This is a genomic window from Kitasatospora sp. NPDC092948, assembly GCF_044754805.1.
GTDB lineage: Bacteria > Actinomycetota > Actinomycetes > Streptomycetales > Streptomycetaceae > Kitasatospora.
In genome coordinates this window covers 505939-563092 of record NZ_JBIVPU010000002.1, presented here as the reverse complement: position 1 = coordinate 563092, position 57154 = coordinate 505939, and the positions used below count along the sequence as shown (strand labels likewise).

The window sequence follows — 57154 nt, the reverse complement described above, 5'->3', positions numbered from 1 at the left end:
ATCAGGATCGCGATCAGGTCGTCCACCACCGCCAGGGTCAGCAGGAAGGCCCGCAGCGCGGACGGCAGGTGGCTGCCCACCACGGCCAGCACGCCCAGCGCGAACGCGATGTCGGTGGCGGTCGGGATCGCCCAGCCCGCCGGATGGCCGTCGCCGACCACGTTCACCACCGTGTACAGCACCGCCGGCAGCGCCACTCCGCACACCGCCGCCACCACCGGCAGCAGCGCCGCGCTCGGGGTGCGCAGCTCCCCGGCCACGAACTCGCGTTTCAGCTCGATCCCCGCGACGAAGAAGAAGATCGTCAGCAGCCCGTCCTGCGCCCAGGCCTCCAGCGGCAGGTCCAGGTGCAGTGGCGCGGACGGGCCGAAGGTCAGCCCGCGGACCGTCTCGTAGGCGTGCGGCCAGACGTTGGCCCAGAGCAGCGCGGCGACGGCGGCGCCCAGCAGCAGGATTCCGCCGACCGTCTCGGTGCGCAGTGCGTCGGCGAGGAAACGGCGTTCGGGCAGCGGGAGCAGACCGAGGAACTGGCGGCGCTCGTTGGACGGGCTGGCCACGGGGGGACCTCCTGAGGCGGGCGGCATGCGGACACACGGGTGGTGCAGTGCCGACCAGACTTCCCGGCGCGCCTCAGAACCTCGATGGTTCCCTGCCATCCTACGGGGCGCGGCAAGAGGTATGTCGTTCTGTCCTACTTTATGAGCGTTCGGCCTTCGAGGAACGACAACGGGCCGGGCCCGCCCCGATGTCTCACGGAGCGGGCCCGGCCCGGTGCCTGACGGTGGATCAGCCCTCGGAGCCGTTGGCCGACTGCTGGGACTGGATCAGGTTCATCACCGAGGAGTCGGCCAGCGTGGTGGTGTCGCCCACCTCGCGGCCCTCGGCGATGTCGCGCAGCAGGCGGCGCATGATCTTGCCGGAGCGGGTCTTCGGCAGCTCGGAGACCACGTTGATCTGCTTCGGCTTGGCGATCGGGCCGAGCGTCCTGCCGACGTGGTTGCGCAGCTCCGCGACCAGCTCGGGGCTGTCGGACGCCGTGCCGCGCAGGATCACGAACGCCACGATCGCCTGGCCGGTGGTGGCGTCGCTCGCGCCGACCACCGCGGACTCGGCCACCGCCGGGTGGCCGACCAGCGCCGACTCGACCTCGGTGGTCGAGATGTTGTGGCCGGACACCAGCATCACGTCGTCCACCCGGCCGAGCAGCCAGATGTCGCCGTCCTCGTCCTTCTTGGCGCCGTCGCCGGCGAAGTAGCGGCCCTCGAACCGCGACCAGTAGGTGTCGATGTAGCGCTGGTCGTCGCCCCAGATGGTGCGCAGCATGGACGGCCACGGCTCGGTCAGCACCAGGTAGCCGCCGGAGCCGTTGGGCACCTCGCGGGCCTCGTCGTCCACCACGGTGGCGGCGATGCCCGGCAGGGCGCGCTGGGCCGAGCCCGGCTTGGTCTCGGTGACGCCCGGCAGCGGGCTGATCATCATCGCGCCGGTCTCGGTCTGCCACCAGGTGTCGACGATCGGGGTCTTGCCGGCGCCGATGTGCTCCCGGTACCAGACCCACGCCTCCGGGTTGATCGGCTCGCCGACCGAGCCCAGCACCCGCAGGCTCGACAGGTCGTAGCGGGCCGGGATGTCGTCGCCCCACTTCATGAAGGTACGGATCGCGGTGGGCGCCGTGTAGAGGATGGAGACGCCGTACTTCTGCACGATCTCCCAGAACCGGCCCTGGTGCGGGGTGTCCGGGGTGCCCTCGTAGATCACCTGGGTCGCGCCGTTGGAGAGCGGCCCGTAGACGATGTACGAGTGGCCGGTGACCCAGCCGATGTCGGCGGTGCACCAGTAGACGTCGGTCTCCGGCTTCAGGTCGAACACCGCGTGGTGGGTGTAGCTCGCCTGGGTCAGGTAGCCGCCCGAGGTGTGCAGGATGCCCTTGGGCTTGCCGGTGGTGCCCGAGGTGTACAGGATGAACAGCGGCTGCTCGGCGTCGTGCGCCTCGGGGGTGTGCTCGGCGGACTGGCCGTCGACCAGCTCGTGCCACCAGACGTCGCGGCCCTCGGTCCAGGCCACCTCCTCGCCGGTGCGGCGCACGACCAGGACCTTCTCCACGCCGTCGACCTTGGTCAGCGCCTCGTCGATGGCCGGCTTCAGCGCGGACGGCTTGCCGCGGCGGTAGCCGCCGTCGGCGGTGATCACCACCTTGGCGTCGGCGTCCTGGATGCGGGAGGCCACCGCGTCGGCCGAGAACCCGCCGAAGACCACCGAGTGGGCGGCGCCGATACGGGCGCAGGCGAGCATCGAGACCACCGCCTCGGGGATCATCGGCAGGTAGACGGCGACCCGGTCGCCCTTGGCCACGCCCAGCTCCAGCAGCGCGTTGGCGGCCTTGGAGACCTCGTCCTTCAGCTGCGCGTAGGTGATCGCCCGGCTGTCGCCCGGCTCGCCCTCGAAGTGGATCGCGACCCGGTCGCCGTTGCCCGCCTCGACGTGCCGGTCGACGCAGTTGTACGCCACGTTGAGCTTGCCGTCCGCGAACCACTTGGCGAACGGCGGGTTCGACCAGTCCAGGGTCTCGGTGGGCTCGACCGCCCAGCTCAGTCGGCGGGCCTGCTCGGCCCAGAAGGCCAGCCGGTCCTCGGAGGCCTGGGCGTAGGCGTCGGCGGTGACGTTGGCGGAGGCGGCGAGCTCCGCGGGCGGGGCGAAGCGCCGCTCCTCCTTGAGCAGGTTGGCCAGGCTCTCGTTGCTCAACGCGCACTCCTCATCGAGTCTCAAATACCGGGAACCCCGTGCGGAGGGATGGTCCCGTGTGTCCCAGCGCACAGCTCACCAGGCCAAGAGCCGTGTTGACAAGAGGCTCCGGAAAATTGGTGTAGACCTTTGATCGGCAGCAGGCTGCGCCCCAGGTGGACGCCTCCGGTGCCGCTCGGCCGGTCTCCCGGACGCCTTCCCGCCCCCGGGTCCGATCAATCCCGCCCAACACCTTGACGACCCCCGCCCCCGGTACTCCACTGACGGTACGCAACCCATCACCGTACGCGACAGTGACGGGGGTTCTGCATGACCGACACCTCACCCCGGCCCGGCGACTTCGGCGTCGTCCGCATGGACGGCAGCACCGGCCGCCTGATCCGGATCGGCCAATTCCTCAACGGCGACGGATTCTCCGACTACGAACACGCCTTCGTCCTCGTCGGCGACGGCCTCGTGGTCGAGGCCCAACCGGGCGGCGCGGCGCTCCACCCGCTCAGCGAGTACGACGGAAAACCCGTGCTCTGGTCCACCGGCCGGATACCGCTCACCGACGACCAACGCACCGCCATCACCGCCGCCGCCCACTCCCACCTCGGCACCCCCTACTCCTTCGCCGACTACCTCGCCCTCGGCGCCCACCGCCTGCACCTCCCGGCAGGCCCGCCGCTGCGCAAGTACGTCGCCTCCACCAAGCACATGATCTGCTCGCAACTCGTCGACCAGTGCTACCAGGAGGCCGGCGTCCACCTGTTCGACGACCATCGCTGGCCCGGTTACGTCACCCCTGCGGACCTGGCCAACCTGCTCAACCACCGAACCGGCGGTTGACGCACAATCAGGGGCGCTGGAGATACCTCCACGCGCCCCTGTCTCCTTCTTCACGACCGGCAGTTGGCGGTCCCGCGAACGGTGACCGGCGGCCGACGAGTGACATTCGACGGCTGCCGATCGGCGACCGGTCGACCCGCTACGCGGCCAGCTCGGGTTCCGACTCCTGCGCGGGCTCCGCGTGCACCGGAGCGAATCGACCGGACCGACCGTCCATCACATAGGCCTGTGCGGCGGCGAAGTCGAAGTACATCCCGACCAGCCGCAGCGATCCGTCCGCCACCCGGCGCTCGACGGCCGGATTGACCATCAGCTGATCGAGCTGCTGCACCACGTTGGTGATGCACAGCTGCTCGGCCTCGTCCACCGCCGCGCGGCCCTCGAACTCCGCGGGGGCCCGGCGCAGTCGGGCCAGCGAGCCGCGGCCGTTGCGCAGCCAGCGGGCCAGCGCCGTGGGCGGCCCGGTCTGCTCCGTCACCCCGTCCAGCAGGGCCTTCATCGCGCCGCAGCCGGAGTGCCCGCAGATCGTGATCGAGGAGACCTCCAGCACCTCCACCGCGTACTGGACCGCGGCGGCCACCGAGTCGTCCGCCGCGCCCGGCTCGTACGGGGCGGGCACCAGGTTGCCGACGTTGCGGACGGTGAACAGATCGCCCGGGCCGGAGCTGGTGATCATGCTGGTGACCATCCGGGAGTCCGCGCAGGTGAGGAAGAGCTGCGAGGGCGTCTGGCCGTCGCGGGCCAGCCGGGCCAGCTCGTGGCGGACCAGCGGGGCGGTGTGCTGCTGGAAGCCGCGCACCCCGTGCAGCAGCCGGACGTGCGGATCGTCCTCGTTCTGCTCGATGCAGTGGTGGCCCACCCAGGGCGTCCACGCGCTGCAACGGTGCGGCCCCGGGGCGTCGTCGACCAGCACGGTGCCGTCGGGATCGAGCACCTCCTGTGCCTGATGGTCCGTCAGCATCGAGACCTGGGCCCCCGTGGCCCGGTGGTCCGCACGCCAGGCGTGCAGCGCCTCGAACGCGGCGTGGTCGAGGAAGGAGCCGTCGTGCCGGACCGTCACCCGGGCGCCGGCCGGGATCCGGGCGAACGCCCGGCTCAGCCCGGGGACGGCCATGAACGTCAGCGGGCCGTGGGTCCGGACGGTGCGGGAGCCGTCCGGCTCGACGATCACCTCGACATGGGCGCGCGTCAGCCGGTAGAGGGCGAGCAGCACCGCGACCGAGCCGCCGAGGACCACACCCAGCGGGACGCCGAGCAGCACCACGCCGAGCACGGTGGCCAGGTAGACCGGGAACTCGCGGTGCCGGTGCACCCGGCGGATGTGCGCGAAGCTCACCATCTGCACGCCGACCACCAGCACCAGCGCGGCGAGCGCGGCCAGCGGGATCCGGCGCAGCCCGGCGGTCAGCAGCAGGGCCGCGACCAGCACCCAGCAGCCGTGCAGCACGGCGGACGCCCGGGTGGCCGCCCCCGCCTGCACGTTGGCGGTGGACCGCACCGCGCCGCCGGCCACCGGGAGGCCGCCGAGCAGCCCGGAGAGCAGGTTGGACACGCCCTGGGCGCGCAGCTCTCGATCCAGGTCGCCGGTGCGGCGGGTCATCCGGTCGACGGCGACGGAGGACAGCAGGGACTCCACGCCGGCCACCGCCGCGACCGTGAGCACCAGGCCGAGCAGTGCCGCCCAGTGGTCGGCCAGCACGCCCGGCGAGGGTGGTGCGAAGAACCGGTGGTGTTCCCAGAGCGGGAGTTCGACCCGGGCCAGGCTCAGTTCGGCGATCAGCGAGAGCGTGGTGGCGGCGGCGACCGCGACCAGTGCGGCGGGCAGCCGGGCCAGCCGGGCGCCGAACCGGCCGGCCGGGCCGGGCAGCCTGTCGAGCTTCGGCCAGCCGTACAGCACGGCGAGCGCGAGCAGGCCGACCGCCAGCGCGGGTGGGTGCGGACCGGCCAGCTCGGCGGGCAGCGAGCGCAGGTCGGCCAGCGCCGAACTCTGCGGCGAGCCGCCGAGGATGACGTGCAGTTGGGCGATCGCGACGGTGACGCCCACCCCGGCCAGCAGGCCGTGCACCACGGCGGGGGAGATCGCGAGCGCGGCGCGCGCCACCCGCAGGGAGCCGACCAGCAGTTGCAGCAGACCGGCGGCGACCGTCACCAGGCAGGCGATCTGCCAGCCGTACTGGGCGATCACCCCGGCGGTGACCACGGTGAGCGCGGCGGAGGGCCCGCTGACCTGAAGGTGGGTGCCGCCGAGCAGGCCCGCCGCCAACCCGCCCACGGCGGCGGCGACCAGACCGGCCGTCAGCGGCGCACCGGTGGCCAGCGCGATGCCGAGCGAGAACGGCACCGCGATCAGGAACACCGCGAGCGAGGCCGGCAGGTCGTGCGCCAGCAGTGCGCGCACCCGCCGCCCGGCCAGCTCGGCCAGGCCGGCCGGCGGCGCGTGGTCGGTCGGCGGCGCGTGGTCGGTGGTGTCGGAGGCGATGGGGGCGCTGGAGATGTCGAGGGTCATGTCTCTTCCCGTCTTCTTCCGGGGGGCTGCGAACGCAGTCGGGTGCGGTGGTGAGCTCTCGGCCGGATCGGCTGTCGTGGGTCGCAGCGGGTGTGGCGGGGCGGCCGGACAGTTGGGTGGCCGCGCGGGCCCGGGGCGCGCGGCGACGGCCAGTGGCGACCCGGGTTCAAGATTTGGCAAACCGAGAGTAATGAAACCTTTGCACAACGTGAGCGAGCGGTGGAAGCGCAAAAAGGGCTATTCACCACATCGTGTGGTACCCGAACCGGCCGGGAATTCGCCGGAAACGCCGCAGGGCCGGCCCGCCCCTCAGGGTGGACCGGCCCCGCGGGCCGCGCTGCTCAGACCCCCGCGGTCCGGGCCTGCTCGGCGCCCAGCACGTAGTCCGGGGCCACCTGGGTGGCCAGGTCGGAGCCGATCTTGGCGTTGCCCCAACTCTCGGCGTTGCGCAGGTGGAAGCGGACCGCCTGGGTGCTGTAGCGGCCCGGGTCGCGCAGCTGGAGGGCGGCGTCCGCGGCGGTCCGCATCCGGCCCAGCACCTCGCGGTTGGTCGGCTCCAGCTCGCGCAGCGGCGGCTCGTCCCCGCGCTCCAGGCGTCGCACCCAGTCGGAGTGCCCGAACGCGGCGTACAGGTCGTCGCCGACCTCGCGGCGCAGGAAGGCGAGGTCGTCCGCGCTCTGCACCTTGTTGCCGATCACCCTCAGATGGACGTCGAAGTCCTGGGCGTACTCCTTGTACTGGCGGTACACCGAGACGCCCTTGCGAGTCGGTTCGGCGATCAGGAAGGTCAGGTCGAAGCGGGTGAACAGGCCGGAGGCGAACGAGTCGGAGCCGGCCGTCATGTCGGTGACCAGGTACTCGTCCGGGCCGTCCAGCAGGTGGTTGAGCAGCAGCTCCACCGCGCCGACCTTGGAGTGGTAGCAGGCCACCCCGAGGTCCTCCTCGGTGAACGCGCCGGTCGCCATCAGCCGCACGGAGCCCTCGTCCAGGGCGATCGGCCGGGCGCAGGCCGTGTAGACCGGGTTCTCCTCGACGATCCGCAGCAGCCGGGAGCCGGGGCCGGGCGGGGTGGTCTTGATCATCTCCTCGGCGGACCGGATCAACGGGTTGGTGCCGCGCAGGTACTCCTTGATGTCCGGCAGGTGGGCGCCGAGCGAGGGCAGCGCCGCGGCCTGGGCGTCCGTCAGGCCGAGGGCCGGGCCCAGATGTTGGTTGATGTCGGCATCCACGGCGACCACCGGACAGCCGGCGGCGGCCAGGTGGCGGATGAACAGTGCCGACAGGGTGGTCTTGCCGCTGCCGCCCTTGCCGACGAAGGCGATCTTCATCTGAGTCTCCGGCTCTGTGGCTCTGTAGTGCTGTAGCTCTGTGGCTCTGTAGTGCTGCGGCGCTGTGGGCCGCGCGCTGCCGTGAGGGTGCGGGGGTGCGGTGGCACTGCCGCCTGCGGGCGCGCTTGTTGGAAATCGTTATCGTCACCGATTGCGGCTCATGCTAGCGGTGGTTTGGGGTGGCGCACATGGGGGAAGGGCGGATTGCCACGAAAGGGTGACCCGGGGGGTTGCCGCCCGGTCGCCCCGCCGATTCATTACTCTCGGGTAGGTGACCACAGGAACAGACCCGCTCGCCCCGCTGGCCCAGCTGGCCGGGGTCCCCGAGGCCGTCGCCGAGGTGCGCAAGAACGTCGACCGCCTCTACGGCCACCGCGTGATGCGGCGCCGGGCGGGCGAGGTGACGTCCGAGTCCGCGCTGCGCGGCGCCCGCGCCTCCGCCGCCCTGGAAGGCGTCGACTGGCCCCTGGAGGAGGTCCGCCGCCGCACCGACTTCGGAGCCGACGCCGACGCCCGGACGATCGGCGCCGCGCTGCGCATCTCGGCCGAGGCCGGCCAGCTGCTCAGCATCTGGCGCACCTCCCCGCTCCAGGTGCTCGCCCGCCTCCACCTGCTCGCCGTCGGCGACGCCGACCCGTCCGCCGGCCGTCCGCGCCGCGCCGGCGAGAGCGCCGCACCGCTGTTCCCGCGCGAACTCGCCGCCACCGAGGGCGCATCGCCCGACGGCCCGGTCGGCGAACTCCCGCCGCCGCCCCCCGCGGAGGAGGCGGCCGCCCGGCTCGACCAGCTCGCCGGGCTGCTGGCCGCCCGCGCCGACCGTCCCACCGGCGGCGCGCCCGCCCTGGTGGTGGCCGCCGTGGTGCACGGCGAACTGCTCGCGCTGCGCCCCTTCGGCAGCTACAACGGCCTGATCGCCCGCGCCGCCCAGCGGATCGTGCTGACCGCCGAGGGCCTCGACCCGAAGGCGATCTGCCCCGCCGAGGTCGGCCTCGCCGAACTCGGCACCGCCGCCTACCGGCAGGCGCTGCTGGGCTACCTGGAGGGCACCCCCGAGGGCATGGCCCGCTGGCTGACCCACTGCGCCGCCGGGCTCGGCCTCGGCGTCCGCGAGAGCACCGCGGTGTGCGAGGCGATGCAGCGCGGCATGGTCTGAACCGGCCGACTCCCCGGTGCAGTTGCGGCAGCTCGGGGGACATGGTTGCGGCGACGTCCGAGACTTCCGGGCGTCGCCGCTGGCACGGTGGACCGGGTTACCAGTGCATGCACCGTGCAATGCCCATCAGGCGGGGTCCTGTTGCCCATCGCCTGGTGCGGCGGCCCGACAGCGGGTCGGCTGCATGTGGGTGCCCGATTGTCCGTGCGTTTGGTCCGTGGGGCCTTAACTGCGTTGTCGGAACGACCCTGTTGGGTCCTGACCGGGTCTCGCGGGCCTAACCCATTTCTACCGCAGATCAGCCGAAAGGGGAACCCGAAAAGGGGTGCTTTGACGGGTTCCCCCATGGTTTGTCCGATTTGGCGAACCGCTGCCCGGCGCAGGACCGTTCCGCCCCCGCGCCGGTGGTGTCGCGGGGTCAGGCCGTCGGACGCCGCCGCCGCGCGCTGTACCAGAGCACCCCGGCCGTCAGCGCCGCCGCGCCGACCGCCACCGCGGCCAGCACCGAACGGCTGGGCGCATGGAACTCCGGGAGCCTGCGCGTCAGTTCGACCGGCCGGCTGAACACCAGCACCGGCCACTCGCGGGCCACCGCCTCCTTGCGCAGCGCCCGGTCCGGGTTCACCGCGGCCGGGTGGCCGACCGTCTCCAGCATCGGCAGATCGGTCGAGGAGTCGCTGTACGCATAGCAGTTGGCGAGGTCGTAGCCCTCCCGCTCGGCCAACTCGCGGATCGCGGCGGCCTTGTTCTCGGCGTACGCGTAGTACTCGATCTCGCCCGTGTAGCGGCCGTCCTCGACGTGCAGGCGGGTGGCGATCACGTGGTCGGCGCCCAGCAGTTGGCCGATCGGCTCGACCACCTCGGAGCCGGAGCTGCTGACGATCACCACGTCCCGCCCGGCCGCGTGGTGCTGCTCGATCAGCGAGGCCGCCTCGTCGTAGATGATCGGGTCGATCATGCCGTGCAGGGTCTCCGCGACGATCTCCCGCACCTGCTGGACGTTCCAGCCCCGGGTGAGCGCCGACAGGTAGGCCCGCATCTTCTCCATCTGGTCGTGGTCCGCGCCGCCGACCAGGAAGACGAACTGGGCGTACGCGCTCTTCACCACCGAGCGACGGTTGATCAGGCCGCCCTGGTAGAACGGCCGGCTGAAGGCCAGGGCGCTGGACTTGGCGATGATCGTCTTGTCGAGGTCGAAGAAGGCGGCGGTCCGCGGCACGCCGTACCCGGGTCGGGCGGGCGCTGTGGTGTCCGTCACGGGCTCGGTGGAGTCCGGTGCGTCGGAGTCGGCACCGCGGTCGGCGAAGTCGGCGTTCTCGGTGGTGTCCACGGGAACCGAGGATAGAGGGACCGGCAAAACAGGCGGCCATTCGGTGGACCCGCGGGCGTGCGGGTTTGTGTTTCTGGGCGGTCGGGTACACCATGGAAGTCACGGATCGTTCGCGCGACCGTGCTAACCCGGTCCGGCTCCTCCCCCCCGAGCCGGGCCGTGGATAGACGACCCCCGCTCTCCCCCCCCGGCGGGGGTCGTCGCATGTCCGGGGCCATTTCCCTAGGCAATTGGGCCTCCAGGGAGTGGCGTGACGGGCGGTTCATGGGGGCACTCCGGCGGTTTTCGGGCCGCTGTCGAGGGTTCTTCGCACCCACTCATTTGTCACTCTCCGTAGTGGATCGGGCGTCATATCGGTATACCCGATGCGTCAATTCCAAGCTGTATTGGCCCCCGTCCGAGTGAGCCCGGTTATCCACAGGGCCGGGTTATCCACAGGCATTGCGAACTCGGCTGACGCATTCCGCGCCGTCCCGCACCGTGGTGTCCGCGCCGCCGCGCCGACCCGCCCGGGCCGCCGCGTCCGACGCGTCGTCAGACCGATCCCGCACCACGCGGAGGCCCGCCTTGTCCGCATTCGTCACCGACCCGCACGCCACCGGCCCCGAGCCCCCGCCCGGGCCACTGATCCTCACCGCCGACGAGACCCTCGCCGAACAGCTCACCCGGCTGTGCGCCGCCGCCGGCGCCGAACCGCGGCTGCTCAGCGGCGCCCCACCGCCCGCCCGGCTGTGGGAGAGCGCCCCACTGGTCCTGGTCGGCGACGACCTCGCCGAGCGGTGCGCCGACCTGCCCCGCCGGCCGGGCGTGCTGCTGCTCGGGCTCGACCTCGACGACGGCGAGATCTGGGTGCGCGCCGTCCGGCTCGGCGCGGAGCACGTGCTGTTCCTGCCGGACGCACAGCCCTGGCTGCTCGACCGGATCGCCGACGCCACCGAGGGCGTGGGGCCACCCGCGCTCACCGTCGCCGTGCTCGGCGGACGGGGCGGCGCCGGGGCCTCCACGCTGGCCTGCGCGCTCGCGGTTCGCGCCGCCCGCGCCGGGCACCGCACGATGCTGATCGACGGCGATCCGCTCGGCGGCGGACTCGACGTCCTGCTCGGCGCCGAACAGACCGGCGGCCTGCGCTGGCCCGACCTGGCCGCCTCGCGCGGCCGGATCAGCGGTGCCGAGCTGGCCAAGGCGTTGCCCGAGCCGCACCGGCTCAGCGCGCTGTCCTGGGACCGCTCCGACACCCTGACCATCCCCGCCGAAGCCATGCGCAGCGTCCTGGCCGCGGCCCGCAGACGCGGCGGGCTGGTCGTCCTCGACCTGCCCAGACACCTCGACGCGGCGGCCGCCCAGGCCCTCGAACAGGCCGACACCGGGCTGCTCGTGGTTCCCGCCGAACTGCGCGCGCTGGCCGCCGCCGACCGGGTCGCCGCCGCCGTCCGGATACGGCTCGCCGACCTGCGGGCCGTGGTCCGCACCCCCGGGCCGTCCGGCCTCACCGCCGCGGACGTCGCCCGCGGCCTGCACCTGCGCCTGGCCGGGGAGCTCGCCCCCGAGCCCGGCCTCGCCCTGGACACCGAACGCGGCGCCCCTCCCGGCCTGCGGGACGGCGGGCCGCTGGCCCGGTTCTGCGGGCGATTCCTGACCGAAGCGATGCCGCCCGTCGTGGCGGCCTGAGGAGAACCCATGGCCAACCGCCTGCACGCCGTAGAGACCCACCCGGCCGACCCCCGCACCGCCGACGGGCCCACCGCGGGGCCGAGGCCCGCCCGGCAGCCGGTCACCCGCACCCACCGGCGCATCCCGGTACCCCGCGCCCGGGCCCTGCTCGGCGCCCCGCCGGGGCCCGCCGAGGACGCCGCCCCGGCCGAAGCCGAACCGCGCACCGGGCCGCCGGTGCGCTACCTGGTCCGCCGACAGCAGCCGGCCGCACCCGAACGGGACGGTCCGCCGGGCGGCCCGCCCGCCGACGGAGCGGCCGAACTCGTCGACGCCGTCCGGCTCCGGCTCGCCGAGACGGGCGCGGCGCCCACCACGGGGTCGGTCGCCGCCGCGCTGCGCGCCGCCAGACCGCCGCTCGGCGGGGCCGACCTGCTCAACACCGTCCGCAGCCTGCGCGCCGAGATCGTCGGCGCCGGGCCGCTCGACCCGCTGCTGGCCGAGCCCGGCGTCACCGACGTCCTGGTCAACGGGCCGGACCAGATCTGGATCGACCGCGGCAAGGGCCTGGAACGCGCCACCCAGGTGCGCTTCCCGAACACCGACGCCGTCCGCCGGCTCGCCCACCGGCTGGCCACCGCCGCCGGACGCCGCCTGGACGACGCCCGGCCCTGGGTGGACGCCCGGCTGGCGGACGGCACCCGGCTGCACGCCGTCCTCCCGCCGATCGCCGCCGACTGCACCCACATCTCGCTGCGCACCTGCCGCAATACGCCCTTCACCCTCGCCGAACTGGTGGCCGCCGGCGCCCTGCCGCCGTCCGGCGCCGACCTGCTGGCCGCCGTACTCCGCGCCCGCCTGTCGCTGCTGATCTCCGGTGGCACCGGCAGCGGCAAGACCACCCTGCTCGCCGCGCTGCTCGGGCTGGTTCCGGTGAACGAACGCATCGTGCTGACCGAGGACTCCGCCGAACTCCGGCCGGACCATCCGCACGTCGTCCGGCTCCAGTCGCGCCCGCCCAACCAGGAGTCGCTGGGCGAACTCACCCTGCGGGACCTGGTGCGGCAGGCGCTGCGGATGCGGCCGGACCGGCTGGTGGTCGGCGAAGTCCGCGGCGCGGAGGTGGTCGACCTGCTGGCCGCCCTCAACACCGGCCACGAGGGCGGCTGCGGCACCGTCCACGCCAACACCGCAGCCGACGTGCCCGCCCGGCTGGAAGCCCTCGGCTCGCTCGCCGGACTCGACCGGCAGTCGCTGCACAGCCAGCTCCGGGCCGGGCTCGACGCCGTCGTCCACCTCGGCCGCGACCGCGCCGACGGCCGCCGCCGGGTCACCGGCCTGCACCTGCTGGTCGCCGACCCGGACGGACTGACCGCCACCACCCCCGCCGTCCGATTCGACCGCGACGGCCGAAGCCGCCCCGGCCCCGGATGGGCCCGGCTGCGGGAACTCTGCGCCGAACGCGGCGTCGAACTGCCCCCGCATCCCGAGGCGCGCTCCGAGCCGGCTCCGGCCGGGGCGGCCGGTCCGACCGGGGCGGCCGACTCGGTCGACTCGACCGGTCCGGACGGCGGTTCGGTTGACGCGCTCTCCTGCGAACCCCGCGTGGAGGTGTCGTGACGCTGCGTCAGATCGAGCTGGTGTGGGTGGTCGCGCTCTGCGTGATCGGGGTGGTGGCGTGGCGGCTGCTGCGCTCCGAAGCCAGGAGGTCGTGATGGCACGCGAATTCGAGGTCGTGGCGGCGATGGTGCCAGCCGGGAGCGTCGCCTGGGCGGCGCCGCTGTCGGGCGCGGTCGCCGGGCTCACGGCGGCGCTGTCCGGGGCGGCCTGGCTGTCTGCCGCACGGCGGCGACAGCGCGGTGACGGGCGGCTGCGGAACCTGCTGAACGGGCATCGGGCGCCGGACGGTCGGGTCGCCCGGGTCCGGGCCGAGTGGCAGCGGCGGCGACCGCGCTGGCTGGTGCCCGAACTGCTGCTGCTCCCGCTCGGAGCGGCGGCCGGGCAGAGCACCGCATCGGTGCTACCGCCGATCGGGGCGGCCTGCGCGGTGATTCCGCTCCGCCGGTGGCGTGCCCGGTACAGCGCAGGCCGGGCGGCACGGCAGCGGGCCGCCGCGGTGATCGACCTGTGCGCCGGCCTGGCGGCCGAACTGCGCAGCGGCGCGACACCCGAGCAGGCCATGCACGCGGTGGTCTCCCGGTCCGCTCCCGACTGGGCCCGCCGGCTCGGCCCCGAGCCGACCGCCCGGCTGGCGGCGGGCCGCTACGGGGCGGACCTGCCCGCCGCTCTCCGGCAGGTGGCCGAACTGCCGGGCGGAGAGGGCGCGGCGGCGGTGGCGGCCTGCTGGCGGGTCAGCACCGAGAGCGGCACCGGGCTGGTGTTCGGCCTGGAGCAGGTAGCGGACGCGCTGCGCGCCGAACGGGCCCTCGCCGAGGAGATCGCGGGCGAACTCGCAGGTCCGCGCACCACCGTGATCGTGCTGGCCGCCTTGCCCGCCGTGGGGCTGGGCCTGGGCGGCACGCTCGGCGCCCACCCCGCGCAGGTCCTGCTGCACACCTCGGCCGGCCTGCTCAGCCTGCTCGCCGGGACAGCCCTGGAGGCTGCCGGCATCGCCTGGACCGCCCGGATCGTCCGGGCGGCCGAGGACGCCCCGGCTCGGCCGCGCCGGGCCCGCGACGAGGCCGGCCCCGCCCCGGGCCGTGCCGAGACTCCGCCCGGGTGCGGGATCTCCCGCACCCGCCGGGGCCGGTGGCCCATCGCCGCCCCGGTCATGGCGGGGCGTCACCCGGCCGTTCGGGCGGATCGATGGGAGTGAACGGCTGCGGTGGGCCGGTCCGGGTCCGGGGCGACCCACCGGGCGGCGCGGGGGAGCCGCGCCGACTGCGGGGCGAACGGGGCGAGTTCGAGTCGATGGAGGTTTCGATGGAGGTGAGGTGGACGCCATGGTGATCCTGGTGCCGGTGGCTGCTGCGGGGCTGGTCGGCGAGGCACTGGCGTTGGTGCGGGGACGGGCGGCCCGGCGCAGGGCCGGGCGCTGCGTCCCGGCGCTGGCGGCCGCGCCGAGGCGGGTGGGCCGGGGCTCCCGGGTCGGGGAGGCCTCACGGCGGGCGATTCGCTGGGCGCGGGGCGACCGGCCGGTGGCCGTGCTGCTCGGGCTGTCCGCCGCCGTCCTGGTCGGCGGACGGGCAGGCCTGGCGGTCGGGTCGGTGGTGGGCTGGGCGGGGTGGCGGTGGCTGCCCAGGGTCCGGTCGCCCGGCGAACGCCGACGGGCTGCGGAACGGGATCGGCTGGTCCGTCAACTGCCGCTGACCGCCGACCTGCTGGCGGCCTGCCTCGGGTCGAGCGGTTCCCCGGCCGGAGCGGCTTCCGCGGTCGCGGACAGCGTGCCGTCGCCGATGCGGGACCGTCTGTTCGGCGTCGCGGCCCAGCTCTCCCTCGGGGCCTCCCCGGAGCGCTGCTGGGAGCAACTGGCCGCCGACTGCCCGCCGATGGTCCCGCTCGCCCGCTGCCTGGTGCGCGCCACCCTCAGCGGCGCGCCACCGGCCACCGCGCTCGCCGGCCTCGCCCAGTCCCAGCGGGCGGCGGCCGCCCGGGCGGCGCACATGAGGGTTCGCCGGGCCGGTGTCCTGGCGACCGCCCCGCTCGGGCTCTGCTTCCTGCCCGCGTTCGTGCTGATCGGCGTCGTGCCGGTGGTGACGGGCCTGACCGGCGCCTTCGCCCAGCGGCTCTGAGCCGCACCTGTCGAATTTCCACTCCTACGAAGGGATTTCACCGATGATGACTCTCTCCCTGCCGGTCCGGCCGGCCTCCGCAGTTCGCGCCACTCGCAGGCTCGGCGACTGGCTGCGCCACCGGTTGCGGACGATGGCGGAGGGGCCGCCGGACGCCGGAATGAGCACCGCCGAGTACGCGATCGGCACCGTGGCGGCGTGTGCCTTCGCGGCGGTGCTCTACAAGGTGGTGACCAGTGGCACGGTCTCCGGCGCGCTCTCGGAGATCCTCGACCGGGCCCTGCATGCGGTGTGAGCGCCGGGCCGGGCGCAGCGGGTCGTCGGACTCGGGGATGGTCACCGCCGAGACGGCGGTGGCCCTGCCCGCCCTGGTGCTGCTCGCGGCCATGCTGATCTGGGGCGTGGTCGCGGCCGGGGCCCAGATCCGCTGCGTGGACGCGGCCCGGGCCGGCGCCCGGGCCGCGGCCCGAGGGGACGGCGACGCCGCCGCGGTCGCCGCCGCAGCCGCCCCGGCGGGCGCCAAGGTCGCCGTCGCCCTGGACGCCACCACCGCCCGCGTCACCGTCGAGGCCCCCTGTCCGGGCCCCGGCCGCCTCGCTGCCGTCCTGTCGGTCCGCCTCGCCGCCACCGCGGTGAGCGCCCGCGAGGACGTGGCGGCCGACGACAACTGAGATCCGAGAGGAGGTAACCGCCGTGCGGGAGAAGCTGTATCGGGCGGCCCGGCGCCGTTGGGCGGGCTCGCCCGACGGCGGGTCGGCGACGGTGTGGCTGGTCGCCCTCGGCCTGTTGGGGGTGGTGGTGTTCTCGGCCTGCCTGATGGTGGGGCAGATGGTGGTGGCCCGCCATCGGGCCGAGTCGTCGGCGGATCTGGCCGCGCTGGCCGCCGCTCGGCGGCTGCTGCTGGACTCGGACGGCGGCTGCGGCCGGGCAGCCGAGTCGACGCGGGCTCAGGAACGGGCCGAGCTGGTCTCCTGCCGCGTTCTGTCGGACCAGGACGCCGTGGAGGTGGTCGTCCAGGTCCCGATTCGCGGCCTGCCCGTCCCGCTCGGGCCGGCCCGAGCCCGGTCCCGGGCGGGCCCGTTGTGGGCCTGGGGCGAAGGCGCCGGAGAAGCCGACGCACCGTCAACCGGTCGCGTCGCTCGCGGAGTCGTCGGAGTCGTCGGGGTCGGCGGTGCCCGGGTCGCCGGGGGCGTTGGCGAGGAGGACGGTGAGGAGGCGGATCGCGGCGGCCTTGTCGAGCGGCTCGTTGCCGTTGCCGCACTTGGGGGACTGGACGCAGGACGGGCAGCCGCGGTCGCACTCGCAGGCGGCGATGGCGTCCCGGGTCGCGGTCAGCCACTCCACGGCCCGGCGGAAGCCGCGCTCGGCGAAGCCCGCGCCGCCGGAGTGGCCGTCGTAGACGAAGACGGTGGGCAGCCCGGTGTCGGGGTGCAGCGGGACGGAGACGCCGCCGATGTCCCAGCGATCGCAGGTGGCGAACAGCGGAAGGAGGCCGATCGAGGCGTGTTCGGCGGCGTGGGCCGCGCCGGGGAGCTGGTCGAACGGGATGGTCGCGTCGAGGAGTTGGTCCTCGGTGACGGACCACCAGACGGCCCGGGTGCGCAGGGTGCGGGGTGGCAGGTCGAGCTTGCTCTCGCCGAGGATCTCGCCGGTGGAGATCCGCTTGCGCAGATAGCCGACGACCTGGTTGACCACCTCCACCGAGCCGAAGCTGAGCCGGGCCTCGCCCCACTCCTCGGTGGTGTCGGTGGACAGGATCGAGATCGAGGTGATGTCCCGCGCGGAGGTGGTGTAGGGCGGATTCGCGGGGGAGACCAACGCGACCGAGGACTCCAGGTCGAACTCACGGACCAGGTAGGTGCGCCCCTGGTGCAGGTGGACGGCGCCGGTGTGCACGGTGGTGTGCGCGGCCTCGGCGTCCACGGTGCCGAGCAGTCGGCCGGTGTCCGCCTCGACGATCTGCACGGGGCTGCCGCCGCTGCCGCGCAGGTCGACGCCGTCCACGGCGCGCTCCCGACGGGTCCAGTACCAGGAGCCGTCGGTCCGGCGGCGCAGCAGCCCGCGTCGTTCCAGCAGCGGGAGCAGGGGTTCGCTGGACGGGCCGAAGAGCTCCAGGTCGGCGTCGGTGAGCGGCAGTTCGGCAGCGGCGGCGCACAGGTGCGGGGCGAGTACGTGCGGGTTGTCGGGGTCGAGGACGGTGGCCTCCACCGGAGTGGCGAACAGTGCGTCGGGGTGGTGGACGAGGTAGGTGTCCAACGGGTCGTCGCGGGCGATCAGCACCGCCAGCGCGCCCTGGCCCTCGCGTCCGGCGCGGCCGGCCTGCTGCCAGAGCGAGGCCCGGGTGCCGGGGTAGCCCGCCAGCAGGACGGCGTCGAGGCCGGAGACGTCCACGCCGAGTTCCAGTGCGGAGGTGGAGGCCAGGCCGAGCAGTCGGCCGGTGTGCAGGTCGCGCTCCAGGGCGCGGCGCTCCTCGGCCAGGTAGCCGCCGCGGTAAGCGGCGACCCGGGCGGCGAGCGGGTGGCCGAGCTGCTCCTGGGCCTGGAGGGCGACCAGTTCGGCGGCCCGGCGGGAGCGGACGAAGACCACGGTCCGGGTGCCGTCGTGGACCAGGTCGGTGAGCAGGTAGCCGGCCTCGGCCGTGGCGGAGCGGCGGACGGGCGCGCCGTGCTCGCCGACGTTCTCGGTCAGCGGCGGCTCCCACAGCGCGAACACCAGCGGCCCGCGGGGCGAGCAGTCCTCGGTGACGGCGGTGGCGGGCAGGCCGGTGAGCCGCTGCGCGGTGACGGCCGGCTCGGCGGTGGTGGCGGAGGCCAACAGGAAGGTCGGCGACGAGCCATAGCGGGCGCACAGCCGCCGCAGCCGCCGCAGCACCTGGGCGACGTGCGAGCCGAACACCCCCCGGTAGGTGTGGCACTCGTCGATCACCACGTACTTCAGCGCCTTCAGGAAGGACGACCAGCGCGGGTGGGCGGGGAGTATGCCCCGGTGCAGCATGTCGGGGTTGGTCAGCACGTACGACGCGTACTGCCTGACCCACTCGCGCTCCTGCGGCGGCGTGTCGCCGTCGTAGAGCGCCACCCGGACCCGGTCGGGGACGAGTTCGGCGGCGCGCCGGCGCTGGTCGGCGGCCAGCGCCTTGGTCGGGGCGAGGTACAGCGCGGTGGCGCCGCGGCCGTTGCGGGCCTCGGTGCCGGTCAGCAGATCGCTCAGCACCGGGGCCAAATAGCCCAGCGACTTGCCCGAGGCGGTGCCGGTCGCGATCACCGTGGTCCGCCCGGCCGCTGCCAGGTCCATGGCCTCCGCCTGATGCGCCCACGGCAGCAGCACGCCGAGCTCGGCGGCGGCCGCGACCACCTCCTGACGGATTCCTTCCGGCCAAGGGGCGTAGCGTGCCTCCCGCGCGGGCAATTGCTCCGTATGGGTGAGGCGATCCGACCTGCCGCGCTCGCTGGAAAGCGTCGCGAGCAGGGCCTCGGGCTGGTGGTGACGGGGCGGCATGAAGACCCAGTGTGTCACCGGCGTGACGGAGAATCGCTGTTAACCATCGTGCGTCCATGGTCGCAAGTGGTTGAATGAAGCCCGTGACGGCCGCACGGCCGAGGGCCGCAACACCGAGGCTCCGACCTGACGGTTTGCCGCGCCCTGGGTCTGCGACCATGTGGTCGCAGCCGGTGGGCTGAAGATCGCAATGACGTAGCAAGGCAAGGTGCTGGAGGTTCCGTGGACCTGTCCCTGTCGACCCGTACTGTCGGCGATCGCACGGTCGTCGAGGTTGGCGGCGAGATCGATGTGTACACCGCCCCCAAGCTGCGCGAGCAGCTTGTCGAGCTCGTCAACGACGGCAACTACCACTTGGTCGTGGACATGGAGGGCGTGGACTTCCTCGACTCCACCGGCCTCGGTGTGCTGGTCGGCGGCCTGAAGCGGGTGCGTGCGCACGAGGGTTCGCTGCGACTGGTGTGCAACCAGGAGCGCATCCTGAAGATCTTCCGGATCACCGGTCTGACCAAGGTGTTCCCGATTCACAACTCGGTGGACGACGCCGTCGCGGCGACCGACTGACGTTCCGTCGGTCTGCTGTTCCGACCGAATCTTCTCGATCGACCGCCGCCGGTCGGCCGGGCGCTGAGCCCTGCCCGGCCGGCGTGGTCGGTGTTCCCGCCCCTGCCGTGCGGGCCGGTGTGCCCGGCGGCGGGGAGCAACCCCGGAGGGGAGACATGGCAACCGTCGAACTTCGATTCAGCGCACTGCCCGAGCACGTCCGCACGGCCCGGCTGGTGGCCGCCGCAGTGGCCAGACGCGCCGGGGTGGACGAGTCGGTGCTCGACGAGTTGCGGCTCGCCGTGGGCGAGGCCTGCTCCCGCGCGGTCGCGCTGCACCAGCGCAACGGCGTGGACGGTGCGGTCCGGGTCGCACTGACCGAGCAGGAGAAGCGTTTTCTCATCGAGGTCGCCGACGAGGCCGGCCCGGCGCAGGCCGCCGGCGGCGCGGCCGGCGGTCCGGAGGACGAGGACGCGCTCGGCCTGGCGGTCATCACCGGCCTGGTCGAGGACGTCGAGGTCGGCAACGGCGCGGACGGCGGCGTGATCCGGATGAGCTGGGCGGTCGCCCCGGCTTCCGACGACGACTGAGCCCTTCACCGCCGGCACGACGGCCTGAATCGCCCGCCTGAGTCCCGCGGGCCCGTGCGGACTCGTACCGTGAGCCGTCATGCCCGGCCGCACGCCGGCGGGCCCTGTCCGGCTACGGTGACCGCGTCCCGGCTTCCACCGGCAGGCGAGCCCCTTCGCCGTGGCTTCCTGCGGCTTCCGCACGCCCCCTGCGGGCCCGGGCCGTGCCGACCCCAGCCGAGCTGGGCGGATGCCGGTGGCTGTGGCCTTCCCGGTGGGCGGGGGCGGGTGGCCGTGTAGGTTCGCTGGTCGATGCCCGGGACCGGGTGTCAGCGACCGAAAGGGCCCCGGTGAATAAGCGACTGGTCACCGTCTCCGCGCTCGGCGCGCTGCTCGCGCTCGCCGCCGTCGGCTGTTCCGCCGACGACTCGGCGAAGCTCGACGGCTGGGCGAAGAACGTCTGCGATGCCGCGCGGGACCCGATCGCGCAGTCCCGGACGGCGCTCGCCGACACCGGGAACGTCAAGGAGGGCGAGTCGCCCGTCGACCTGCAGAAGCGGCTGTCCGCCGACCTGGCCGCGCTGGCCACCACCAATCAGCAGCTGGCGGACGCGGTGGACAAGGCCGGTGTGCCGAAGATCACCGACGGGGCGAAGATCCAGCAGGGCGCTGTCAACGAGCTGAAGCAGGTCGCGCAGGGCTACCTGGACGCGCAGAAGAAGCTGGACGGGCTGACCAACGCCGATCAGGCCAAGTTCGCGGACGGCCTGCGCAGCGTCGGCGACCAGGTCCAGCAGCTGTCCCAGGTCTCCACCGGCGCGCTCGCCACCCTGCAGAGCGGCGACCTCGGTGCCGCGATCAAGAAGCAGCCCGGCTGCAAGGCGGCGCCCGCCGGGGCGCCCGCGGCCGATCCGTCGGGCAGTGCCGACCCGTCCGCCGGCACCGACCCGTCCGCCGGGGCCTCCCCGGATGCTGCCGCCTCGCCCGGCGGCAACGGCACCCCGGCCTCCGGCGCGCCCGACCAGGCCGCCGCATCGCCGTCCCCGAACAAGAGCTGACGACCTGTCGGCCCGTCGCCGGGTGCGGTGGCCGGGCCGGGCCGGTCGGCGGGGGAGAATGGCGGGGTGACGAACAGCCCCGTTCTTGATTCCGGCCGGACGGCGGAACTGCGGGAGGCGCTGCTGAAGGCCTCCTTCACCGCTGACGGATTGCTCGACCTGCTCGGCCCGTCCGCGTACGCGGCGCTTGCCCGCAGCGAGGCCGTTCCGGCGCTGCGGGCGACCCGCGGCGGCTCGCCGCTGGAGACCCTGGTGCGGCTGTTCCTGCTGCAGCAGCCGGTGTCGGAGGCCGCCGCCGCGGCGGCCCTGCCCGTCGAGGGCCTGCTGGCGGACGGCTGGCTGGTGCGCGACGGCGCCGAACTGCGCGCCACCGTCGACGTGCGGCCGTACGCCGACGAGGTGGCCGGGCTGCCCAGCGCGGACGCCTGGGTGGTGTCCGACCTCGGCTGCGCCGTCGGGGGCGCGGGCGGCATCGGCTCCGGGCGGACGGCGGCCGGCATCGAGCGGCGCGACCTGGTGCTCGGGGTGGGCGGCGCGTCCACCACGCTGGCCAACCTGACGGTGCGTCGCCCGGTCCGCGAGGTGCTGGATCTGGGCTCCGGTTCCGGTGTGCAGGCGCTGCACGCGGCCCGGCACGCCCAGCGGGTCACCGCGACCGACCTCAACGCGCGCGCCCTGCACTTCACCCGACTGACCGCCGCGCTGTCCGGTTTCGACAACGTCACCACCGCCGAGGGCAGCCTGTACGAGCCGATCGGCGAGCGGCGCTTCGACCTGATCGTCTCCAACCCGCCGTTCGTGATCTCCCCGGCCGGCCGGTTCACCTACCGGGACGGCGGGATGGCCGGCGACGACCTGTGCCGCAGCGTGGTGCGCGGCGCCGCCGCCCACCTGGAGCCCGGCGGCTACTGCCAGCTGCTGGCGAACTGGCAGCACGTCAAGGGCGAGGACTGGCACGAGCGGCTGGCCGGCTGGGTGGCCGGCACCGGCCTGGACGCCTGGGTGGTGCAGCGCGAGGTGCAGGACATCGCCCAGTACGCCGAGCTGTGGCTGCGCGACGGCGGCGACCACCGCGGCGTCGAGTACCGGGCCCGGTACGAGGAGTGGCTGGACAGCTTCGAGTCGGCCGGGGTGGAGGGCATCGGCTTCGGCTGGATCACCCTGCGGGCGTCCGGCGCGGCCGATCCGGTGGTGCGGATCGAGGAGTGGCCGCACCCCGTGGAGCAGCCGCTCGGCCCGCACATCGAGGAGTGGTTCGCCCGCCAGGACTTCCTGCGCGGCCACGACGACGCCGGCCTGCTGGCCGCCCGCTACCTGCTCGCCGACGAGGTGGTGCAGGAGCAGATCGGCGCACCCGGCTCCGAGGACCCCGAGCACGTGGTGCTCCGCCACAACCGGGGCATGCGGCGCGCCACCAAGGTGGACACCGTCGGCGCGGGCTTCGTCGGCGTCTGCGACGGCACGCTGGCCGCCGGGGAGATCGTGGACGCGATCGCCCAGCTGCTCGGCGAGGACGCGGCGCAGCTGCGGGCCCGGGTGCCCGAGTCCCTGCGGCTGCTTACGGAGCAGGGATTCATCGAACCGGTCCGCTGATTCGGCCGCCTCGGAACAGCGGTCGCCGGCGCCGTCCCGGCGGTGACATTGATCACCCGGTGGGTGGACGGACCAGTCGGTTCACCCGGGTGACCTTCGCGGCCCGGCCGCGTTGAACACCCGGGTGCCGGACCGTCCGGCGGTCGCGTTCACCCGGGCGTTCCCCGGGCGTGGCCGGTCGGACGCCGGTTGTCCGCCGCGGGTTGTCCACCGACTGCCAGGGTGCTGTCCACAGGCTGTGGGCAGTGCGGGGGAGGACCGGGTGGAGACGCCGACGACGCTGGTGGGCGGGGCGGTCCTGGTGGCCTTCGGGAGCGCGCTGCTCCTGTGGTGCGCCGTGGAACTGCGCCTGCGCCACCGTCTGCGCCGGCACGGCGTGCCCGCCACCGCCCAGGTGATCACCGACCAGGACCGCGCCGACGCGATGGACAGCAGCCCGCTGCTCTCCTACCAGGTGGACACCCCCGGCGGCCCCGCCGACGCCGGCTACGGCACCGTCCACGAGCTGCGCCCCGACCCGGCGGGCCGCCTGGTGCTGTCCCGCCCGCGCGGCCACACCCCGCTGCGCCGCCCGCCGCGGCTGGCCTCCGGTGCGGCCGTCCAGGTCGCCTACGACCCGCGGCGGCCGGACCGGGTGGTGCTGGCCGCGCACGAGGAGCTGCCCTCGCTGCCCGCGGACCTGTTCTGGGCGCTGCTCGGCACCTCGGCACTGGCGGGCGGCCTGACCCTGCTCGCGCTCGCCCTGCGCTGAGCGGACCCACGCAGGGCTGAACTCGCGCAGGCCGAACTCGCGCAGGGCTGAACTCGGGTGGGACGGTCCAGCTCTGGGCGAACCTCGCGCCGTACGGACCGGATCCGGTCCTGACTCGCCCCGCCCGCCCGCCAGGCCCCGCGCCGACCGGCCGTGGCCGCCTCTCGGCGACGGCCTCGTCCGATTACGGAGCGCACTGTTCCGCTCCGGCTCCCGGCCGTCGTCCGGCCTGCTCTCCGCGGTGTCCGGGGCCCGGACGAACCCGGCCGGGCTGCCCGGGGAGGGCATGGTCCGCTTGCGGCGGAAGCCTTGCTTGGCCGGGAAAGACATGCCCCGGGACCGGCCATCGGGTTACCGTTCGAGTGGCGTCGGTCGGCCTTGCCGGTGAAAAAGCGGCATCCGTCCGTTTGACAAGGGTGGCCAGGGTACGGTCACACTCCGCTGGTGGGACCGTCGCTGGTGCGACTGCCCAGGAGCTTTGGTAACGACCGGGAGAGAAGAGCGAAGGTGTCCCCGAGCAGCGAGACCGCGCACGGCAAGCGACTCGTCATCGTCGAGTCGCCGGCCAAGGCCAAGACGATCAAGGGCTACCTCGGGCCCGGCTACATCGTCGAGGCCAGTGTCGGTCACATCCGCGACCTGCCCGGCACGGCCGCCGAGGTTCCGGACGAGTACACCGGCGAGGTGCGTCGCCTCGGGGTCGACGTGGATCACGACTTCGCACCGATCTACGTGGTCAACCCGGACAAGAAGTCCCAGGTCACCAAGCTGAAGTCGCTGCTCAAGGAGTCCGACGAGCTCTTCCTGGCCACCGATGAGGACCGCGAGGGCGAGGCCATCGCCTGGCACCTGCAGGAGGTGCTGAAGCCCAAGGTGCCGGTGCACCGGATGGTCTTCCACGAGATCACCAAGGACGCCATCCAGGAGGCCGTGCGCAACCCGCGCGACCTGAACAAGCGCCTGGTCGACGCGCAGGAGACCCGCCGCATCCTGGACCGCCTCTACGGCTACGAGGTCTCCCCGGTGCTGTGGAAGAAGGTCATGCCGAAGCTGTCGGCGGGCCGTGTCCAGTCGGTCGCCACCCGCCTGGTGGTCGAGCGCGAGCGCGAGCGGATCGCCTTCACCTCCGCGTCGTACTGGGACCTGGTCGGCACCTTCGGCACCGGCCGCAGCTCGGCCGACGCCGCCAACCCGGAGAACTTCGGCGCCCGGCTGATCTCGGTCGACGGCAAGCGGGTCGCCACCGGCCGGGACTTCGGCACCGACGGCCGGCTGAAGTCCGCCGCGAACACCCTGCACCTGGACGAGCAGGCCGCCCGTACGCTGGCCGCCGCGCTGGAGCAGACCGCGTTCAGCGTCCGCAGCGTCGAGTCCAAGCCGTACCGCCGCTCCCCGTACGCGCCGTTCCGCACCACCACGCTGCAGCAGGAGGCCAGCCGCAAGCTGGGCTTCGGCGCCAAGCGGACCATGCAGGTCGCGCAGAAGCTGTACGAGAACGGCTTCATCACCTATATGCGTACCGACTCGACCACGCTGTCGGAGACCGCGGTCACCGCGGCCCGCGCGCAGGTCACCCAGCTGTACGGGGCCGACTACCTGCCGGACGCGCCGCGCACCTACACCTCCAAGGTGAAGAACGCGCAGGAGGCGCACGAGGCGATCCGCCCGTCCGGCGACCGGTTCCGCACGCCCGCCGAGACCGGGCTGTCCGGCGACGACTTCCGGCTGTACGAGCTGATCTGGATGCGCACCGTCGCCTCCCAGATGAAGGACGCGGTCGGCCAGTCCGTCACCGTCAAGGTCGGCGGCCGGTCCGCCGACGGCCGGGACGCCGAGTTCTCCGCCTCCGGCAAGATCATCACCTTCCACGGCTTCCTGAAGGCCTACGTCGAGGGCGCCGACGACCCGAACGCCGAGCTCGACGACCGTGAGCGCCGCCTGCCGCAGGTCGCCGAGGGCGACCCGCTGGCCGCCGAGCGGCTCACCCCCGAGGGCCACGCCACCAAGCCGCCGGCCCGCTACACCGAGGCCTCGCTGGTCAAGGAGCTGGAAGACCGCGAGATCGGCCGCCCGTCCACGTACGCGTCGATCATCGACACGATCATCAACCGCAAGTACGTGTTCAAGAAGGGCACCGCCCTGGTGCCCTCGTTCCTCTCCTTCGCCGTGGTCAACCTGCTGGAGAAGCACTTCGGCCGGCTGGTCGATTATGACTTCACCGCGAAGATGGAGGACGACCTCGACCGGATCGCGGCCGGCCAGGCCGAGTCCGTGCCGTGGCTGAAGCGCTTCTACTTCGGCGCGGGCGAGGCCACCGGGGCCGCCGCCGGCGGCGCGGTCGACGCGGGCAACGGCGACGGCGACCACCTCGGCGGCCTGAAGGAACTGGTCACCGACCTCGGCGCGATCGACGCCCGGGAGATCAGCTCGTTCCCGATCGGCGACGGCATCGTGCTCCGGGTCGGCAAGTTCGGTCCGTACGTGACGCGCCCGGCCGCCGTCGAGGGCGAGCCCGAGCAGCGTGCCGACGTTCCCGCCGAGCTGCCGCCGGACGAGCTGACCGTCGAACTCGCCGAGGAGCTGTTCGCCCAGCCCAGCGGCGCGCGCGAGCTCGGCACCGACCCGATCAGCGGCAACCCGCTGGTCGCCAAGGCCGGCCGGTTCGGCCCGTACGTCACCGAGGTGCTTCCCGAGGGCACCCCGAAGACCGGCAAGAACGCCGTCAAGCCGCGCACCGCCTCGCTGTTCAAGTCCATGGACCTGGACACCGTCACGCTGGAGGACGCGCTGCGGCTGCTCTCGCTGCCCCGGGTGGTCGGCACCGACCCCGAGGGCAACGAGATCACCGCGCAGAACGGCCGCTACGGCCCGTACCTCAAGCGCGGCACCGACTCGCGTTCGCTGACCAGCGAGGACCAGCTGCTCTCCATCACCCTGGACGAGGCGCTGGCCATCTACGCCCAGCCCAAGCAGCGCGGCCGGGCCGCCGCCGCCCCGCCGCTGAAGGAGCTCGGCAACGACCCGGTCAGCGAGAAGCCGGTGGTGGTGAAGGACGGCCGGTTCGGCCCGTACGTCACCGACGGGGAGACCAACGCGACGCTCCGCAAGGACGACGACGTGGAGACCATCACCCCGGAGCGGGCGTTCGAGCTGCTCGCGGACAAGCGCGCCCGCGGGCCGGTGAAGAAGGCCGCCAAGAAGGCCCCCGCGAAGAAGACCGCCACGGCCGCCAAGAAGACCACCGCGGCCAAGAAGACGGCGGCCAAGAAGACCGCGGCGGCCAAGACCACGGCGACCAAGACCGCAGCGGCCAAGAAGACCACCGCCAAGAAGACGGCGGCCAAGAAGTCCGCGAGCGCCGAGAACACATCCGAGGAGAGCTGACGGACGCTGCGTAACGGGCCTGTTCGAATCCGGGCGGGCCCGTTAAGGTCGGGCCCGTGCACTCGCTACGCTGACCGTATGACGAGCGAGGAGCAGCCCCCGACCGCACGCGCTGCCGCCAGCGGCCTCCCCGAGGTCGCCCCAGCGGGGACGCCGGGTGAACGGGCCCGTGCGCTGCTCCGGCTGCGGCCCTACCGGAAACTCTGGACGACCCAGCTGCTCGGCGGCGCCGCCGACCGGCTGTCGGTCCTGGTGCTCGTCCCGCTCACCGTGGTCGCCGCCGTGCTCGGCGGACAGTTCGGGCACGGCTACCGGTCGCTGGCGCTGGCCGTCGCCGCCCTGTTCGCGGCCCGGCTGCTGGCCTTCGGCCTGTTCGGGGCGGCCCTGCTCGGCCCGGTGCACGCCCTGGTCGGCGGCCTGATCGACCGCCGGTGGAGCCTGCTCGGCGCGGACCTGGTCCGGGCTGTGCTGATCGGCCTCGCCCCCTGGTGGGTGGTCTGGTCGCCCGGCTCCGCCACCTGGCTGCTGCTCGGCTCGGGGTTCCTGGCCGGCGCCGCCGAACGGGTCTGGACCGTCGGCAAGTCCGCCGCCGTTCCCGCGCTGCTGGCCGTCCCCGAACAGGTCGGCCCGCCGTCCGCCGCCTCGCTGGACGCCGTCCGCACCCTCGACCTGCGCACCGGCTGGGCCGCGCTGCCGCTGGCCGCCGCCGGACTGGTCGGCTTCACGCTGGTCAACAACGTGCTGGCCGCGCTCGGCCTGCACTGGCTGCGCGACCACCAGCTCACCGCCGCCGCGCTCGGCGCCGCCGCGCTGTTCGTCGTCAACGCCGCACTGCTGTACTTCCAGGAGCTGCCCGCCGGCGTGAAGACCCCGCCGCACTCCCCCCTTCAGGGTCTGCGCGCCCCCACCGACGCGACGCCCGGCCCGTCCCTGAAGAAGGGCCGCACCGGCTCCGCCCCGTACTTCACCTTCTCGATCGCCGCCGCCTACGCCTCGATGGCCGGCGTCGCCGCGCTCGGACTGCTCACCGCCACCGAACATCTGGCCGGCCCGATCGGCTACGGCCTGCTGGTGCTCGCCGCCGCCGGCGCGCCCGCCGTCGGCATCCGGCTCAGCCGCGCCACCCTGCCCGGCCTGTCCCGCCGCCGACTGCTCGCCCTCGGCCTGGTCACCGCCGGCGTCGCGCTGATCCTCGCCGGACTGGTCCTCGACTTCGTCCTGGTGCTGCTGCTCACCGTGCTGGCCGGCCTCGCCGCCGGCGTGGTCATCGCCACCGGACGCGGACTGCTCGCCCAGGAGATCGAGGAGATCCGCCTCGGCAAGGTCACCGAGCACCTGTACGCCGTGCTGCGGGTGGTCGTCGCCGTCGCGCTGGTCGGCGTCCCGCTGCTGGCCGCCGGCTACGGCGAGGTCTCGCTCGGCCACGTCGGCACCGGCAGCTTCACCTTCATCCACGGCGGCGCCGCGCTCGCCGTCTCCACCGCCGGACTGCTCACCCTGGTGCTCGCCGCCGTCGTCCTGCTGAAGACCGACGACCAGCGCGGCGTGGTCCCGTTCGGCCGTGAGCTCGTCCAGGCGGTGCGCGGCGACGCCGGGGCCGCGCCGCACCGGGTGGCCGGCAAGGGCTACTTCATCGCTCTGGAGGGCGGCGACGGCGCCGGCAAGTCCACCCAGGCACAGGCCCTCGCCGAATGGATCCGCGCCAAGGGCCACGAGGTCGTCGTCACCCGCGAACCCGGCGGCTCCCCGATCGGACAGCGCCTGCGCGCCCTCGTCCTGGACGTCGGCAACACCGGCCTGTCGCACCGCGCCGAGGCGCTGATCTACGCCGCCGACCGGGCCGAACACGTCGAGAACGTCATCCGGCCCGCCCTGGAGCGCGGGGCCGTGGTCATCACCGACCGCTACATGGACTCCTCCATCGCGTACCAGGGCGCCGGCCGCGACCTGGCGGCCACCGAGGTCGCCCGGATCTCCCGCTGGGCCACCGGCGGGCTGGTGCCCGACCTGACCGTCGTCCTCGACGTCGACCCGACCGCCGCGCGGGATCGTTTCACCGAGGCGCTGGACCGGCTGGAGTCCGAGCCCACCGAGTTCCACCAGCGGGTCCGCTCCGGGTTCCTCGCGCTGGCCGCCGCCGACCCGGCCCGCTACCTGGTCGTCGACGGCAGCCAGGCGCCCGCCGTCGTCACCACCGCCGTCCGTCACCGGCTCGACCGCGAGCTGCCGCTCTCCGACCAGGAGAAGGTCGCCAAGGCCGAGCAGGAGCGCAAGGCCCGCGAGGAGGCCGCGCGGCGCGCCGCCGAGGCCGAGGCCGCCCGCAAGGCCGCCGAGGAGGCCGAGCGCAAGCGGCTCGCGCTGCTGGAGGAGCTCCGCGCCGAGCAGGCCGAGAGGGACCGCCTGGCCGCCGAGGAAGCTGCCCGGGTCAAGGCCGAGCAGGAACGCAAGGCCGCCGAGGAAGCCCGCCTCGCCGCCGAGGCGGAAGCCGTCCGCAGGGCCGAGGAGGAGGCCAAGCGGCAGGCCGCCGAGCAGGCCCGCCTCGCCGCCGAGGCCGCCGCCGCCCGCAAGGCCGCCGCGGAGGAGGCCGCCCGCGTCGAGCTCCAGCGCCAGCGCGACCTGCAGCGCGAGGAACAGCGGCGGCGTGCCGAGGAGGCGCTGCAGCGGGCGGAGGCCGCCCGGAAGGCCGCCGAGGCCGAGGCGGAGGCCGAGCGGACCGCGCTGCTGCCGAAGGTCGAGGAGCCGGCGGCCGAGTCGGACAGCGAGACCACCCGGGAGCTGCCGAAGCCGGTGCTCGACGAGACGGCCGTGCTGCCGAAGGTCGAGGACGCCGAGACCGCGGTGCTGCCCAAGGCCGAGCCGGGGCCCAGGTCCGCGCCCGCGTCCAGGCCCGCGCCTGCGTCCAAGCCCGCGCCCGCGCCCAACCCCAAGCCGGAGTCCAAGCCCGCGCCCGCGCCCAACTCCAAGCCCGCGCCGGAGTCCAAGCCCGAGGCCAAGCAGGTGCCGCCCGGACTGTTCCGTGACGAGGACGACTCCTCGCGCACCCGCGAGCTGCGTCCCCGGCCGGACTGGGCGGAGGAGACCCCGCTCGACGACCTGCCCAGCCTGACCGACAGCCTGCTCGGCTCCCGTGAGGAGTGGGCCCGCTGGGAGGCCGAGGGCCCCGAGCCGGAGCAGGACCAGCAGCCGAAGCGGGGCTGGCGCCGCCGCAAGGACTGACTGCCGGACTGACCGCCGGCGAGATGCCGCAGTCGCGCAACGGCCCGGGCTGTCACTGGACAGCCCGGGCCTTCTGCCGTCCGGGCTGTCGACATCGGGTCCGGTCGGTCGGTCGCCGTCCGGGCCGGGCCGGGCCGGGCCTGGCCGGGCCTGGCCTGGCCGCTGTGATGCGGACCGGACAGCTGATGTGGACCGGACGGCCGGTGCGGGCCGGGCTGTCGCCGTCCGGCGTTAGGCTCGTCGGGTCGGTGAGGGCGAGGAGGAGCGCGGCGTGAGTGTGTGGGACGACCTGGTCGGACAGGACCGGGTGGTCGAACAGTTGCAGGCGGCCGCACGGGCAGCCCGGGCCGCCGTGCTGGCGGGCCGCGGGGAGGCCCCCGAGGGCAACGCCTCGCTGATGACGCACGCCTGGCTGTTCACCGGCCCGCCCGGTGCGGGGCAGGTGACGGCGGCCCGCGCCTTCGCGGCGGCGCTCCAGTGCACCAGCCCGGACCTGGACCTGGGCGGGACGCCCGGCTGCGGATTCTGCGACGGCTGCCACACCGTGCTCTCCGGCAGCCACGCCGACGTCAAGCAGGTGCGCACCGACGGCCTGTCGATCGGCGTCGGCGACATGCGCGACCTGGTGCTGCGGGCATCGAGCTACCCGACCGGCGGCCGCTGGTCGGTGATCCTGGTGGACGCCGCGCACCGCCTCACCGAGGCGGCCGCGAACGCGCTGCTGAAGGGCGTCGAGGAGCCCTCGCCGCGGACGGTGTGGCTGCTGTGCGCGCCGTCCGTGCAGGACGTGCTGCCGACCATCCGCTCGCGCTGCCGCCTGCTGGTGCTGCGCACGCCCCCCGCGGAAGCGGTCGCCGACATGCTGGTCCGGCGCGACGGGGTGGATCCCGAGGCGGCCCGGCTGGCCGCGCTGGCCGGGCAGGGCGACATCGACCGGTCCCGGCGGCTCGCGGTGGACGACGAGGCCCGGGCCCGCCGCGCCGAGGTACTGCGGATCCCGCTGGAGGTCGCGGACCTGGGCGGCTGCCTGGCCGCCGCACAGCGGCTCGTCGACACCGCGAAGGCCGATGCCGAGGCGCTGGCCGAGACCCAGGACGCCAAGGAGACCGACGACCTGCGGGCCGCGTACGGCGCGTCCGAGGGCAGCCGGGCGCCGCGCGGCATGGCGGGCGCGGTGAAGGAACTGGAGAAGCGGCAGAAGAGCCGGGCGACGCGGACCCGCCGGGAGACGCTGAACGTGGCGCTCGGCGACCTGCTGGGCTTCTACCGCGACGTGCTGGCGATCCAGCTGGGCGCGGGCGGGGCGCTGGCCAACGAGGACCAGCGGACGGCCGTGCAGCGCGTGGCGGGCGAGGGTGCGGCGGAGAACACGCTGCGCCGGATCGAGGCGGTGCTGGCCTGCCGGCGGGCGCTGGACCGGAACGTGGACCCGCTGCTGGCGGTCGAGGCGATGACGGTGGCGCTGCGGGCGGGCTGATCCGTCGGCTGTGCGGGGCGGCTTCGTGGGGCGGCTTCGTGGGTCGGTCATGCAGATCGGCCGTGCGGGTCGCCCGTGCGGGGCGGCTTCGTGGGTCGGTCATGCAGATCGGCTGTGCGGGTCGCCCGTCCGGCCAGGTCGCGGCTGAAGGCTTTCGGGCCCGGTGGTCGTTAGCTCGTTCGAGTGAAGGTGGGGAGACGCCCGTACCGCGCGGCGGCCCTGGGCCGCGTGGTCTTGCACCCTGTGCACTGGCCACGCGCTCGCGTCCGGCCGGTCCTTCCCCGAGGTGGTGCGTTCCCCATGCCCCGATCGCTGCTCGTCCTGTTGTTGCTGGTGGCTGCGGCGGCGGGCAGTTGGCTGGCCCGGTCGGCGATGGTGCGTTGGCGGGACCTGCGGGCCGCCCAGACGTACGAGCTGGCGGCGGAGGCGCGTCCGGTGCTGGTCCGGGCCGGGGCGGCGGCGCTGTGCCTGATGTGCGTGAGCGCGCTCGGGGTGGCGGTGCTGCTGGGCGGGCGGTCCGGCCGGGTGACGGTGCGGCCGGCCGTGGCGGCACGGCAGGAGGTGGCGGCGGTCGGCGGGGAGCGGCCGGCTCCGGTCGCCGCGCCCGCGCCGCCGATGGAGGTGCTGTTCAGCAACGTGAGCCGTCCGGCGGGTGGCGAGTTGCTGCAGGGCGAGGTGCCCGGTCCGGACGGGCGGCCGCGCGCGGTGCGGGTGTGGCTGCCCGCCGAGTACCAGCAGGAGCCGGCGGCCCGGTTCCCGGTGGTCGTGGTGCACTCCGGGTCGGCCGGGCGGACCGCCGACCAGGACCTGCCGGGCGTGTTCGACGGTGCGGCGTCGGCCGTCGAGCTCGGCAAGGCCCGCCCGTTCGTGCTGGTCGCCCCCGAGGCACCGAGCGGCACCGGCCACCCCTGCGACCTGGTGACCGCCGCCCCGCAGGCCGTCGCGGACGACCAGGTGCTGCGCGCGGCCGTCGGCGCGGTCTTCCGCACCCGTCCCGCCGGCCCCGACGGCTGGGCTGCGCTCGGCGTGGACGGCGGCGCCCCGTGCGCGGCCGCGGCCGGGCTGACCAGGCCCGACCTGTACGGGGCGGCCGCGGCGGTGTCCGGCCGGTACGACGGGCGGGCGCTGGCGGCGGCCGCCGGCGAGGCGCCTGCCGGGGCGCCGGTGCGGCTGCTGCTGGCCGCAGCGAAGCGGGACGCGGACGGGCTGGCCTCCGCCCGGGAGGTGCAGACGGCGCTGCGGGACGCCGGGGCGCGGGCGGAGGTGCGGATCTCCGACCTCGTGCAGGACTACTCGGCGGACCGGGAACAGCTGCGGCTGGTTCGGGTGGCGATGCAGTACCTGACGGAGCAGCTGTCGAAGCCCTGAGCGGCCGTGGGACGTCCTGGGCGAGGCTGTTGCGCGGTGGGCTCCTCGGGCGGTCTGCGGTGTGATGATCGGCCTAAGGGGGTGGCGTCCGGGTGCGGCGGCCTGCCGCCACGGGGCCCGGGCGCGGCCGTCGTGGTCGCCGGGCGGGGGGCCTCCCGGCGGCTAGGCTCGATCTCCCGGCGACGGCCGGGCGGCCGGCCGGTGGGCCGGCCCGTCCCCAGGGGAGAGGACCCACGTTCATGAGAGTCGCCCGGCCCCGCCGGTACCTGTCCGTCGCCGCGCTGGCCGCCGCCGCGTCTCTGCTGCTGGCGGGCTGCTCGGGCCACTCGGCGCCCACGGCGGGCGGCCCGACCGGCAGCCCGGCGGACAGCCACGCGCCGGTCCCCGCGAACGGCGCCACCCCGTTGGAGCCGCTGCCCACCGAACTGCCGGCCGGGCTCGCCTCCTACTACGCGCAGCAGCTGAGCTGGAAGGCGTGCAGCACGGACTTCGAGTGCGCCACCTTCAAGGTGCCGCTGGACTACGCCCACCCCGGCGACGGCCACGACATCGAGCTGTCCGCGGTCCGCAAGCCCGCCGCCGACCAGGCGCACCGGCTGGGCTCGCTGCTGCTCAACCCGGGCGGCCCCGGCGGCTCGGCGATCGAGTACGTGCAGAGCGTCGCGTCGCGCTACGACGGCGGGGTGCGCTCCAGCTACGACCTGGTCGGCTTCGACCCGCGCGGCGTCGGCAAGTCCGCGCCGATCACCTGCCTGACGGGCGACCGGATGGACGCCTACTCGGCCGCCGACATCACCCCCGACGACCAGTCCGAGATCGACGCCCTGGTGGCCGTCGACAAGGAGTTCGCGGCGGGCTGCTCGGCCCGGGCGGGCGAGCTGCTCGGCCACGTCTCCACCGTGGAAGCGGCCCGGGACATGGACATGCTGCGGGCGCTGGTCGGCGACCAGAAGCTCAACTACGTCGGCAAGTCGTACGGCACCTTCCTCGGCGCGACGTACGCCGGACTGTTCCCGAGCAAGGTCGGCAAGGTGGTGCTGGACGGCGCGATGGACCCGTCGCTGGACGCCGTCACCGGCAACATGACCCAGGCCGGCGGCTTCGAGACCGCGTGGACGGCGTTCGCCAAGGACTGCGTCAAGCGCGACGACTGCCCGGTCGGCCGCACCGAGCAGGAGGCCGGCGACAAACTCACCGCCCTGTTCAAGCAGCTCGACGCGCAGCCGATGCCCACCGGCACCGACCGTCCGCTCACCGAGGCCCAGGCGCTCACCGGCGTCGCCGAGGCGATGTACACCGAGGCCCTGTGGCCGCACCTGCGCGCCGCGCTGGCCAGTGCCCAGGGCGGCAGCGGCAGCGGGCTGCTGCAGCTCGCCGACGAGTACTACGGGCGTTCCGCCGACGGCAGCTACGAGAACCTGATGTACGCCAACATGGCCGTCAACTGCCTCGACCTGCCGGCCTCGTTCACCGACCCGGCGGCGGTCACGGCCGCGATCCCGGCGTTCGAGAAGGCCGCGCCGCACTTCGGCCGCGACATGGCCTGGATGGCGCTCGGCTGCGCGTACTGGCCGGTCAAGGCCACCGGCGCCCCGCACACCGTCCGCGCGGCGGGCGCCGACCCGATCGTGGTGGTCGGCACCACCCGGGACCCCGCCACCCCCTACGCCTGGGCCAAGTCCCTGGCCGGGCAGCTGGAGTCCGGGCGACTGCTCACCTACGAGGGTGACGGGCACACCGCGTACGGACGCCACAACACCTGCATCGACGACGCGGTGAACCACTACCTGCTCAGCGGGGCGGCGCCCGACAACGGGAAGGTCTGCAAGGACTGACCCCGACTGCTGTCCGAATGACGGACGCTCATGTCAGGAGTGTTCATACCTGAAGGGGCTGGCGCTACCATGGCGCAGCCCCTTCGGCGTTCCTGCCTCCCGGACCCTTGGAGACCGTCGTGCTCGGCGTCCACGACCTCACCACCTACGTCCTCGGCGCGCTGGTCATCGTCCTGCTGCCCGGACCGAACTCCCTCTACGTGCTCTCCGTCGCCGCCCGCAAGGGCATCCGCACCGGCTACCGCGCGGCCTGCGGCGTCTTCCTCGGCGACCTCACCCTGATCAGCCTCACCTCCCTCGGCGCGGCCTCCCTGCTGCGCGCCAACCCGGCCGTCTTCGCCGTGGTCAAGTTCGGCGGCGCGGCCTACCTGCTGTGGATAGGCGTCGGCATGCTGCGCGCCGCCCGGCAGATGTGGCGCGAACGGGCGGTCGCCACCGCCCCCGCCGACGCCCCGACCGAGCAGGACACCGAGCGCCCGTTCCGCCGCGCGCTGGTCATCAGCCTGCTCAACCCCAAGGCCATCCTCTTCCTCCTCTCCTTCTTCACCCAGTTCGTGGACGCCTCCTACAGCGCCCCCGCCCTCTCCTTCGCCCTCCTCGGCGGCGTCCTGCAGACCTTCTCCTTCCTCTACCTCTCCCTCCTGATCTTCGCCGGCACCTCGCTCGCCAACGCCTTCCGCCGCCGCAAGCGCCTCTCCGCCGGCCTCACCTCCTCCGTAGCCGTCCTCTTCGCCGGCTTCGCAGCCAAACTCGCCGTCTCCTCCGCCTGACCGGCCGGCCTCCGCCACCGCGTACGGATCACCCCCGAAAACTGTGTAGACTGACCCGCGTTGCCGATGCGACCCTGGGCCCACCAGCCCGGTTTCCCCCGGCAGCGGTGCCGCCTTAGCTCAGTTGGCCAGAGCAACGCACTCGTAATGCGTAGGTCATGGGTTCGAATCCCATAGGCGGCTCCATCGGAACCCCAGGTCGATTTCTCGGCCTGGGGTTTTTGCGTGCAGCCCCTTCTCTGCAGCCCTTTCCGGCGGGGGAGTTCGCGGGCGAGGCGGTGTGTCGGGTGTGGTGGGCCTCGAGGGGTGGGGGTCAGGTGCGGCGGGTGGTGAGGAAGTCGGACCAGGTGGCGGTGCCGTCGGGGTGGGCGGGGGTGGTGAGGTGGCCCTGGCGGAGGGCGGTGGCGAGGCGGCCGGGGAGGCGGAGGGGGAGGACGCGGTGTCGGCGGGGGTGGGTGGCACGGAGCCAGCTGGCGGCGAGTTCGGTGGCGGGGTGGATCTCGGGGCCGCCGAAGTCCGGTGCGTGGCCGGCGGGTTGGCCGAGGGCGAGGGTGACCAGGCGGTCGGCGACCTCGGCGGGGTGGACGGGCTGGCACGGGGTGTCGGCGAGCATGGGGAGGACGGGCAGCTTGGCGAGGGCGGTGAGCATGCCTTCGAGGAACACCGGGAACTGGGTGGCCCGCAGGTTGGTCCAGCCGAGGCCGGACTCGGCGAGCAGCTGCTCGACTTCCAGCTTGGCGCGGAAGTACGCCGTCGGGACCTTGTCGATGCCGACGATGGAGATGTTGACGAGGTGCCGGACGCCGGCCCGGCGCGCCGCGTCGAGCAGGTGGCGGAAGGCCGGCAGGTCGTCCTTGGGGTGGCGCGGGTCGCTGGCGCAGTGGATCACCGTGTCGACGCCGCGCAGCGCGGCGTCCAGGCCGGTGTCGGCGAGGAGGTCGCCGGTGTGCCAGTCGGTGGCGCCCGCGCCGGGGACGCCCGGCGGGGTGGTGCGGCGGGTCAGGGCGCGGACGGTGAGGCCGGTTTCGTGCGCCCGGCGCAGAACTTCTCGGCCGAGTACGCCGGTCGCGCCGGTCACCAGCAGGGTGCGGTCGTCCATGGGGGTCGGTTCCTTCCCGGAGAGGCCTGTCGAGGGGTCTGTCGAGGAAGGAACCGGGCAGTCAGGCGTTCTGTGACAGCGGGCGGTGGCGGGCCGCGAAGTGGGCGAGTTTGTCGGGGTTGCGCAGGATCCGGACGGTGGTGACGCCGTCCGGGCCGACGTCGATCGCGCCCAGCGAGGTGAGCCGGTCGCCCTCCCAGCCGAGTACCGCGGGAAGGCCGTTGGCCTCGGCGGCCTCGAACCGGACGCCGTCGGTGAAGCGGGCGAACAGTCCGGCGAGGAAGCGGGCGGCGTTGTTGCGGCCGGCCACCGGGCGCAGCGCGGAGCGGACCTTGCCGCCGCCGTCCGCCCACACCACGACCTGTTCGGCGAGGAGCTGTTCCAGCCGGTCGAGTGCGCCGTCGGCGGCGGCGGAGAGGAAGCGTTGCAGCAGGGCGGCGTTCTGGGCCGGGTCGGGTGCGGGGTGCGGGGTCTCGTCGGTCAGGTGCCGGTGGCCGCGGTGGTAGAGCTGGCGGGCGGCGGGTTCGGAGCAGTCCAGCACGCCGGCGATCTCGCGGTGGCTGTAGGCGAACGCGTCGCGCAGCACCACCGCGGCGCGCTCGGGCGGGGTGAGTCGCTCCATCAGGGTGAGGACCGCGAAGGACACCGCCTCGCGCTGCTCGGCGTGTTCCATCGGTCCGAGGGCGCCGTCGCCGGTGGCGACCGGTTCGGGCAGCCAGCTGCCCGGGTACTCCTCGCGCCGGGCCCGGGCGGAGGTGAGCCGGTTCAGGCACAGGTTGGTGAGGACCTTGTTCAGCCACGCCCCGGGTGTCTCGATCTGCCCGGGCAGTGCGCCGTGCCAGCGCAGGTAGGCGTCCTGCACGGCGTCCTCGGCTTCGGCGGCGGACCCGAGCATCCGGTACGCGAGCGAGAACAGCCGCGGCCGGTGGGTCTCGAACTCCTGTGCCGCGTCCATGGGCCCACGTTAGTGGGCCCGAACGGGACGGCCGTGCCGGGGCCCCGCCGCGCGCGGGGCCCCGGCGGCCGGTGCCGTCAGGCGGAAGTGGCGGCGGTGAAGCGGGTGGTGACGTCCTGCCAGTTGACGACGTCCCACAGGCGGGTGACGTAGTCGGGGCGGACGTTCTTGTACTGGAGGTAGTACGCGTGCTCCCAGGCGTCGAAGGCCAGCAGCGGCACGGTGCCCTGGCCGACGTTGCCGTGGTGGTCGTAGACCTGCTCGACGATCAGGCGCTTGCCGAGCGGCTCCCAGGAGAGGATGCCCCAGCCGGAGCCCTGGACGCCGACGGTGGCGGTGGTGAGCTGCTGCTTGAACGCCTCGAAGGTGCCGAAGTGCTCGGTGATGGCGTCGGCGAGGGCGCCGTCCGGGCGGTCGCCGCCCTCGGGGGAGAGGTTCTGCCAGAACAGCGAGTGCAGGACGTGGCCGGACAGGTTGAAGGCGAGGGTCTTCTGCAGGCCGACCAGCGAGCCGAACTGCTCCTTGTCGCGGGCCTCGGAGAGCTGTTCCAACGTCAGGTTGGCGCCGTTGACGTACGCCTGGTGGTGCTTGGAGTGGTGGAGCTCCAGGATTTCGGCGGACATCGCCCGCTCCAGGGCGGAGTAGTCGTAGGGCAGGTCAGGCAGCGTGTAGGCACCCATGGTTGAGCAGCCCCTCTCGGTCGACGGATGATCCGTTGCGAGGGCCACCTTATTGCAACTTGTTTGCAGGAGCACCGAGGGGGCATTAAGGGCGGGTGTCGCTGGGTGTCGTCGGGTGTCGTCGATGTCACGGGCCGTCAGGGAGGGCGTACGGCATCGGCCACGGGCCGTCGGGGAGGGGCCGCGGCATCGGCCGCGGGCCGTCAGGACGGCGGCGCGTCGTACGCCTCCTCCCGCAGCCGGTCCTCGGACGTGCCGCGCCGCCAGTAGCCGGCGAAGGACACCGCGTGGCGGTCCAGCCCGCGCTCCCGCACCAGGTGCCGGCGCAGCTCCTTGACGGTGCCGGCCTCGCCGGCGATCCAGGCGTACGCGGCGTACGTGGCGTCGGCGGGCAGCTCGGCCTCCCGGGGGGATGTCAGCAGGCGGGACGGCGAGCCGGGTTCGCGGATCAGCCAGGTGATGTCCAGTCGGTCCGCGTCGGACAGGTCCTGGATGTCGGCGGCGTCCGGCACCTCGACCCACGCCAGCGTCCGGGTTTCGGCGGGCAGCCACTCCAGGATGGCGCCGACCGCGGGCAGCGCCGTCTCGTCGGCCAGCAGCAGGACGGTGCGGGTCCCCTCGGGCGGACGGAAGCCCACCGAACGGTTGTCGGCGACGGTCGGGCCGAGCAGCACCACCCGGTCGCCGGGCTTCGCCCCCGCCGCCCAGGTGGCCGCCGGACCGGCCGGGGCCGGGTCGGCCGGGTCGGTGCCGTGCAGCGCGAAGTCCACGTCCAGCTGCGGCGGTTCGGTGCGCCGGGCGCGGACGGTGTACGAGCGCATCACCGCCCGCTCGGACGGCGGCAGCGCCCGCCAGGCCGCGAACCAGCCGTCGCCGTCCCGGTGCGGGAGCAGCGGCTCGGCCTGGCCCGGGTGCGGCAGGAACAGCGAGCAGGACTGGTCGCGCCCGCCGCTCGCGAAGCCCGCCAACGCCTCGCCGCCGAAGGTGACCCGCAGCATGGTCGGGCCGAGCCGGCGGGTGCCCGCCACCTGCGCGGGGAAGAACGCGAACTCCTGGACCGGGTCGCTCATTCGACTGCCTCTCGGACGGGGCTCAGCTCAGCTTCCGGGACTTCTGGATCGAGGCGGTCAGGCGCTCCACCAGCGGCGCGAACCCGGCGTACGAGAACCGCGGCACCGCGTCCCACGGGGTGATCTGCTCGGCCTTCACGGCGGGCAGCTGCCCCCAGGCGGGCTTGGCGGCCAGGTCCTTGGGCTGAAGGGCGGTGGAACGCTGGTCGAGCAGCAGCAGGTCCGCCGCGTACTTGCCGGCGTTCTCCCAGCTCAGGCCCTCGTAGTAGTCGCCGCCGTCGGTCTTCTCCGGCTGCACGAACTCCACGCCCAGCTCGGCGAACCAGAGCAGGTCGCAGGAGATCTTCGGGTTGGAGACGTAGAACAGGTCGGGGCTGCCCGAGCAGGCCATCACCTTGAGCCCGCCGGCCGCCTTGACGGCCTGGCGCAGCGCCTCGGAGGCCTGCTCGAAGCGGGCCTTGGCGTCGACGACCTTGGGTGCGCCCAGGTCGGCGCCGAGCGACTCGGCGAGCTTGGCGTAGTGCTCGATGGGCTGACGGATCGACACCCGGCCGGTGGAGGTCAGCACCGCGGGGGCGAGCTGGAGGATCTTGTCCTTGGACTCGTCCGGGACGTACCAGTACGCGTCCGGGTCGTACATGTGGGTCACCAGCAGCTCGGGGCGCAGCGCCGCGTACTTCTCGATGGAGAACTCGCCCCAGGCGTTGCCGATGATCTCGACCTGATCGATGTTCAGGCTGCCGGCCTGCGGGTCGGCCTTGCCGTCGGCGGCCCGGGTCTCTCCGAAGACGCCGACCAGCTGCTTGTCCAGGCCGAAGTCGGCGAGGGCGGCGGCCGCGCCGGTGAAGGCCACCACCCGGGTGGGGGCGGACTTGGCGGTGACGGTCTTGCCGCGGTCGTCCGTGTAGCTCCACGGGCCCTTGCCGGAACCGGAGTTCGCGCCGCCCGCCGCCCGGTCGGCGTCCTTTCCGGAGCCCTTGTCGCCGGAGGATCCGCAGGCGGCGAGGGCCGCGCCGAGGGCGGTGGCGCCGCCGGCGGCGAGCAGGCCGCGACGGGTCGGGCGGAAGGAGAACGGCATGGCGGTACCTCGGTTCGGGGCGGGGGATCGGTGCAGGGCGCGGGGAGCCCGGCCGCAGCGGCAGGCGCTAGATAGGTTAACCTAACCTAAGTTCCGGCGGGTTGGCCTCCGAGGCCCCGCACCGCGCCGTCCCCGACCGATCCGGAGCACCCTTGAGCGCCATCCGCTCCCACCCGACACCCGGCACCGCCGCCGCCCGCCGCGGCCTCCCGCGCGCCCTCGGCCCGGCCGCCGCAGTGCTGGCGCTGGCCGTCGTCCTGGTGCTCAGCCTCGGCCTCGGCGCACGGCAGTTGAGCCCCGTCGAGGTCTGGCACGGCCTCACCGACCCGACCGCCCCCGGCTGGACCGTCGTGCACGAGATGCGCCTGCCGCGCACCCTGCTCGGCCTGCTCGCCGGCACCGCGCTCGGCCTGGCCGGCGGCGTCATGCAGGCCCTCACCCGCAACCCGCTGGCCGACCCCGGACTGCTCGGCATCAACGCCGGAGCCTCCGCCGCGGTCGCCACCGCGGTCTCCCTGCTCGGCGTCAGTTCCTTCACCGGCTACGTCTGGTGGGCGCTGGCCGGCGCGGCCGCCGTCTCCGCGCTGGTCTACGCCGTCGGCGGCGGACGCGGCGCCACCCCCGCCCGGCTCGCCCTGGCCGGCTCCGCACTCAACGCCACCCTGTACTCGTACGTCAGCGCCGTGATGCTGCTGGACACCGCCTCGCTCGACCGGATGCGCTTCTGGACGGTCGGGTCGCTCGCCGGCGCGCAGCCGTCCACCGTGCTCGGGGTGCTGCCGTTCGTCGTGGTCGGCGCGGTGCTCGCGCTCGGCCTGACCCGGCCGCTGAACGCGCTCGCCCTCGGCGACGACGCGGCCCGCGCGCTCGGCGCCCGGCCCGGGGCGGTCCGGGCCGCCGCGATCCTCGCCGTCACCCTGCTGTGCGGCGCGGCCACCGCCGCCTGCGGGCCGATCGTCTTCGTCGGCCTGATGGTCCCGCACCTGGTCCGCGCCCTCACCGGCCCCGACCTGCGCCGGCTGCTCCCGTACTGCGCGGTGCTCGCGCCCGTGCTGCTGCTCGGCGCCGACGTGCTCGGCCGGGTGCTGGGGCGGCCCGGCGAACTCCAGGTCGGCATCGTCACCGCCGTCCTCGGCGGGCCGTTCTTCCTGTACTTCGCACGACGCGGGAGGGCCCGGGCATGACGGCGACGACACGAACGGCGAACGGCCCCGGGACCGGGGCGACGACCCGGCAGGGGAGAGGGACGGGCATGAGGACGCTCCGGGTGGCCGGGTGCTCGGTGCGCTACCGGCCCCGCGTGCTGACCGTCTGCGGCGGGGCGCTGCTGGTGGCCCTGGTGGCGGCGGTGTTCGCGCTCGGACACGGCGACTACCCGCTCGCCCCCGGCGACGTGGTGCGGACGCTGCTCGGCGACGGCAGCCCCGCCGAGGACTTCATCGTCAACCAGCTGCGCCTGCCCCGGGTCGCCACCGCGCTGCTGGTCGGAGCGGCGCTGGCACTGGCCGGCGCACTGTTCCAGACGCTGGTGCGCAACCCGCTCGGCAGCCCCGACATCCTCGGCTTCACCCAGGGCGCGTCCACCGGCGCACTGCTGGTCGTGGTGGCGGGCGGCACCAGCCAGGCGCTGGCCGGCGCGGCGGTGGCGGGCGGACTGCTCACCGGCGCCGCGATCTACGCACTGGCCTGGCGCGGCGGCGTCCAGGGCGCCCGACTGGTGCTGGTCGGCATCGGCACCGCCGCGATCCTCACCGGCGTCAACGGCTACCTGCTGACCCGCACCCAACTCATGGACGCCGCCCGCGCGGTGCTCTGGCTCACCGGCAGCCTCGACGGCCGCGGCTGGGACCAGGCCCGCCCGCTGGCGATCGCCCTCGCCGTACTGCTCCCGCTGGTGCTGCTCGGCTGCGGCCCCGCGCTGCGCGCCCTCGAACTCGGCGACGACGCGGCCGGCGGCCTCGGGGTGCGCCCCGAACGCCTGCGGCTCGTCCTGCTCGGCGCGGCCGTGCTGCTCGCCGCCCTGGCCGCGGCCGCCGCCGGTCCGGTCAACTTCGTCGCCCTGACGGCCCCGCAACTCGCCCGCCGGCTCACCCGCGCGCCCGGCCCCAACCTGGCCGCCTCCGCCTGCACCGGCGCCGCCCTGCTGGTCACCGCCGACTTCGCGGCGCAGCACCTGTTCGCCGACCACCAACTGCCGGTCGGCGTGGTGACCGGCGTCCTCGGCGGCGGCTACCTGGTCTGGCTGCTGGCCGGGCAGCGGCGGGCCGGGCGGCTGTGAGGCGGGTGGCTGCGGGCCGGGCGGCCGTGGGGCAGGTGCGGAAAGCGCTTTCTCCGGGCGGCGGGAAAGCGCTTGCCCGTTGCGGTCGGCAAGCGCTTTCCGCACCGCCCGCCCGCCCCTCGCCCGCCGCCCGCCCGTCCCCTTCTCCGACCGCCCGTCCTCGTTCCCGCCCGCCCCTCCTCGCCCCTCGTCCCTCGCCCCTCGTCCCCCGTCCCTCGTCCCCCGTCCCTCGTCCCTCGCCCCCCGTCCCGAACGGAGCTGTCCCGTGGCCCAGTCCGAGTCCCGTCTCGCCGGTCGTGAGCTGACCCTCGCCTACGAGAAGCGCGTCATCGCGGAGGGCCTGAGCGTCGACATCCCCGACCACTCCTTCACCGTGGTGGTCGGGCCGAACGCCTGCGGCAAGTCCACGCTGCTGCGGGCGCTGTCGCGGACGCTGAAGCCGACGGCCGGTCAGGTGCTGCTGGACGGGCAGTCGATCGCCACGCTGCCGGCCAAGCAGGTGGCGCGGACGCTCGGGCTGCTGCCCCAGTCGTCGATCGCGCCGGACGGCATCACCGTGGCCGAACTGGTCTCGCGCGGGCGGTACCCGCACCAGGGGGTGCTGCGGCAGTGGTCGGTGGAGGACGAGCGGGTGGTGGCGGAGGCGATGTCCGACACCGGCGTCGCGGACCTCGCGGAGCGGCCGGTGGACGAGCTGTCCGGCGGACAGCGGCAGCGGGTGTGGATCGCCATGGCGCTGGCCCAGCAGACCCCGCTGCTGCTGCTCGACGAGCCCACCACCTACCTGGACATCGCGCACCAGATCGAGGTCCTCGACCTGTGCGCCCGCCTGCACCGGGAGCAGGGCCGCACCCTGGTCGCCGTGCTGCACGACCTCAACCAGGCCGCCCGCTACGCCACCCACCTGATCGCTCTGCGGGACGGCCGGCTGGTCGCCGCCGGGCCGCCGCAGGACGTGGTCACCGCCGAGCTGGTCGAGGAGGTGTTCCGGCTGCCGTGCCGGGTGATCCCCGACCCGGAGACCGGCACCCCGCTGGTCGTCCCGGCAGCCAACAGGCGCGTGACGTCCGGGAGTTGATGTCAGGGGAGCAGCGCCGCCACGGACTCCACGGTGTCCGCCTCGGCGGCCCGCTTGTCCTCCCGGTAGCGCAGCACCCGGGCGAACCGCAGCGTCACGCCCTCCGGGTACCGGGTGGAGCGCTGGACCCCGTCGAAGGCGATCTCCACCACCAGTTCGGGCCGCACCACCACACCCCACCGCTCCTCGCGGACCGCCAGCTCCCGCAGCCGCTCCGTCTGCCATGCCAGCAGGCTGTCGGTGAGGCCCTTGAACGTCTTGCCGAGCATCGCGAACGTGCCGTCCGGCCGCCGGGCCCCCAGGTGCAGGTTGGACAGCCGCCCGGTGCGGCGGCCGTGCCCCCACTCGGCGGCCAGCACCACCAGGTCGAGGGTGTGGACGGGCTTCACCTTCAGCCAGGACGAGCCGCGCCGGCCCGCGCTGTACGACGCGTCCAGCGACTTCACCACCACCCCCTCGTGCCGGTGCTCGGCGGTCGCCGCGCGGGTGAACTCGCGGGCCGACCGGCGCTGTTCTGGGTCGGACGGGTCGTCCACCCGGAGCTGCCGGACCCGGGCGGACTCCGGTACCAGGGCGGCCAGTTCGGCGTGCCGCTCGGCGGCGGGGGCGTCCAGCAGGTCCCGGTCGCCGACCAGCAGCAGGTCGAAGAAGACGGCGGAGAGCGGAAGTTCGGTGTGCTCGCCGTGCGAGCCGACCCGGCCGGAGGTCTGTTGGAACGGCCGCGGCAGCCCCTGCTCGTCCAGTGCCAGCACCTCGCCGTCCAGCACGATCCGCTCCTGCGGCAACTCCCGGACCAGCGCCACCACTTCGGGCAGGCGGGCGGTGATCTCGGCGAGTGTGCGGGTGTACAGGCGGACCTCGTCGCCGTCCCGGTGGGCCTGGATCCGGATGCCGTCCAGCTTCTCCTCCACCGCGCACGGGCCGAGCCGGTCCAGGGCCTCGTCCACGTCCTTCGCGCTCTGCGCCAGCATCGGCTGCACCGGGCGTCCGACGGTCAGCCGGAAATCGTCCAGTGCGGCCGGCCCTTCGGCGACCAACCGCCCGGCCAGCGGCCCGAGTTCGCCCGACAGCATGAGCGCCCGCCGGACCGCCCCGGCCGGTGCGCCGACGGCTGCCGCCAGGCCCTCCACCGCCACCGCGTCCAGGGCGCCCTGGCGCAGCTCGCCGGAGAGCAGCCCGAGCAGGAAGTGCTGCTCCTGCTCGGTGGCCAGCGCCATCAACTCGCCGACCTGCCGCTTGCGTTCACGCTGCGAACCGGGCCCGGCGAGGGCCGCGAGGGCGGACAGCCGGCGGTCCAGCTCCAGCACTTCCAGCGTCGCCCCGGCGGCGGGCGCGGTCCGCTCCCGCAGTGTCTGCCACCCCACCCCGACCTTCCGCTGCGGCAACCGCCCGGCCAGGTACGCCACCACCAGCGGCGCCTCCTCGGCGGACACCCGCCCGAACAGCTCGGCCAGCACCCGCACCTTCTCCGACCGCGCCGCCGTCCCCGCCAGCCGTGCCGACGCCCCGGCCACCTCTGCCACCAGCATCCCGACCACCCTCCGGCGCACGGCCCCACCCACCACCGTACGAGCCCGGATGCGAGACCCGCCGTCCCAAAGGTGACCGTTCCGGGAGATTGCGCCGGATACTGGCGGTATGCGCCTGAATGCGGAGAACCCTGAGTATCCCGAGGACGACGACCAGCCGACGCCGACCGTGCTGGAGGGCGTCGAGGAGGAGCGGGAGGCGGTGGAGCCGGAGGTGGACGACCTGGAGGTGTTGCGGCGGCAGCGCGAGCTGGGGTCGGCGCCGGCCGACGAGGGGGACGCGGTGGAGCAGATCCGCGAGGTCGGGGTGGGCGACGAGGACCACCGGGCGGACTGACCGGGCGGTCAGATCGCCTTGCGGCGCTGGAGCCAGGCGAACGCCGCCCAGCCGGGCAGGACCGGCAGGATGAAGGTGAACAGCCGGAGCAGCAGGACGGCGGCCAGTGCGCCGTTCTGGTCGATGTGCCCGGATGCCACCAGGATGGTCGGCATCAGCACCTCCACGCCGCCCACGCCGCCCGGCGTCGGTACGACGTTGCCCGCCGCGTTGCCGGCCAGGAAGCTCACCGCGACGGCGTTGAACCCCGGGTACTGGCCGATCGCGCGGGTGCAGCAGTACAGGCAGAGCACGAAGCACATGGACACCAGCAGCTGGCCGGCCACGCCGGTGGCCAGCCTGCCGGGCTGCTGGGCCAGGTCGAGCAGGCGCGGCAGCACCTCGGCGCGCAGCGGCCGCAGCAGGGTCTGGGCACGCCGCCGCAGCGACGGGACGGTGGCGATCGACACGGCGACGAGCGCGACGGCCGCGCCGGCCAGCCACAGCACCCAGCCGTCGGGCAGCGACGAGGACTCGGCGCCGGGCGCCGCACCGGCCGAGCTGTCCGTGCCGACCAGGGCGCTGAACACGGCGAGCTGCAGCATGTGCAGCACCAGGCCGAACAGCTGGCTGACGCCGATGCTGGACATCGCCTGCGCGGTGGGGATACCCGCGCACTGCAGGTAGCGGGTGTTCAGGGCGAGTCCGCCCACGCCGCCGGGCCCGACCACCTTGACGAAGGAACCGGCGGTCTGGGCGGCCAGCGTGGTGCGGAACGACAGTTTCTCCGGGACGAAGCCGCTGAACGCGAAGGTGGCGATCGGGTAGCTGGCGGCGGCGGACAGTGCCGCGCCGGTCAGCCACAGCGGGTCGGCGTCGGCGACCAGCGTGATCGGATTGCCCCCGCTGCCGAACAGGAACTGCAGCAGCGTGTACCCGACCGCGATGCAGGCCACCACGGTGAGCAGGGTGCGTGGGCGCAGCCGCTCCAGCCGGACGGGTTCGGTGGCGGCCTGCGGCATCTGCCGCTGCACCTCGGTGCGCAGGGCGCCGGCCAGCTCCTTGTGGCGGGCGAGTGCGGCGCGGGTGTCGCGGGCCAGGGCGATCGGCTGCAGCAGCGGCAGGGCGGCGCCGACCGGGCCCTGCCCGAGTACGTCGATCGCGGCCCGGACCGCGCGCTGCGGCCCGGCGTGGACAGCGAGGACGGCGAGCATTCCGGCGACGTCCAGGCGCAGCAGCAGGTCGCCGGCCGCGATCTCGCCGCGGCCCAGCCCGACCAGGTGGACCCGGCCCTCCGCGTCCAGCAGCACGGTCTGCGGGGAGAGCGAGCGGTGGGCGATCCGGCGGCGTTGCAGCAGCGCCAACTGCTGCCAGGCGTCGCGCAGTTCCGCGTCGGTCGGGGCGTTCTCGGGGGCGCCGGGCAGGTCGGGGGTGCACTCGGTGAAGAGTTCGGCGAACGGCCGGGCGTCGATCCGGTGGTAGGCGACCAGCGCGGCGTCCGGGCCCAGCTCGACGGCGGCGACGGGTGTCCGGGTGCGGGCGCCGGCGGCCGTGGCGGCGTGGCCTAGCAGGGTCTGGTGCTCCAGCCCGGCGCGCAGCGGGCGCAGGCCGAGCGGGCGGGGCGCGGTGCGCAGCCGCAGCGCCAGCCACAGGTGGCCGAGCAGTCCGCTGGCCTGGCCGTGCCGGTCGAGCAGGTGGACGTCCAGGTCGGGGCGGCCGTCGCGCTGGGTGACCAGGTAGCGGCTCGGCCCGACCGGGAGGACCGCGTCGGGGCGCACCCCGCTGGCGGCCAGTGCGAGGCCGATCTGCGCCTCGGTGGGCGTGCCGACCGGCTCGCCGACGGCGTACCGGGTGGCGTGCGCGGTGGTCCAGCCGAGCAGCAGCGACAGCACCAGCGACAGCGGAGTGGCGTACCCGGTGATCAGGCCGGACAGGGCGGACAGGGCCAGGGTGACGGCCAGCGCGGTGCGCCAGCGACGCCGGCCCGCGGTGCCGATCGCGGTCATGAACGCCAGCACCGGCGCGAGGTGCCCGTACACGGGGTCGGTGCGGCCGTCGCCGCCGGGCAGGGCGTGGGTGAGCGTGGTGAGGTCGCCGACCAGCAGGTCCAGGCCGAGCGAGAGGCCGTACGCGAGGACAGCGGCGAGGACGCCGTCGGTGACCCGGCGGCCGTCGGCGCCCACCAGCCGGTCGACGGCGTAGCCCAGCGGCACCAGCAGCAGCGCGCCGCCGCAGAGTGCGGCCGCGAGCTGGACGGGCGGCCAGGGGAGCAGGTCGGCGCCGCGCGCGACGTCGGTGTCCAGGCCCAGCGCGGAGGAGCGGGCGTAGCTCGCCAGCAGCAGGACCAGGGCGATCCAGCACAGCCCGGAGACCAGGCGGATCAGGGCGGCCGGGTGCCGGACCCGGTCCGCGAGCCCGCTGCGCGGGGCGGGTTGCGCGGGATGCCGGTCCTTGGATTCGTCGGCTTGTATCACCGTGGCCACGCGGCATGGTCCCACACCGCGAGGGGCCTGAGCTGGCCTTTCGGTGAAGGGAGTTCAAGGCGTTGTGGTGAATACAGGTCGATAATGGTCATATCGGGCCGGTGTGGGTCGGCGAGGGCCGACATCGCTCGGCGCGGGCCCCGGAAACCCGCGGCAGGCCGGTCGAGCCCGGCGCGGACCGGTGAAGCCCGATGAAGGCCGGTGAAGCCCGATGAAGGCTGTTGAAGGGAGGTCGGCGATGACCAAGCGATCGACCGACACGACGACCAGGCTCCGTGAGGGCAGCGCGCAGGTGCTGGAGCACCGCACCATGGAAGCCGATCCGGTGCCCCTCGCGCCGCAGCTGCACACCGACACCGCGCGCGCCGCCGAGACCGGCGGCTACCCCGGTGACGCCGTGTTCAGCCACGGCGGGCGCCGGACACCCGAGGCGGCCGGCCCGGCCGACGGGCCCGCCGCCCACACCGAACTGCCCGGGCACCGGCACCGCGGCGCGGAGCGGCACTCGGAGCACTGAACCCCCGGCGGGGGTGAGAGAGTTGGCGCCGCACGCTGCCACCCCCGCCGAAGGAGCCCCATGGCCGACGCCCCCGAGTTCGCCTCCCGCGAGGACTGGCTCGCCTCCCTGCACCGCGTGTACGCCGCCGCGGGCTGCCTGATCACCGACCCCGAGGGGCGCGTGCTGATCGTCAAGGCCGGCTACCGGGACAACTGGCAGTTCGTCGGCGGCACCGTCGACCTCGGCGAGAACGCGCAGCAGTGCGCCACCCGCGAACTCCACGAGGAGACCGGGCTGCACCGCGAGGCGGGCGACCTGCTGGCCGTCGCCTGGACCCACCCCAGCGGCGAACTCGGCCACCCGGCCTGCCACTTCCTCTTCGACCTGGGCGTCTTCCCGGCCGACACGCCGATCGTCCTGCCGGCCGGCGAACTCGACGCGTACCAGTGGGCGACCGTCCCCGACGCGATGGCCCTGCTCGGGCCCGCGCGGGCGCTGCGCCTCGAAGCGGGGCTCGCCGCGCGGGCGGACGGGCGGGCGCGGGTGGTGACAGCGCCGAACTCCGGCTTCTGAGGGGGAGCGAACGCAGGCGAGCACGAACGCAGGCGGGCCGGGAGGTGCCCCCACGCGCCCCTGTTTTCGCGCCCACCCGCTCTCGCGCCCACCCGCTCTCGCGCACGTTTCCCCGCGCCCCTGGTGGTGCCCCTCCGCTACGCCCTGAGCCAGACGTACGCCGCCGAGACCGGCTGCCCCCGGTGGCGGGACCACTTGGGCTTGAGGGCGATCCACTCGTCGCCGACGGTCTGTTCGCGCATCTCGGCGAGTTGCCAGCCCGCGGCGAGGCCGGCCGTGAGGTGGTCGCTGACCAGGTGGACGTGGGTGGTGATGGCGACGGGGCCGTCGGGGCCGTCGTAGTGGGTGGGCATGCCGGCCGACATGATGAAGGCGGGGTGGAGGCCGACCAGGACGAACAGGCCGTCGGGGCGGACCAGGCGGTGGGCCTCGCGGTAGAGCGGGCCGAGGTCGGCGAGGTGTTCGTCGACGAGGGAGCAGGCCGCCAGGTCGTACGCGCCGGCCGCCAGGCCGGTCGCGGCGAGGTCGGCCTCGGTGAGGCTGCGGTGGGCGCCGCGGGCGCGGGCGCGGTCCAGCATCTCGGGGGTGAGGTCGACGCCGTCGACCGCGCCGACGCCGCGCTCGCGCAGCCAGGCGCCGGTGCGGCCGGTGCCGCAGCCGAGGTCGACGGCGGTGCGGGCGCCGGCCCAGGCGGGGACGGCGAGCCGGGCGAGGACGTCGACGTCCATCGCGTCCTGGACGGTCTGCTCGTAGCTGTCGACCCAGCCGGCGTAGCCGGTGCGGACGTCGACGGTCGGGTAGCCGCGGGTGTCGAAAAGGGAGAAATCCGCCATGCGGCGCAGTATGGTTCGCGCCCCACCGGGGGCGCGAACCATTTAACGATCCGTCAGTTCGGTTCGAGCAGGCGGGCCCTGAGAGCGGCGACATCGGCGGCGGGCAGCCACTGCGGGGCGTCGAACTCGGCGAGCACCGCGTGCAGCGCGCCCTCGGCGGTGGTGCCGGCGTCGGCGAGGACGCGGGCGATGCCGGACTCCTCGTCGGGGCGGTCGAGGAGGGTCCACAGCGGGCGCAGGTTCGCCGCGGACAGCAGGTAGTCCTCGGCGATCGCGGCGGGCTCGACCCCGGCGAGGGCGAGCAGCACGAGCGCGGCCAGGCCGGTGCGGTCGCGGCCGGCGCCGCAGTGCACCACGACCGCGCCGTCGCGGGCGTGGGCGACGGCGGAGACCAGCCGGGAGACGGCGTCCCGGCAGTGGTCGAGGTAGGGGCGGAAGGACAGCGGGGTGCCGTCGAGGGCGCCGAAGCGGGCCCACCAGTCGGGGCCGGCCAGCGCGTCCAGCGGGACACGGACCAGGTCGACGGTGTCGGGGGTGGGCAGCAGCGGCCGGTACTCGACCTGGTCGCGCAGGTCGACGACGGTGCGGACGCCGTAGTGGAGCAGGGAGTTCTGGCCCTCGGCGGTGAGCCGGTCGAGGTTGTCGGCGCGGACGATCGCGCCGGTGCGGGTGCGCCGGCCGTCGCGGGTCGGCAGGCCGCCCAGGTCGCGGACGTTCAGGCAGCCGTCCCAGTCCAGCCGGCGCTGCTCGTGCGGCGCCGCTGTGCCGGATGTCGTGACCGTCCCCGCCATGTGGTTCCCCCCGGAGGTGTTGTTCAGTGCCGGCGCGTCCCCGTGCCGGTACTGATGGGGACTCAGCCCGCTTCGCCGTGGTTCCCGGGCGGGAACTCCCAGAGCGGGCGGCCGAGGGTGTCGAACGCCCGGACCAGCCCGAAGCGCAGGTCGCGGGCGGACAGGAAGCCGCGGGCGGCACCGGCCAGGACCTGCCGGGCGGCCGGGTCGTGGCGGCTCCACGCGCCGTGCAACTCCAGGACGCTGTCGGTGAGTTCGGCGCGCTGGATGCGGGCGACGCCGGCGATCGCGAGGGCGCTGTTGACGCCGTCGAGGGCGGTCGGCGGCAGGTAGGGGCCGCGGTCGTCGGGGCGCAGCCGGCGGCGCAGTTCGGGCAGCGCGTAGCCGCGGACGGCGGCCACCGAGTCCTCGACGGCGACCTGCCAGCGCGGGCCGGGCGCGACCTCCCACCAGACCTCGCCGCCGACCGGCATCACTTCGCCGATCGGGGCGCGCCAACGCTCCAGGCCGGTGGGGACGTTGGCGTCGGGCCGGACGCTCCGGCGGTCCCACGCGGCCTTGTCGGTGACGGAGAGGTTGACGGTCCAGCGCACCCGCCCGTCCGTGTGTACCGCCTGCACGCCGAGCACCGCCCACCGGTCGCGGTCCGGCAGCGAGAACGAGTGCCGCCAGCCGCGGAAGCCGAGGGCGCGCAGGGCGGGCGCGAAGTGCTCGCGGATTCCCGTCGTGTACAGCTCCTGGGCGGTGCTCATGGCGTCTCTCGGTCTCCGTGCTGGTCGGGCGGGGCGGCCGGCGGCCGCCGGGTTCCGGACGGGGGCGGAATGCCCCTCTTTTGCACGGTATGGCGGGTGAGCGGGGGGAATCCGCAGGCGAACGACAGCGGTCGGCGGGACGAAGGTCGGGCCGCTTCGGGTCCTTGGTCCCGGAACTGACGGCCCGTCGGCCTGCACCGCGCGCACACCCGGTGGGACCGCGCCCCACACCGGGCCGCCACCGCTCCGTCACGGGGCCGCCCCCCGCCCCGCGGCTGGGCCGGGTGGTTCGGATGGCGCATGATGTGGCGGGTGCACAGTGCTGAACATCACGGGGCGGACGACGGCGACCCGCGCGGCCGTCCGGGCGCACCGGACCGCCCGCCGGGCCGGCGGGCCGATCTCGCCGCGGCGGTCCTGGCCGCCCAGGACGGCGACGAGGAGGCGTTCCGGGTCCTGTTCCGGGCCGTCCAGCCCGGGCTGCTGCGCTACCTGCGGGTGCTGGTCGGCGGCAGGGCCGAGGACGCCGAGGACATCGCGTCCGAGGCGTGGCTGCAGATCGCCCGCGACCTGCCTGGATTCCGCGGCGACGCGGACGGCTTCCGCGGCTGGGCCGTGACCATCGCCCGCAACCGGGCCATGGACCACCTGCGCCGGGTGCGCCGCCGTCCGGTCGCCGACCTGCCCGAGGAGTACTTGGCCGAGCTGGCCGCCGTCGAGGACACCGCGGGCCAGGCGATGGCCACCGTCGCGACCTCCGACGCCCTCGCGCTGATCGCCTCGCTGCCGCCCGACCAGGCCGAGGCGGTGCTGCTGCGGGTGGTGCTCGGGCTGGACGCGGAGAGCGCCGCGAAGGTGCTGGGCAAGCGGGCCGGCAGTGTCCGGATGGCTGCGCACCGGGGGCTGCGGCGGCTCGCCAAGGCCCTTGACCAGAACGGGGGAGCGGCCGCCGGGGTGCCCCGTCGGGCGGCCGGGAAAAAAATCTCCGCGCAGGGTGTGACACCGGCGCAGGTGCCGACGCTGAGGGATATGAGATGAGCACCAACCGATCCCGCCGGATCGATCGCACCACCGTCGAGCAACTGCTCGACGGTGCGACGGTCGACCCGGAGGCCGGTCAGGACCCCTCCGCCGGGCAGCAGCCCGCGCCGGGACGGCCCGAGCTCGCCGCCCTGCTCGCCGCTGCCGCGGCGACCGGGACGGCCGACGACGGCCCGCTGCCCGGCGAAGAGGGGGCGATGGCCGCGTTCCGGCAGGCTCGTCGCCTGCCGGCCCCCAGTCAGCACCGGAGACGAAAGATGGCGGACACCGCGCTCGCGCGGGCCCTCAGCGCGAAGGCCATGGCCGTCGCGCTGGGCGTGACCGCCGTCGGCGGGGTCGCCGTCGCCGCCGGAACGGGTCGGCTGCCCGAGGTCCTGGGCGGTCCCGCCCCGGCGCCGCCGGCCGTCACTGCTCAGCCGGCGCCGTCCTCCGGCACGCCCGACGCCCCGTCGACGAGCACCGCCCCGGGCCGCACCGCGAAGCCGTCCAACAGCTCCGTCCGTCCGGGCACCGCCTCCGGCCGGCCCACCGACCCGGCGTCCACCGACCCCGGGCAGGCGCCCGACCTGGCCGCGCTGTGCCGGGGCTTCGCGACGCGGGTCTCGGGCGGCGCCAAGCCGAAGGAGGCCGCCGTCGACCCGGCGCTGGCCGACCTGCTGCGCGCGGCCGGCGCCCCGGAGAAGGTGAACGGGTACTGCGCGCAGCTGGCCGCCCACGGCGGCGACCAGGGCGGCGACCGGGACAGCCAGGGCGGCCACGGCCGCTCGCCGTCGGGCCCGTCCGCGTCCCCGTCCCCTTCGCCGTCGGCGACCTCGCCGGGGCGGTCGGGCCACGGCGGGGACCAGCCGTCCAAGGGCGGGGGCAACAGCCAGAACTGACACCGACTCCGGACGGACGGCGGACACCCGAGGGCCCGCCGGCCGACCGGCCCCGACTTCGGGACGGCCGGCGGGTCCCCCTGTGCCCGCCGGCCGTCCCGGACCGACTTCCGGACGGGCGCACGGCTCCCCCGGGCCGCGCCCGTCCGGAAACCGCTCCGGTCGGCCGCCTGGACTCCCCCGGGTCCACGGCCGTCCGGACCAGTTCCGGACGGACGGCTGAACTCCCCCGGGTCCACCGTCCGTCCGGAGCCCCACCCCGGCGTCCCGCCCGAAACCTCTGGAGTCCCCGGTGACCGACCTGACGCACCGCCAGGCGAGCTGGCGATGAGCTTCCCGCGTACTTCGCTGCGCGTCGAACGCGCTGCCCGGCGGGCCGTCCACGGCTCGCCGCGGATCGTCCGCGCCCTGCTGACCGCCGCGCTGGCCGCGCTGACCGCCGCACTGCTGGTGCAGCGCCCGTAGGGGGCCCGTGCCGGGCCCGCTATGGTTCACGGGTGCCCGACCGAGGTGAGGGGAGTATCCGATGATCGGACGCGCGCTGAACGGGCGCTACGAGCTCGGCGAGATACTCGGCGTCGGCGGAATGGCCACCGTCTACCGGGCCGTCGACCACCAGTTGGGCCGCCCGGTCGCGGTGAAGGTGCTCAACGGCGGGCTCGCCGACGACCCCCGGTTCGCCGAGCGGTTCGCCCGCGAGGCCCGGATGGCGGCGCTGCTGGTGCACCCGCGGATCGTCACGGTCTTCGACTCCGGCATCGACCAGGGCTCCCCGTACCTGGTGATGGAGCTGGTGCACGGCGACACCCTGGGCCGACTGATCGCCGAACAGGGCGCCCTCCCGGTGGAGCGCGCCGTCGGCATCGCCGCCGCCGTGCTGGACGGGCTGGCCGCCGCGCACGTCCAGGGCCTGGTGCACCGCGACATCAAGCCCGGCAACATCATGATCACCCACGACGGCGGCGTGAAGGTGGTGGACTTCGGCATCGCCCGGGCCGGCTCCTCCTCCGGCCAGCAGCTCACCCAGACCGCCTCGGTGATCGGCACCGCCGCCTACCTCTCCCCGGAACAGGCCACCGCCGGCGAGGTCGACGCCCGCGCCGACCTGTACGCGGTCGGCTGCGTGCTGGTCGAAATGCTCACCGGCGCACCGCCGTTCACCGCCGACACCCCGGTCGCGATCGCCTTCAAGCACGTCACCGAGTACCCCGTCCCGGTCACCGCCGTCCGCCCCGACGTGCCGCCCGCGCTGGACGCCGCGATCCTGCGGCTGCTCGCCAAGCACCCCGCCGAGCGCCCCGCCGACGCGACCACCGCCGTCGCCGAACTGCTCGCCGCCGTCCCGGCCGCCCCCGCCGACCGCACCGCCGAACTGCTCGGCGCCGCCACCCAGGTGCTGCCGCCGATCCCCGCGACCATGGCGCCGCCCCCGCCGCAGCAGCCCTGGACCGAGCAGCACCGCACCTCGGTGCTCCCGCCGATGCCGATGCGCCTGCCCGCCCGCCCCCAGGACGAGGAGCCCGAGCCCCGGCGCGGCCGCAACCCGCTGGTGTACGCGGGCGTCGGCGCCGCGGTGTTCGCCTGCGTGGCCGGCATCGCCGCCTTCTCGCTCAGCGGCGGCGGCAGCGGCGGCGCCCCCGCCGCGAACGTCCAGCCGGTGGCCGGCACGTCGTCCGCCGCGAGCAGCGCCCCCGCCGCCGCCTCCCCGTCCCCGAGCGCCTCGGCCCGCCCCAGCACCTCGGCCAAGCCGTCCGCCAGCCCCAGGCCCACCCTGGTCTCCCAACTCGCCCAGCTGCGCGCCGACATCGCCCAGGCCACCTTCGCCCGCGACCGCGACCGCCAGGACGTCCTGACCGGTCTCCTCGACCAGGCCACCCAGGACGTCAACGACCACCGCTCCGACGACGCCGAGAGCGCCCTCAAGGACGCCCAGCGCGTCCTGCGCGACCTGGGGAAGCGCAAGGCCGTCGACAACCCCACGCTGAACGGCTGGAACGGCCGCCTGAACGCGCTGATCGGCGCGGTGCACGCGCAGGCGAAGCAGGAGGACCAGTAGCGGGACGGATCAGTCGCCGCCGCGGGCCCGGCTGATCGTCCGGGTCCGCACCTGGCGGGACAGCGCCGTCACCCCCGTAGTCAGGAACACCACGGTGTACAGCAGTTGGATCATCACCACGATCCGGGCCACCTGCCCGGCCGGGTGGATGTCGCCGTAGCCGACGGTCGCCATGGTGATCACCGTGAAGTACAGCGCGTCGACCTTGGTGGTCAGGCCGACCAGCTCGCCCGGCTGCTTGGACATCCCGAGGTACGCCGCGGAGAACACCACCAGCGCCCCGGACAGCAGCGTCAGGATCACCGGGACGTGACGTCCCGACTGGCCCAGGAACTGCCGCCGGGCCTCGCGCAGCAGGCCCGCTCCGACCAGGGCGAGCAGGGCGACGAAGCTCAGCCAGCTGACCAGCGGGTGGTGCGGCCCGAACCAGTCCAGCGGCACTGTGAAGTAGGCGGTCAGCAGCAGTACCGGTCCGCCCAGCAGGGCGAGGTACGTCCGGGCCAGCTCCTTCATGCCGGTGCGGCCTTCCCGCCGCCGTCGGAGCCGTTCGACGGCCCGCGGTCGCCGCCGCCGGGGCCGTTCGACGGCCCGTCGGTGCGGCCCGCCGGCTCGTCGGGCCGGACGTCGAGGAACTCCAGCACCGCGAGGACGGCCAGCAGCACCACCGCGATCCGGAGCACCACCGCCGCCGTCGGGTAGCCCCAGGTGAGCAGCACGATCGCGGCCACCGCGACCGCGCCCCAGCCGAGCCACGCCTTCCGCAGGTGCACGAACCGGCCGACCGGTCCCAGCCGCATGCCGATCCCCTCGGCGGCCCGCCGCACCGCGCCCAGGCCCGCCTGCCACAGCTGCCGCACCCAGCCGGCCCGCCGTCCCGGCCCGCTCAGCCAGGCCGCCAGCGCGATCACGACGCCCAGCGCCAGCAGCATCCGGACCGCCGCCCGCAGGTAGCGCACCAGGGTGTCGTAGACCGCCGCCGCGGCGGCCCGGTCGACGTCGGCGGGCAGCCGGTCCAGGTAGAGCGCCCGGAACACGGTCAGCCCGATGCCCAGCAGGACCGCCGCGACGGCCATCGCGAGCGCCGTGGTGACGGTGGCCCGGCGGTGACGCGCCGCCAGCAGGATGCCGCCGACGGCGCACAGCCCCGCCAGCACCGGCACCCAGAGGCCGGCCAGGTCGAGCAGCCGCAGCCCGGTCCTGGCCTTCTTCACGGTGTCCGACTGCACCAGGACGAAGTCGGTGTGCACCTCGGGGATGTTCGCCGCCACCCCCAGCCCGTTCGCCACCAGCCGGTCCTTCACCTGGGCGATCACCGGCGCCAGGTCCAGGGTGACGGCGTCGCCCTCCACCTGCGCCGCGCCGCCGCCCTCCCCGGTCAGCACGTTGGTGAACGCGGCGTGCGCGCCGCGCAGGATGCCCTCCCAGATGCCGGGGAACGCGTCCGACCGGACGACGTTCAGCACCTGGTCGTGGACGAATCCGGTCAGCCCGTCGGTCAGCGCCGACCCGACCTGGCCCAGCAGCGCGTTCAGGGCCGGCCGGTCGGTCGGCGCGACCTCGTTCAGCAGGTCGGAGACCGGCAGCTGCTCCATCACCGCGCCGGTCGCCCGGTCGGCGACCGCCTCCTGCACGGCCGGGTCGGACGCCAGCGGGGCCATCGTCGACACGAACCGGTCGGTGTCGGTGACCTGCGCGCGGCTCCAGGTGGCGACCACGCCCAGTGGGGTGAGCACCGCGGCCAGCACGATCAGCACGGCGGCGAGGAACGATCGGGCCCGGTGCCGGCGGGGCCGCTCCCGCGATTCCAGGGAGGCGACCCGGGACCGCAGCGC

At 74.5% G+C, this 57154-nt stretch carries 47 protein-coding genes, 1 tRNA gene and 1 pseudogene (2 of these 49 running past the window's edge); 31 read left to right on the top strand and 18 right to left on the bottom strand.

Annotated elements, in window-relative coordinates:
• A protein-coding gene (gene nhaA, locus ACIQF6_RS07285) for a Na+/H+ antiporter NhaA (protein ID WP_400891177.1) crosses the window boundary here: on the bottom strand, positions 1-557 show its beginning. Its footprint begins 733 nt before the window's first position; only the first 557 of its 1290 coding nucleotides appear in the window; it begins with the start codon at positions 555-557; its stop codon lies off the left edge, out of view.
• A gap of 229 nt (positions 558-786) precedes the next feature.
• Entirely contained in the window at positions 787-2742 is a 1956-nt protein-coding gene (gene acs / locus ACIQF6_RS07280) for an acetate--CoA ligase (RefSeq protein WP_400891174.1), read from the bottom strand.
• A gap of 309 nt (positions 2743-3051) precedes the next feature.
• On the opposite strand from acs, the gene ACIQF6_RS07275 reads away from it, so the two are divergent.
• Positions 3052-3573: a hypothetical protein gene (locus ACIQF6_RS07275; RefSeq protein WP_400891171.1), complete on the top strand. Its 522-nt coding sequence runs from the start codon at positions 3052-3054 to the stop codon at positions 3571-3573.
• A 139-nt stretch (positions 3574-3712) separates the two neighbouring features.
• Here ACIQF6_RS07275 and ACIQF6_RS07270 read toward each other — a convergent pair whose 3' ends face one another.
• A complete protein-coding gene (locus ACIQF6_RS07270) occupies positions 3713-6079 on the bottom strand; it encodes a SulP family inorganic anion transporter (RefSeq protein WP_400891169.1) in 2367 nt (788 codons plus the stop codon).
• Between the two features lie 341 nt (positions 6080-6420).
• Positions 6421-7407, bottom strand: coding sequence for an ATP-binding protein (locus ACIQF6_RS07265; protein WP_400891167.1), 987 nt, complete (start codon positions 7405-7407; stop codon positions 6421-6423).
• 271 nt (positions 7408-7678) lie between these two features.
• Between ACIQF6_RS07265 and ACIQF6_RS07260 the strand changes: the two genes are divergently transcribed.
• Positions 7679-8560, top strand: coding sequence for an oxidoreductase (locus ACIQF6_RS07260; RefSeq protein ID WP_400891165.1), 882 nt, complete (start codon positions 7679-7681; stop codon positions 8558-8560).
• 418 nt (positions 8561-8978) lie between these two features.
• Here the strand turns inward: ACIQF6_RS07260 and ACIQF6_RS07255 are convergent, their stop codons facing one another.
• Positions 8979-9818, bottom strand: a complete 840-nt coding sequence (locus ACIQF6_RS07255; RefSeq protein WP_400892177.1) for an HAD family hydrolase — start codon at positions 9816-9818, stop codon at positions 8979-8981.
• Between the two features lie 639 nt (positions 9819-10457).
• On the opposite strand from ACIQF6_RS07255, the gene ssd reads away from it, so the two are divergent.
• From ssd to ACIQF6_RS07220, 7 genes and pseudogenes are all read left to right on the top strand, one after another.
• Positions 10458-11558: a septum site-determining protein Ssd gene (gene ssd / locus ACIQF6_RS07250; RefSeq protein ID WP_400891163.1), complete on the top strand. Its 1101-nt coding sequence runs from the start codon at positions 10458-10460 to the stop codon at positions 11556-11558.
• Between the two features lie 228 nt (positions 11559-11786).
• Positions 11787-13160 (top strand): TadA family conjugal transfer-associated ATPase, encoded by a 1374-nt coding sequence (locus tag ACIQF6_RS07245; RefSeq protein ID WP_400892175.1) that lies wholly within the window; start codon positions 11787-11789, stop codon positions 13158-13160.
• Positions 13161-13254: 94 nt separating this feature from the next.
• Positions 13255-14355 carry a type II secretion system F family protein gene (locus ACIQF6_RS07240; RefSeq protein ID WP_400891161.1) on the top strand — a complete coding sequence of 367 codons (1101 nt, stop codon included), beginning with the start codon at positions 13255-13257 and terminating at the stop codon, positions 14353-14355.
• A 127-nt stretch (positions 14356-14482) separates the two neighbouring features.
• A complete protein-coding gene (locus ACIQF6_RS07235) occupies positions 14483-15271 on the top strand; it encodes a type II secretion system F family protein (protein ID WP_400892172.1) in 789 nt (262 codons plus the stop codon).
• A gap of 43 nt (positions 15272-15314) precedes the next feature.
• Complete coding sequence (locus ACIQF6_RS07230; RefSeq protein ID WP_400891159.1) at positions 15315-15566, top strand: DUF4244 domain-containing protein; 252 nt, start codon at positions 15315-15317, stop codon at positions 15564-15566.
• A 37-nt stretch (positions 15567-15603) separates the two neighbouring features.
• Entirely contained in the window at positions 15604-15942 is a 339-nt protein-coding gene (locus tag ACIQF6_RS07225; protein WP_400891157.1) for a TadE family type IV pilus minor pilin, read from the top strand.
• 22 nt (positions 15943-15964) lie between these two features.
• Positions 15965-16291: pseudogene (locus tag ACIQF6_RS07220) on the top strand (Rv3654c family TadE-like protein); the annotation flags it as partial.
• 102 nt (positions 16292-16393) lie between these two features.
• Here the strand turns inward: ACIQF6_RS07220 and ACIQF6_RS07215 are convergent.
• Positions 16394-18769 (bottom strand): DEAD/DEAH box helicase, encoded by a 2376-nt coding sequence (locus ACIQF6_RS07215; protein ID WP_400891155.1) that lies wholly within the window; start codon positions 18767-18769, stop codon positions 16394-16396.
• Between the two features lie 222 nt (positions 18770-18991).
• Here ACIQF6_RS07215 and bldG point away from each other — a divergent pair, with 222 nt between their 5' ends.
• The 12 genes from bldG (at position 18992) to ACIQF6_RS07155 (ending at position 35519) form a co-directional block, all read left to right on the top strand.
• Positions 18992-19333, top strand: a complete 342-nt coding sequence (bldG, locus tag ACIQF6_RS07210; protein ID WP_073807489.1) for an anti-sigma factor antagonist BldG — start codon at positions 18992-18994, stop codon at positions 19331-19333.
• Between the two features lie 155 nt (positions 19334-19488).
• The gene (locus ACIQF6_RS07205) at positions 19489-19902 is read left to right on the top strand and encodes an ATP-binding protein (RefSeq protein ID WP_400891152.1); all 414 of its coding nucleotides are present in this window, start codon (positions 19489-19491) and stop codon (positions 19900-19902) included.
• A gap of 329 nt (positions 19903-20231) precedes the next feature.
• Positions 20232-20939 carry a small secreted protein gene (locus tag ACIQF6_RS07200; RefSeq protein WP_400891150.1) on the top strand — a complete coding sequence of 236 codons (708 nt, stop codon included), beginning with the start codon at positions 20232-20234 and terminating at the stop codon, positions 20937-20939.
• A 66-nt stretch (positions 20940-21005) separates the two neighbouring features.
• The gene (locus tag ACIQF6_RS07195; protein ID WP_400891148.1) at positions 21006-22532 is read left to right on the top strand and encodes a methyltransferase; all 1527 of its coding nucleotides are present in this window, start codon (positions 21006-21008) and stop codon (positions 22530-22532) included.
• Between the two features lie 262 nt (positions 22533-22794).
• Positions 22795-23283: a DUF3592 domain-containing protein gene (locus tag ACIQF6_RS07190; protein ID WP_400891145.1), complete on the top strand. Its 489-nt coding sequence runs from the start codon at positions 22795-22797 to the stop codon at positions 23281-23283.
• Between the two features lie 507 nt (positions 23284-23790).
• Positions 23791-26667, top strand: a complete 2877-nt coding sequence (gene topA, locus ACIQF6_RS07185; RefSeq protein ID WP_400891143.1) for a type I DNA topoisomerase — start codon at positions 23791-23793, stop codon at positions 26665-26667.
• Between the two features lie 78 nt (positions 26668-26745).
• A complete protein-coding gene (gene tmk, locus ACIQF6_RS07180; RefSeq protein ID WP_400891141.1) occupies positions 26746-29883 on the top strand; it encodes a dTMP kinase in 3138 nt (1045 codons plus the stop codon).
• A 271-nt stretch (positions 29884-30154) separates the two neighbouring features.
• Positions 30155-31360, top strand: a complete 1206-nt coding sequence (locus ACIQF6_RS07175; protein ID WP_400891139.1) for a DNA polymerase III subunit delta' — start codon at positions 30155-30157, stop codon at positions 31358-31360.
• A 300-nt stretch (positions 31361-31660) separates the two neighbouring features.
• Positions 31661-32728 carry a hypothetical protein gene (locus tag ACIQF6_RS07170; RefSeq protein ID WP_400891137.1) on the top strand — a complete coding sequence of 356 codons (1068 nt, stop codon included), beginning with the start codon at positions 31661-31663 and terminating at the stop codon, positions 32726-32728.
• Between the two features lie 239 nt (positions 32729-32967).
• A complete protein-coding gene (locus ACIQF6_RS07165; RefSeq protein ID WP_400891134.1) occupies positions 32968-34563 on the top strand; it encodes an alpha/beta hydrolase in 1596 nt (531 codons plus the stop codon).
• 119 nt (positions 34564-34682) lie between these two features.
• Complete coding sequence (gene leuE, locus ACIQF6_RS07160) at positions 34683-35333, top strand: leucine efflux protein LeuE (protein WP_400892170.1); 651 nt, start codon at positions 34683-34685, stop codon at positions 35331-35333.
• A gap of 109 nt (positions 35334-35442) precedes the next feature.
• Positions 35443-35519, top strand: a tRNA-Thr gene (locus ACIQF6_RS07155).
• A 127-nt stretch (positions 35520-35646) separates the two neighbouring features.
• Here ACIQF6_RS07155 and ACIQF6_RS07150 read toward each other — a convergent pair.
• From ACIQF6_RS07150 to ACIQF6_RS07130, 5 genes are all read right to left on the bottom strand, one after another.
• Positions 35647-36432, bottom strand: coding sequence for an SDR family oxidoreductase (locus ACIQF6_RS07150; RefSeq protein ID WP_400891131.1), 786 nt, complete (start codon positions 36430-36432; stop codon positions 35647-35649).
• Positions 36433-36493: 61 nt separating this feature from the next.
• The gene (locus tag ACIQF6_RS07145) at positions 36494-37387 is read right to left on the bottom strand and encodes an RNA polymerase sigma-70 factor (protein ID WP_400891128.1); all 894 of its coding nucleotides are present in this window, start codon (positions 37385-37387) and stop codon (positions 36494-36496) included.
• Between the two features lie 77 nt (positions 37388-37464).
• On the bottom strand, positions 37465-38067 hold the full coding sequence (locus tag ACIQF6_RS07140; RefSeq protein ID WP_400891126.1) for a superoxide dismutase: 603 nt from the start codon (positions 38065-38067) through the stop codon (positions 37465-37467).
• A gap of 203 nt (positions 38068-38270) precedes the next feature.
• On the bottom strand, positions 38271-39137 hold the full coding sequence (locus tag ACIQF6_RS07135; RefSeq protein WP_400891124.1) for a siderophore-interacting protein: 867 nt from the start codon (positions 39135-39137) through the stop codon (positions 38271-38273).
• Positions 39138-39159: 22 nt separating this feature from the next.
• Complete coding sequence (locus ACIQF6_RS07130) at positions 39160-40215, bottom strand: ABC transporter substrate-binding protein (protein ID WP_400891122.1); 1056 nt, start codon at positions 40213-40215, stop codon at positions 39160-39162.
• A gap of 152 nt (positions 40216-40367) precedes the next feature.
• Here ACIQF6_RS07130 and ACIQF6_RS07125 point away from each other — a divergent pair, with 152 nt between their 5' ends.
• From ACIQF6_RS07125 to ACIQF6_RS07115, 3 genes are all read left to right on the top strand, one after another.
• Positions 40368-41399: a FecCD family ABC transporter permease gene (locus ACIQF6_RS07125; RefSeq protein WP_400891119.1), complete on the top strand. Its 1032-nt coding sequence runs from the start codon at positions 40368-40370 to the stop codon at positions 41397-41399.
• Between the two features lie 68 nt (positions 41400-41467).
• On the top strand, positions 41468-42493 hold the full coding sequence (locus ACIQF6_RS07120; RefSeq protein WP_400891117.1) for a FecCD family ABC transporter permease: 1026 nt from the start codon (positions 41468-41470) through the stop codon (positions 42491-42493).
• Between the two features lie 265 nt (positions 42494-42758).
• A complete protein-coding gene (locus ACIQF6_RS07115; protein ID WP_400891115.1) occupies positions 42759-43571 on the top strand; it encodes an ABC transporter ATP-binding protein in 813 nt (270 codons plus the stop codon).
• Between the two features lie 2 nt (positions 43572-43573).
• Here ACIQF6_RS07115 and ACIQF6_RS07110 read toward each other — a convergent pair whose 3' ends face one another.
• Positions 43574-45100 (bottom strand): ATP-dependent DNA ligase, encoded by a 1527-nt coding sequence (locus ACIQF6_RS07110; RefSeq protein WP_400891112.1) that lies wholly within the window; start codon positions 45098-45100, stop codon positions 43574-43576.
• A 109-nt stretch (positions 45101-45209) separates the two neighbouring features.
• On the opposite strand from ACIQF6_RS07110, the gene ACIQF6_RS07105 reads away from it, so the two are divergent.
• Complete coding sequence (locus tag ACIQF6_RS07105) at positions 45210-45437, top strand: hypothetical protein (RefSeq protein WP_400891110.1); 228 nt, start codon at positions 45210-45212, stop codon at positions 45435-45437.
• Between the two features lie 8 nt (positions 45438-45445).
• On the opposite strand, the gene ACIQF6_RS07100 is transcribed toward ACIQF6_RS07105, so the two are convergent.
• Complete coding sequence (locus tag ACIQF6_RS07100; RefSeq protein ID WP_400891107.1) at positions 45446-47899, bottom strand: YbhN family protein; 2454 nt, start codon at positions 47897-47899, stop codon at positions 45446-45448.
• A 238-nt stretch (positions 47900-48137) separates the two neighbouring features.
• Between ACIQF6_RS07100 and ACIQF6_RS07095 the strand changes: the two genes are divergently transcribed.
• Together ACIQF6_RS07095 and ACIQF6_RS07090 are read left to right on the top strand one after the other, a co-directional pair.
• Positions 48138-48416 carry a hypothetical protein gene (locus tag ACIQF6_RS07095; RefSeq protein ID WP_400891105.1) on the top strand — a complete coding sequence of 93 codons (279 nt, stop codon included), beginning with the start codon at positions 48138-48140 and terminating at the stop codon, positions 48414-48416.
• A 60-nt stretch (positions 48417-48476) separates the two neighbouring features.
• Positions 48477-48971 carry an NUDIX domain-containing protein gene (locus ACIQF6_RS07090; RefSeq protein WP_400891102.1) on the top strand — a complete coding sequence of 165 codons (495 nt, stop codon included), beginning with the start codon at positions 48477-48479 and terminating at the stop codon, positions 48969-48971.
• A gap of 137 nt (positions 48972-49108) precedes the next feature.
• Here the strand turns inward: ACIQF6_RS07090 and ACIQF6_RS07085 are convergent, their stop codons facing one another.
• The 3 genes from ACIQF6_RS07085 to ACIQF6_RS07075 form a co-directional block, all read right to left on the bottom strand.
• Positions 49109-49804: a class I SAM-dependent DNA methyltransferase gene (locus ACIQF6_RS07085; RefSeq protein ID WP_400891100.1), complete on the bottom strand. Its 696-nt coding sequence runs from the start codon at positions 49802-49804 to the stop codon at positions 49109-49111.
• Positions 49805-49857: 53 nt separating this feature from the next.
• Positions 49858-50595, bottom strand: a complete 738-nt coding sequence (locus ACIQF6_RS07080; RefSeq protein WP_400891098.1) for a tyrosine-protein phosphatase — start codon at positions 50593-50595, stop codon at positions 49858-49860.
• A gap of 62 nt (positions 50596-50657) precedes the next feature.
• Positions 50658-51347, bottom strand: a complete 690-nt coding sequence (locus ACIQF6_RS07075; protein WP_400891096.1) for a DUF4304 domain-containing protein — start codon at positions 51345-51347, stop codon at positions 50658-50660.
• A gap of 303 nt (positions 51348-51650) precedes the next feature.
• On the opposite strand from ACIQF6_RS07075, the gene ACIQF6_RS07070 reads away from it, so the two are divergent.
• The 4 genes from ACIQF6_RS07070 (at position 51651) to ACIQF6_RS07055 (ending at position 55322) form a co-directional block, all read left to right on the top strand.
• A complete protein-coding gene (locus ACIQF6_RS07070) occupies positions 51651-52385 on the top strand; it encodes an RNA polymerase sigma factor (RefSeq protein WP_400892168.1) in 735 nt (244 codons plus the stop codon).
• The gene (locus ACIQF6_RS07065; protein WP_400891094.1) at positions 52382-53266 is read left to right on the top strand and encodes a hypothetical protein; all 885 of its coding nucleotides are present in this window, start codon (positions 52382-52384) and stop codon (positions 53264-53266) included. The genes ACIQF6_RS07070 and ACIQF6_RS07065 overlap by 4 nt, the downstream gene beginning before the upstream one ends.
• 327 nt (positions 53267-53593) lie before the next feature.
• On the top strand, positions 53594-53731 hold the full coding sequence (locus ACIQF6_RS07060; protein WP_400891092.1) for a hypothetical protein: 138 nt from the start codon (positions 53594-53596) through the stop codon (positions 53729-53731).
• Positions 53732-53792: 61 nt separating this feature from the next.
• Positions 53793-55322: a protein kinase gene (locus ACIQF6_RS07055; RefSeq protein WP_400891089.1), complete on the top strand. Its 1530-nt coding sequence runs from the start codon at positions 53793-53795 to the stop codon at positions 55320-55322.
• A gap of 9 nt (positions 55323-55331) precedes the next feature.
• On the opposite strand, the gene ACIQF6_RS07050 is transcribed toward ACIQF6_RS07055, so the two are convergent.
• Positions 55332-55835, bottom strand: coding sequence for a potassium channel family protein (locus ACIQF6_RS07050; RefSeq protein WP_400891087.1), 504 nt, complete (start codon positions 55833-55835; stop codon positions 55332-55334).
• Positions 55832-57154: the 3' portion of a hypothetical protein gene (locus ACIQF6_RS07045; RefSeq protein WP_400891084.1), read on the bottom strand. The gene runs 36 nt beyond the window's last position; only the last 1323 of its 1359 coding nucleotides appear in the window; its start codon lies beyond the right edge, outside the window; the stop codon is at positions 55832-55834. Before ACIQF6_RS07045 ends, ACIQF6_RS07050 begins: the two co-directional genes overlap by 4 nt.

Excerpts from the sequence above, each read along its gene's own strand:
- ACIQF6_RS07275 (WP_400891171.1), top strand. The coding sequence starts at position 3,052 with ATGACCGACACCTCACCCCGGCCCGGCGACTTCGGCGTCGTCCGCATG.
- ACIQF6_RS07270 (WP_400891169.1), bottom strand. The coding sequence starts at position 6,079 with ATGACCCTCGACATCTCCAGCGCCCCCATCGCCTCCGACACCACCGAC.
- ACIQF6_RS07265 (WP_400891167.1), bottom strand. The coding sequence starts at position 7,407 with ATGAAGATCGCCTTCGTCGGCAAGGGCGGCAGCGGCAAGACCACCCTG.
- ACIQF6_RS07240 (WP_400891161.1), top strand. The coding sequence starts at position 13,255 with ATGGCACGCGAATTCGAGGTCGTGGCGGCGATGGTGCCAGCCGGGAGC.
- ACIQF6_RS07235 (WP_400892172.1), top strand. The coding sequence starts at position 14,483 with ATGGTGATCCTGGTGCCGGTGGCTGCTGCGGGGCTGGTCGGCGAGGCA.
- ACIQF6_RS07230 (WP_400891159.1), top strand. The coding sequence starts at position 15,315 with ATGATGACTCTCTCCCTGCCGGTCCGGCCGGCCTCCGCAGTTCGCGCC.
- ACIQF6_RS07225 (WP_400891157.1), top strand. The coding sequence starts at position 15,604 with ATGGTCACCGCCGAGACGGCGGTGGCCCTGCCCGCCCTGGTGCTGCTC.
- ACIQF6_RS07215 (WP_400891155.1), bottom strand. The coding sequence starts at position 18,769 with ATGCCGCCCCGTCACCACCAGCCCGAGGCCCTGCTCGCGACGCTTTCC.
- ACIQF6_RS07205 (WP_400891152.1), top strand. The coding sequence starts at position 19,489 with ATGGCAACCGTCGAACTTCGATTCAGCGCACTGCCCGAGCACGTCCGC.
- tmk (WP_400891141.1), top strand. The coding sequence starts at position 26,746 with ATGACGAGCGAGGAGCAGCCCCCGACCGCACGCGCTGCCGCCAGCGGC.
- ACIQF6_RS07170 (WP_400891137.1), top strand. The coding sequence starts at position 31,661 with ATGCCCCGATCGCTGCTCGTCCTGTTGTTGCTGGTGGCTGCGGCGGCG.
- ACIQF6_RS07165 (WP_400891134.1), top strand. The coding sequence starts at position 32,968 with ATGAGAGTCGCCCGGCCCCGCCGGTACCTGTCCGTCGCCGCGCTGGCC.
- ACIQF6_RS07150 (WP_400891131.1), bottom strand. The coding sequence starts at position 36,432 with ATGGACGACCGCACCCTGCTGGTGACCGGCGCGACCGGCGTACTCGGC.
- ACIQF6_RS07145 (WP_400891128.1), bottom strand. The coding sequence starts at position 37,387 with ATGGACGCGGCACAGGAGTTCGAGACCCACCGGCCGCGGCTGTTCTCG.
- ACIQF6_RS07140 (WP_400891126.1), bottom strand. The coding sequence starts at position 38,067 with ATGGGTGCCTACACGCTGCCTGACCTGCCCTACGACTACTCCGCCCTG.
- ACIQF6_RS07135 (WP_400891124.1), bottom strand. The coding sequence starts at position 39,137 with ATGAGCGACCCGGTCCAGGAGTTCGCGTTCTTCCCCGCGCAGGTGGCG.
- ACIQF6_RS07130 (WP_400891122.1), bottom strand. The coding sequence starts at position 40,215 with ATGCCGTTCTCCTTCCGCCCGACCCGTCGCGGCCTGCTCGCCGCCGGC.
- ACIQF6_RS07120 (WP_400891117.1), top strand. The coding sequence starts at position 41,468 with ATGAGGACGCTCCGGGTGGCCGGGTGCTCGGTGCGCTACCGGCCCCGC.
- ACIQF6_RS07110 (WP_400891112.1), bottom strand. The coding sequence starts at position 45,100 with ATGCTGGTGGCAGAGGTGGCCGGGGCGTCGGCACGGCTGGCGGGGACG.
- ACIQF6_RS07105 (WP_400891110.1), top strand. The coding sequence starts at position 45,210 with ATGCGCCTGAATGCGGAGAACCCTGAGTATCCCGAGGACGACGACCAG.
- ACIQF6_RS07095 (WP_400891105.1), top strand. The coding sequence starts at position 48,138 with ATGACCAAGCGATCGACCGACACGACGACCAGGCTCCGTGAGGGCAGC.
- ACIQF6_RS07090 (WP_400891102.1), top strand. The coding sequence starts at position 48,477 with ATGGCCGACGCCCCCGAGTTCGCCTCCCGCGAGGACTGGCTCGCCTCC.
- ACIQF6_RS07085 (WP_400891100.1), bottom strand. The coding sequence starts at position 49,804 with ATGGCGGATTTCTCCCTTTTCGACACCCGCGGCTACCCGACCGTCGAC.
- ACIQF6_RS07080 (WP_400891098.1), bottom strand. The coding sequence starts at position 50,595 with ATGGCGGGGACGGTCACGACATCCGGCACAGCGGCGCCGCACGAGCAG.
- ACIQF6_RS07075 (WP_400891096.1), bottom strand. The coding sequence starts at position 51,347 with ATGAGCACCGCCCAGGAGCTGTACACGACGGGAATCCGCGAGCACTTC.
- ACIQF6_RS07070 (WP_400892168.1), top strand. The coding sequence starts at position 51,651 with ATGTGGCGGGTGCACAGTGCTGAACATCACGGGGCGGACGACGGCGAC.
- ACIQF6_RS07065 (WP_400891094.1), top strand. The coding sequence starts at position 52,382 with ATGAGCACCAACCGATCCCGCCGGATCGATCGCACCACCGTCGAGCAA.
- ACIQF6_RS07060 (WP_400891092.1), top strand. The coding sequence starts at position 53,594 with ATGAGCTTCCCGCGTACTTCGCTGCGCGTCGAACGCGCTGCCCGGCGG.
- ACIQF6_RS07055 (WP_400891089.1), top strand. The coding sequence starts at position 53,793 with ATGATCGGACGCGCGCTGAACGGGCGCTACGAGCTCGGCGAGATACTC.
- ACIQF6_RS07050 (WP_400891087.1), bottom strand. The coding sequence starts at position 55,835 with ATGAAGGAGCTGGCCCGGACGTACCTCGCCCTGCTGGGCGGACCGGTA.